Origin of the sequence: Aldersonia kunmingensis, from assembly GCF_001646865.1 — a bacterium.
GTDB lineage: Bacteria > Actinomycetota > Actinomycetes > Mycobacteriales > Mycobacteriaceae > Aldersonia > Aldersonia kunmingensis.
On record NZ_LRRB01000079.1, the window covers coordinates 1 to 53,556 of the forward strand.

Annotated in this window: 43 protein-coding genes and 3 pseudogenes; 31 read left to right on the forward strand and 15 right to left on the reverse strand. The window is 66.6% G+C overall.

The annotated features are described in order from the left end of the window. Positions 1-348: pseudogene (locus A8G08_RS05600) on the reverse strand (hypothetical protein); the annotation flags it as partial. 291 nt (positions 349-639) lie between these two features. Between A8G08_RS05600 and rpsA the strand changes: the two are divergent. Both rpsA and aztD read left to right on the forward strand, forming a co-directional pair. Continuing rightward, positions 640-2,109 (forward strand): 30S ribosomal protein S1, encoded by a 1,470-nt coding sequence (gene rpsA / locus A8G08_RS05605; protein WP_068271287.1) that lies wholly within the window; start codon positions 640-642, stop codon positions 2,107-2,109. Between the two features lie 129 nt (positions 2,110-2,238). Next, positions 2,239-3,462, forward strand: coding sequence for a zinc metallochaperone AztD (aztD, locus tag A8G08_RS05610; protein ID WP_068271288.1), 1,224 nt, complete (start codon positions 2,239-2,241; stop codon positions 3,460-3,462). Between the two features lie 16 nt (positions 3,463-3,478). Here the strand turns inward: aztD and A8G08_RS05615 are convergent, their stop codons facing one another. After that, on the reverse strand, positions 3,479-3,709 hold the full coding sequence (locus A8G08_RS05615) for a hypothetical protein (RefSeq protein ID WP_068271291.1): 231 nt from the start codon (positions 3,707-3,709) through the stop codon (positions 3,479-3,481). A gap of 112 nt (positions 3,710-3,821) precedes the next feature. On the opposite strand from A8G08_RS05615, the gene coaE reads away from it, so the two are divergent. After that, the gene (coaE, locus tag A8G08_RS05620) at positions 3,822-5,021 is read left to right on the forward strand and encodes a dephospho-CoA kinase (RefSeq protein WP_068271294.1); all 1,200 of its coding nucleotides are present in this window, start codon (positions 3,822-3,824) and stop codon (positions 5,019-5,021) included. Here coaE and A8G08_RS05625 read toward each other — a convergent pair. Continuing rightward, positions 5,008-5,526 (reverse strand): ribonuclease FAU-1 family protein, encoded by a 519-nt coding sequence (locus tag A8G08_RS05625; RefSeq protein ID WP_068271298.1) that lies wholly within the window; start codon positions 5,524-5,526, stop codon positions 5,008-5,010. The two genes, coaE and A8G08_RS05625, sit on opposite strands and share 14 nt — an antisense overlap. 76 nt (positions 5,527-5,602) lie before the next feature. Here A8G08_RS05625 and uvrB point away from each other — a divergent pair, with 76 nt between their 5' ends. From uvrB to A8G08_RS05640, 3 genes are all read left to right on the forward strand, one after another. Next, positions 5,603-7,762, forward strand: a complete 2,160-nt coding sequence (gene uvrB, locus A8G08_RS05630) for an excinuclease ABC subunit UvrB (protein WP_068271390.1) — start codon at positions 5,603-5,605, stop codon at positions 7,760-7,762. A 104-nt stretch (positions 7,763-7,866) separates the two neighbouring features. Continuing rightward, positions 7,867-9,399 (forward strand): acyl-CoA synthetase, encoded by a 1,533-nt coding sequence (locus A8G08_RS05635; RefSeq protein WP_068271299.1) that lies wholly within the window; start codon positions 7,867-7,869, stop codon positions 9,397-9,399. Between the two features lie 241 nt (positions 9,400-9,640). Further along, positions 9,641-10,090, forward strand: coding sequence for a universal stress protein (locus A8G08_RS05640; protein ID WP_068271300.1), 450 nt, complete (start codon positions 9,641-9,643; stop codon positions 10,088-10,090). 51 nt (positions 10,091-10,141) lie between these two features. Here the strand turns inward: A8G08_RS05640 and A8G08_RS05645 are convergent, their stop codons facing one another. The 4 genes from A8G08_RS05645 to A8G08_RS05660 form a co-directional block, all read right to left on the reverse strand. Further along, on the reverse strand, positions 10,142-12,466 hold the full coding sequence (locus A8G08_RS05645) for a HelD family protein (RefSeq protein ID WP_068271393.1): 2,325 nt from the start codon (positions 12,464-12,466) through the stop codon (positions 10,142-10,144). 113 nt (positions 12,467-12,579) lie between these two features. Then, a complete protein-coding gene (locus A8G08_RS05650; RefSeq protein ID WP_068271303.1) occupies positions 12,580-13,563 on the reverse strand; it encodes a DoxX family protein in 984 nt (327 codons plus the stop codon). Between the two features lie 78 nt (positions 13,564-13,641). Next, entirely contained in the window at positions 13,642-15,222 is a 1,581-nt protein-coding gene (locus tag A8G08_RS05655) for a Na+/H+ antiporter (protein WP_068271306.1), read from the reverse strand. Between the two features lie 21 nt (positions 15,223-15,243). Further along, positions 15,244-15,426, reverse strand: coding sequence for a nucleoside triphosphate pyrophosphohydrolase (locus A8G08_RS05660; RefSeq protein WP_068271309.1), 183 nt, complete (start codon positions 15,424-15,426; stop codon positions 15,244-15,246). A 331-nt stretch (positions 15,427-15,757) separates the two neighbouring features. Between A8G08_RS05660 and A8G08_RS05665 the strand changes: the two genes are divergently transcribed. Then, positions 15,758-17,170, forward strand: a complete 1,413-nt coding sequence (locus tag A8G08_RS05665; protein WP_245672678.1) for an amidase — start codon at positions 15,758-15,760, stop codon at positions 17,168-17,170. Between the two features lie 28 nt (positions 17,171-17,198). On the opposite strand, the pseudogene A8G08_RS26545 reads toward A8G08_RS05665, so the two are convergent. The 3 genes and pseudogenes from A8G08_RS26545 to A8G08_RS05680 all read right to left on the reverse strand — a co-directional run. Further along, positions 17,199-17,701, reverse strand: a pseudogene (locus A8G08_RS26545) (NAD(P)-dependent oxidoreductase); the annotation flags it as partial. Next, a pseudogene (locus A8G08_RS27920) lies at positions 17,690-17,914 on the reverse strand (enolase C-terminal domain-like protein); the annotation flags it as partial. The pseudogenes A8G08_RS26545 and A8G08_RS27920, both read right to left, overlap by 12 nt. Positions 17,915-18,066: 152 nt before the next feature. Beyond that, positions 18,067-18,495 (reverse strand): DoxX family protein, encoded by a 429-nt coding sequence (locus tag A8G08_RS05680; protein ID WP_068271313.1) that lies wholly within the window; start codon positions 18,493-18,495, stop codon positions 18,067-18,069. Between the two features lie 184 nt (positions 18,496-18,679). Between A8G08_RS05680 and A8G08_RS05685 the strand changes: the two genes are divergently transcribed. Next, a complete protein-coding gene (locus A8G08_RS05685; RefSeq protein WP_342669635.1) occupies positions 18,680-19,975 on the forward strand; it encodes a type I glutamate--ammonia ligase in 1,296 nt (431 codons plus the stop codon). Continuing rightward, entirely contained in the window at positions 19,975-21,114 is a 1,140-nt protein-coding gene (locus tag A8G08_RS05690; RefSeq protein WP_068271316.1) for an amidohydrolase family protein, read from the forward strand. Before A8G08_RS05685 ends, A8G08_RS05690 begins: the two co-directional genes overlap by 1 nt. A 7-nt stretch (positions 21,115-21,121) precedes the next feature. Here the strand turns inward: A8G08_RS05690 and A8G08_RS27015 are convergent, their stop codons facing one another. Then, entirely contained in the window at positions 21,122-21,808 is a 687-nt protein-coding gene (locus tag A8G08_RS27015; RefSeq protein ID WP_068271321.1) for an MBL fold metallo-hydrolase, read from the reverse strand. Between the two features lie 33 nt (positions 21,809-21,841). Continuing rightward, a complete protein-coding gene (locus A8G08_RS05700) occupies positions 21,842-23,449 on the reverse strand; it encodes a GMC oxidoreductase (protein WP_068271322.1) in 1,608 nt (535 codons plus the stop codon). A 223-nt stretch (positions 23,450-23,672) separates the two neighbouring features. Here A8G08_RS05700 and A8G08_RS05705 point away from each other — a divergent pair, with 223 nt between their 5' ends. After that, positions 23,673-24,917, forward strand: coding sequence for an alkane 1-monooxygenase (locus tag A8G08_RS05705; RefSeq protein WP_084435972.1), 1,245 nt, complete (start codon positions 23,673-23,675; stop codon positions 24,915-24,917). A gap of 207 nt (positions 24,918-25,124) precedes the next feature. After that, positions 25,125-28,085: an excinuclease ABC subunit UvrA gene (gene uvrA, locus A8G08_RS05710; protein ID WP_068271323.1), complete on the forward strand. Its 2,961-nt coding sequence runs from the start codon at positions 25,125-25,127 to the stop codon at positions 28,083-28,085. Positions 28,086-28,099: 14 nt separating this feature from the next. On the opposite strand, the gene A8G08_RS05715 is transcribed toward uvrA, so the two are convergent. Beyond that, entirely contained in the window at positions 28,100-28,504 is a 405-nt protein-coding gene (locus A8G08_RS05715; RefSeq protein WP_245672679.1) for a DUF1801 domain-containing protein, read from the reverse strand. A gap of 13 nt (positions 28,505-28,517) precedes the next feature. Continuing rightward, a complete protein-coding gene (locus tag A8G08_RS05720) occupies positions 28,518-29,366 on the reverse strand; it encodes an alpha/beta hydrolase family protein (RefSeq protein ID WP_068271327.1) in 849 nt (282 codons plus the stop codon). A gap of 84 nt (positions 29,367-29,450) precedes the next feature. Between A8G08_RS05720 and malQ the strand changes: the two genes are divergently transcribed. Beyond that, entirely contained in the window at positions 29,451-31,571 is a 2,121-nt protein-coding gene (gene malQ, locus A8G08_RS05725; protein WP_068271330.1) for a 4-alpha-glucanotransferase, read from the forward strand. Between the two features lie 4 nt (positions 31,572-31,575). On the opposite strand, the gene A8G08_RS05730 is transcribed toward malQ, so the two are convergent. Then, complete coding sequence (locus tag A8G08_RS05730) at positions 31,576-31,932, reverse strand: DUF1844 domain-containing protein (protein ID WP_068271334.1); 357 nt, start codon at positions 31,930-31,932, stop codon at positions 31,576-31,578. A gap of 338 nt (positions 31,933-32,270) precedes the next feature. Here A8G08_RS05730 and infC point away from each other — a divergent pair, with 338 nt between their 5' ends. From infC to tyrS, 19 genes are all read left to right on the forward strand, one after another. Further along, entirely contained in the window at positions 32,271-32,921 is a 651-nt protein-coding gene (infC, locus tag A8G08_RS05735) for a translation initiation factor IF-3 (protein WP_084435973.1), read from the forward strand. Between the two features lie 81 nt (positions 32,922-33,002). Beyond that, positions 33,003-33,197, forward strand: coding sequence for a 50S ribosomal protein L35 (rpmI, locus tag A8G08_RS05740; protein WP_068271346.1), 195 nt, complete (start codon positions 33,003-33,005; stop codon positions 33,195-33,197). Positions 33,198-33,292: 95 nt separating this feature from the next. After that, entirely contained in the window at positions 33,293-33,682 is a 390-nt protein-coding gene (rplT, locus tag A8G08_RS05745; RefSeq protein WP_068271349.1) for a 50S ribosomal protein L20, read from the forward strand. A 26-nt stretch (positions 33,683-33,708) separates the two neighbouring features. After that, complete coding sequence (locus A8G08_RS05750) at positions 33,709-34,533, forward strand: TrmH family RNA methyltransferase (RefSeq protein WP_068271351.1); 825 nt, start codon at positions 33,709-33,711, stop codon at positions 34,531-34,533. Between the two features lie 61 nt (positions 34,534-34,594). Further along, a complete protein-coding gene (gene pheS, locus A8G08_RS05755) occupies positions 34,595-35,671 on the forward strand; it encodes a phenylalanine--tRNA ligase subunit alpha (protein ID WP_425394532.1) in 1,077 nt (358 codons plus the stop codon). 62 nt (positions 35,672-35,733) lie between these two features. Beyond that, the gene (gene pheT, locus A8G08_RS05760) at positions 35,734-38,235 is read left to right on the forward strand and encodes a phenylalanine--tRNA ligase subunit beta (RefSeq protein ID WP_068271356.1); all 2,502 of its coding nucleotides are present in this window, start codon (positions 35,734-35,736) and stop codon (positions 38,233-38,235) included. A gap of 47 nt (positions 38,236-38,282) precedes the next feature. After that, complete coding sequence (locus tag A8G08_RS05765) at positions 38,283-39,317, forward strand: hypothetical protein (RefSeq protein ID WP_068271359.1); 1,035 nt, start codon at positions 38,283-38,285, stop codon at positions 39,315-39,317. A gap of 69 nt (positions 39,318-39,386) precedes the next feature. Beyond that, positions 39,387-40,436: an N-acetyl-gamma-glutamyl-phosphate reductase gene (argC, locus tag A8G08_RS05770; RefSeq protein ID WP_068271361.1), complete on the forward strand. Its 1,050-nt coding sequence runs from the start codon at positions 39,387-39,389 to the stop codon at positions 40,434-40,436. After that, entirely contained in the window at positions 40,433-41,683 is a 1,251-nt protein-coding gene (argJ, locus tag A8G08_RS05775; RefSeq protein ID WP_068271364.1) for a bifunctional glutamate N-acetyltransferase/amino-acid acetyltransferase ArgJ, read from the forward strand. The genes argC and argJ overlap by 4 nt, the downstream gene beginning before the upstream one ends. After that, positions 41,680-42,624 carry an acetylglutamate kinase gene (gene argB, locus A8G08_RS05780; RefSeq protein WP_068271366.1) on the forward strand — a complete coding sequence of 315 codons (945 nt, stop codon included), beginning with the start codon at positions 41,680-41,682 and terminating at the stop codon, positions 42,622-42,624. Before argJ ends, argB begins: the two co-directional genes overlap by 4 nt. After that, positions 42,621-43,829 (forward strand): acetylornithine transaminase, encoded by a 1,209-nt coding sequence (locus tag A8G08_RS05785; protein ID WP_068271369.1) that lies wholly within the window; start codon positions 42,621-42,623, stop codon positions 43,827-43,829. The genes argB and A8G08_RS05785 overlap by 4 nt, the downstream gene beginning before the upstream one ends. 2 nt (positions 43,830-43,831) lie before the next feature. Beyond that, a complete protein-coding gene (gene argF, locus A8G08_RS05790) occupies positions 43,832-44,770 on the forward strand; it encodes an ornithine carbamoyltransferase (protein WP_068271372.1) in 939 nt (312 codons plus the stop codon). Positions 44,771-44,808: 38 nt separating this feature from the next. Beyond that, the gene (locus tag A8G08_RS05795; RefSeq protein WP_084435974.1) at positions 44,809-45,294 is read left to right on the forward strand and encodes an arginine repressor; all 486 of its coding nucleotides are present in this window, start codon (positions 44,809-44,811) and stop codon (positions 45,292-45,294) included. A 36-nt stretch (positions 45,295-45,330) separates the two neighbouring features. Further along, positions 45,331-46,530: an argininosuccinate synthase gene (locus tag A8G08_RS05800; protein WP_068271377.1), complete on the forward strand. Its 1,200-nt coding sequence runs from the start codon at positions 45,331-45,333 to the stop codon at positions 46,528-46,530. Beyond that, positions 46,527-47,960: an argininosuccinate lyase gene (gene argH / locus A8G08_RS05805; RefSeq protein ID WP_068271381.1), complete on the forward strand. Its 1,434-nt coding sequence runs from the start codon at positions 46,527-46,529 to the stop codon at positions 47,958-47,960. Before A8G08_RS05800 ends, argH begins: the two co-directional genes overlap by 4 nt. Positions 47,961-48,043: 83 nt before the next feature. Continuing rightward, complete coding sequence (locus A8G08_RS05810; RefSeq protein ID WP_068271405.1) at positions 48,044-51,019, forward strand: AMP-binding protein; 2,976 nt, start codon at positions 48,044-48,046, stop codon at positions 51,017-51,019. Between the two features lie 68 nt (positions 51,020-51,087). Next, a complete protein-coding gene (locus A8G08_RS05815) occupies positions 51,088-51,345 on the forward strand; it encodes a Trm112 family protein (RefSeq protein WP_068271407.1) in 258 nt (85 codons plus the stop codon). Beyond that, complete coding sequence (locus tag A8G08_RS05820) at positions 51,342-51,974, forward strand: DNA-3-methyladenine glycosylase (protein ID WP_068271384.1); 633 nt, start codon at positions 51,342-51,344, stop codon at positions 51,972-51,974. The genes A8G08_RS05815 and A8G08_RS05820 overlap by 4 nt, the downstream gene beginning before the upstream one ends. Beyond that, the gene (gene tyrS / locus A8G08_RS05825) at positions 51,971-53,260 is read left to right on the forward strand and encodes a tyrosine--tRNA ligase (RefSeq protein ID WP_068271387.1); all 1,290 of its coding nucleotides are present in this window, start codon (positions 51,971-51,973) and stop codon (positions 53,258-53,260) included. The genes A8G08_RS05820 and tyrS overlap by 4 nt, the downstream gene beginning before the upstream one ends. The last annotated feature ends 296 nt before the right edge of the window (positions 53,261-53,556 follow it).

Below are 53,556 nucleotides of genomic sequence, written 5' to 3' on the forward strand. Positions count from 1 at the left end.
GAGAATGCGTTTGCCGGCGACCTCGCCGAGCAGCTGCACGTCACCTTCGTGCAAAGCCTCCGGGCACCAGATGAACTCGCCATGTTCCGAGTCGACACCGAGGAACGCGGCGTGCTCGCGGTGGTATTCGTCCGCGTCGGCGTCCCACCAGAGCCGGTTTGCGCGTGCGCTGGCGAGCGAGTCGACCCGGGTGCGGCCTACCGATACGGTGCCGAGGCTCGCCTCGGTTCCGGTCGCGAGGCTCGGGTGAATCCCGCCTTCGGAGCCTGCCTCGGCTTCGTCTGCGACACGCGCCTCGGTGTTATTTTCGCGGCTCGCCGCAGTGGTTGTCGGTCGATCCTCGGACATGCGGCATACAGTAGTGCGGCGGCCTCGGCCGCTTACCGCACCGATGTTTCTGCAGCGGTGCGGTGTCGGTTTGCCCAGCTCGATGGGGTTCACGTACCCTGATTTGGCGGTGTATTTTGCGCTGCCCGCATCCTCGGGCCGCGTCGAATCGTCCGTCGGAGCCACCCGGTTCCGCGGGGGTCACCGTGCAACACCCGTACGGATGCCGTTGACGCAGGTTAACGGCGTGCGTGCTATGTCCGACCGAACGTCCACCTACCGACCTACAACTTGTCCGGAGCAACTCAACACATGCCCTCTTCTACAGTCACCTCGCCGCAGGTAGCCATCAACGACATTGGCTCCGCCGAGGACTTCCTCGCCGCCATCGATAAGACCATCAAGTACTTCAACGATGGCGACATCGTGGAAGGAACCATCGTCAAGGTCGACCGCGACGAGGTTCTGCTCGACATCGGTTACAAGACCGAAGGTGTCATCCCGTCTCGGGAACTCTCCATCAAGCACGACGTCGACCCCAACGAGGTCGTTTCCGTGGGCGATGAGGTCGAAGCCCTGGTCCTCACCAAGGAGGACAAGGAAGGCCGCCTGATCCTGTCGAAGAAGCGTGCTCAGTACGAGCGCGCTTGGGGCACCATCGAGGAGCTCAAGGAAAAGGACGAGGCCGTCAAGGGCACCGTCATCGAGGTCGTCAAGGGCGGCCTGATCCTCGACATCGGCCTGCGCGGCTTCCTGCCGGCTTCCCTCGTTGAGATGCGCCGTGTCCGCGATCTGCAGCCGTACGTCGGCAAGGAGATCGAGGCCAAGATCATCGAGCTCGACAAGAACCGCAACAACGTGGTTCTGTCGCGTCGCGCGTGGCTCGAGCAGACCCAGTCCGAGGTCCGCAGCGAGTTCCTGCACCAGCTGCAGAAGGGCCAGGTCCGCAAGGGCGTCGTGTCCTCGATCGTCAACTTCGGTGCGTTCGTCGATCTCGGCGGCGTCGACGGTCTGGTGCACGTTTCCGAGCTCTCCTGGAAGCACATCGACCACCCGAGCGAGGTCGTTCAGGTTGGCGACGAGGTCACCGTCGAGGTCCTCGATGTCGACATGGACCGCGAGCGCGTGTCGCTGTCGCTGAAGGCGACCCAGGAAGACCCGTGGCGTCAGTTCGCCCGCACCCACGCGATCGGTCAGATCGTGCCGGGCAAGGTCACCAAGCTGGTTCCGTTCGGCGCGTTCGTTCGCGTCGAGGAGGGCATCGAGGGCCTGGTGCACATCTCCGAGCTGGCCGAGCGCCACGTCGAGGTGCCGGACCAGGTTGTGGCCGTTGGCGACGACGCGATGGTCAAGGTCATCGACATCGACCTCGAGCGTCGCCGCATCTCGCTGAGCCTCAAGCAGGCCAACGAGGACTACCACGCCGAGTTCGACCCGTCGAAGTACGGCATGGCCGACAGCTACGACGACCAGGGGAACTACATCTTCCCCGAGGGCTTCGATCCCGAGACCAACGAATGGCTCGAGGGCTTCGAGAAGCAGCGTGACGAGTGGGAGTCGCGCTACGCCGAGGCGGAGCGTCGTCACAAGATGCACACCGCTCAGATGGAGAAGATGGCCGCCGACGAGGCCGCCGAGGCGACCGCCGCGGCGAACTACTCCTCGGGTGGCGGCGACGGCGAGGGCGCAGGCCCGAGCCGTACGTCCGAGTCGGCCGGTGGCTCCTTGGCCAGCGATGCCCAGCTTGCCGCGCTTCGCGAGAAGCTGTCGGGCAACGCCTGATTCGCAGCCCCCAGGGCACTGACAGAAACTCCCCGGTTCCATCGGAACCGGGGAGTTTCTGCATCTGCGGAGCGAATCGTCATCGCTTCGTTTTGACAATGATTTTCATTATCGTGTTGGATCGGAGGTATGCGACTTCCTGGCAGGTTCCCGATCCTTTTCGTAGCGTTGCCAATCGCGCTGACCGCGTGCGGCTCCACCGATGCGTCCGAGCCGACTCCCGCGACCACGACGGCGGCGGCGCCGGTCGAGCAGGGCGCCGCTACGCCGCGACTCGCGCTCAGCTACGACGGGGGCGTGCTCGTCGTCGATGCGGCATCGCTCGAACCGGTGGCCGACATTCCCGTCGACGGGTTCATCCGGCTCAACTCGGCAGACGATGGCAGGCACGTCTTCGTCTCCGAGTCGAGCGGCTTCCGGGTGCTGGACTTGGGTACTTGGACCAGGGGACACGGCGACCACGGGCACTACTACACAGCGACTCCGCAGCTCACCGACACGCGGTTCGGCGGAAGCGAACCGGGCCATGTGGTGCCGCACGACGAGAGGATCACGCTGTTCAGCGACGGCACCGGCCAAGTCGATGTCGTGAAACCTGCCGATCTGGCGCGTGGTGACACGAACGCGGCGAGTTTCACCGTGCCCCAACCACATCACGGTGTCGCGGTGTACCGCGCGGACGGCACCGTCGTCGTTTCGGTCGGCGACGAGCAGACACGAAACGGCATCGCGATCCTCGACGCCAACCAGACCGAGATCGCGAGCACGACGGCCTGCCCGGGTGTCCACGGCGAGGCTGCCGCGGTTGGCGGGGCGCTCACGTTCGGCTGCGAGGACGGAATACTTGTCGTGCGTGGCAACGACATTCGCAAGATTGCCAGTCCCGACTCTTACGGCCGGATCGGCAATCAGGCCGGCCACGACGACTCGCCGATTGTCCTGGGGGACTACAAGACCGATGCGGAGGCCGAACTCGAACGGCCCAACCGGTTCAGCCTGACGGACACCAGCACGGGGACAGTGCGGATTATTCCGTTCCCGGCGAGTTACAGCTTTCGTTCACTCGAACGTGGACCCCGCGGCGAAGCGGTGATTCTCGGGACCGATGGTGCCCTGTATGTCTACGATCCGATCGGCGGCAATCAGATCGCTCGACACCCGGTGATCGATGCCTGGACCGAACCCGACGAATGGCAGTCACCGATGCCGAACGTCCACGTTCAGGACGGTGTTGCATACGTTGCGGATCCCGTGGCACGGACGCTGACGGCTGTCGATCTCGGCACGGGTGAGCAGCGCACGAAGAAAGACATGCCACACACGACGATCGAACTAACCGGTGTCAGCGGCTGATCGAGTGCGCGGAAGTTCAGGAAGTGGCCGGAGCCGGAATCCAGTGCGGCGAGGTCGACGACACGTAGCGCTTGCGGAAGGCCGCGAGGCTGTGTCGGGCGGGTCGCACCAGCGCGGTGAACCAGTTGCGGTGGTGGACCGCTAGTGCGGCAGCGACGGCGGGAAACTGGAGGCAGTGCACAGTGCCGGGCACGTCGACTCGGTGTCGGCCGATATGGCGGGCGTTGCGCCGAGTTGTGCTTCGCATCCGAGTTCCTTAGCTCGATCGTGGACGCCTAGAACGTAACCGACTCGCCGGTCAGTTGAGCGGATTTGGCACCTGCGCGCTATTCGGCGTGTTGGGGTGCGAGACTGGCCCGGTGTTGAGAATCGGCCTCACAGGAGGCATGGGCGCCGGGAAATCGACGGTTGCTGCAGCGCTCGCCGAGCGCGGCGCGGTCATCGTGGATGCCGACCGGATTGCGCGCGAGGTCGTGGAGCCGGGCACGCCCGGGCTCGCGGCCCTCGTCGAGGCTTTCGGTGAAGACATCCTGCAGACCGATGGCAGCCTCGACCGGCAGGCACTGGCGAACAAGGCCTTCGCCGACGATGAGGCGCGCAAGACGCTCAATTCGATCACCCATCCGCTGGTCGGTACGCGCGTGATGGAGCTGATCGAACAGGCGCCAGCGGATTCCGTTCTGGTACAGGACATTCCGCTGCTCGTCGAGAACGGCATGGGCCCGGTGTTCAAGCTGGTCATCGTGGTCGGTGTGGACGTCGAGGAGCGGGTTCGCCGACTCGTCGCCTACCGCAACATTGCCGAGGACGACGCGCGCGCCCGGATCGCAGCGCAGGCCACGGATGAGCAGCGGCGTGCTGCGGCCGACGTGTGGCTGGACAATAGCGGTCCGCAGGAAGCGGTCGAGGCCGAGGTGGCGAAGCTGTGGGAGGACCGCCTCGCACCGTTCGAACGCAATGTGCGTGAACGCCGTACCGCGCCGATCCGCAACGTGTTGGTGCCGCACGATCCCGAGTGGGCGGGGCAGGCCGCGCGGATGATCGAGCGGCTGCGTCTCACATGTGGTGACTTCGCGATCCGGGTCGACCACGTCGGCTCGACCTCGGTTCCGGGTATCAGTTCGCGCGATTCGCTCGACATCCTGATCAGCGTCAAGGACCTGCAGACCGCCGACGCGCTCGCCGAACCGTTGGCCGAGGCCGGTTTCCCGGGGGTCGAGTCGGTGACGTCCGAGGCGCCGAAACCGGCGTACGGCGTTGGTGGCGAGGCCGATCCGGCGCTCTGGGTCGAGCGGGTGCACGGCAGCGCCGATCCCGGGCGGCCGGCCCGGATTCACCTGCGGGTGGATGGTTGGCCCGGACAGCGCTTCGCATTGCTGCTGCGCGACTGGCTGCGCGCCAACCCCGACGAGCGTGCAATTTTCCAGGCAGCGAAGCATCGCGCTCGCGCGGACGCCGAGGTGGCCTACGATCAGGCGCTCGCGCCGTGGTTCGACGGCGCCTACACCCGCAGCGAGGACTGGGCACAGCGCACCGGGTGGGACATCAGCGCCAGCTGATCGGCATTCCAACCGAGGCCAGCCACGCACCGAGGTCGTACCGGTTTCGCGCCAGTCCGTCGAGCGCGCGCACCGCATTGTCGACGGCCAGCGTCGATTCAGCTGTGGTCAGGAGACCTGCCGCGCGGGCATCGAAGAGTTCGTCGACATCGATCAGCTCGGCATCGCGTCCGGTGCGAATCACGATGTCGAGGTAGTGATCCACCGACGTCCACTGTGTCTCACCGGACCGGAAGATCCCCACGTCGAGGTAGTGGTCCTGGTCGCGGGCGTGCTCCGCGACGAAGTGGAAGATCGAGGCACGCAATCCCAAGTCGGGCAGCAGCCACGATTCGAGGTAATGGAACTTGGCGTGGTCGGAGCTGCGCGCCATGTAGAGACCCCACGGCTCGACTCGGTACTCGTCGACCCGGCGCACAAAGCCCTTCGGATCGGTGTTGGTCATCGCGGCCAGATCGAAGACTTCGACCTTGGGCCGGTGGACCGGGTTCTCGGCGGGCGCCATGCGAGACAAGGTACAGCTGGGACCGGGCGCAGCCGGACGTCCGGACGGTGTCGGTGAGTCGTCCTACCCTGGTGCCATGGCCTTTGCGACCGAGTACCCGCCGGATGCCCCTCGCGCTCACTCCGAGTTCCGGCCGGTGGGCGAAATCGAGCGCTCCGAGGCTCGATTCGAGGTGGTCAGCGAGCATCAGCCGGCCGGCGACCAGCCCGAGGCGATCAATGCTCTGCAGCGGCGTCTCGAAGCGGGGGAGAAGGACATCGTCCTGCTCGGTGCGACCGGTACCGGTAAGTCTGCGACGACTGCCTGGCTGATCGAGCGCGTTCAGCGGCCCACCCTGGTGATGGCACCGAACAAGACGCTTGCTGCCCAGTTGGCCAACGAGTTGCGGGAGATGTTGCCCAACAACTCGGTCGAGTACTTCGTCTCGTATTACGACTACTACCAACCAGAGGCGTACATCGCGCAGACCGATACGTATATCGAGAAGGACAGCTCGATCAACGATGACGTCGAGCGACTCCGGCACGCCGCGACGTCGAACCTGCTGTCGCGTCGAGACGTCGTGGTGGTCGCGTCGGTTTCCTGCATCTACGGCCTCGGCACGCCGCAGTCGTACCTTGATCGCTCGGTGCAGCTCGAAGTCGGCGTCGACGTCGATCGGGACGCACTCCTGCGGCTGCTCGTCGACGTGCAGTACACCCGCAACGACCTCTCGTTCACCCGGGGATCGTTCCGCGTGCGCGGCGACACCGTCGAGATCATCCCCTCTTACGAGGAGCTCGCGGTACGGATCGAGTTCTTCGGCGACGAGATCGAGGCGCTGTACTACCTGCACCCGCTCACCGGTGAAGTCGTGCGCCAGGTCGACGCACTGCGCATCTTCCCGGCCACGCACTACGTCGCGGGTCCGGAGCGAATGGAACGCGCGGTACGCGATATCGAGGCCGAACTCGAGCAGCGGCTGTCCGACCTGGAGAACCAGGGCAAGCTCCTCGAGGCGCAGCGCCTCCGGATGCGGACCCAGTACGACCTCGAGATGATCCGCCAGGTCGGATTCTGTTCGGGCATCGAGAACTACTCGCGTCATATCGACGGCCGCGAAGCCGGGTCCGCGCCGGCCACGCTGATCGACTACTTCCCAGACGACTTTCTGCTCGTGATCGATGAGTCGCATGTGACGGTGCCGCAGATCGGCGGTATGTACGAGGGCGATATGTCGCGCAAGCGGAACCTGGTCGAGTACGGGTTCCGGCTGCCGAGCGCCGTCGACAACCGCCCACTCACGTGGGAGGAGTTCGCGGACCGGATCGGCCAGACGGTGTACCTGTCGGCCACGCCGGGGCCGTACGAACTCGGGCAGGCCGGCGGCGAGTTCGTCGAGCAGGTGATCCGGCCGACCGGCCTGGTCGATCCGCAGGTTGTCGTAAAGCCCACCAAGGGACAGATCGACGATCTCGTACACGAGATTCGGGAACGCGCGGAACGCGACGAGCGGGTGCTCGTCACCACGCTGACCAAGAAGATGGCCGAAGACCTCACCGACTACCTTCTCGGACTCGGCATCCGGGTGCGGTATCTGCACTCCGAGATCGACACCCTGCGCCGGGTCGAGCTGCTGCGTCAGCTGCGCCTCGGCGAGTACGACGTGCTCGTCGGCATCAACCTCTTGCGTGAGGGTCTCGACCTTCCGGAGGTCTCGCTCGTCGCGATTCTCGACGCCGATAAGGAAGGCTTCCTGCGCAGCAGCACGAGCCTGATCCAGACCATTGGCCGCGCGGCGCGAAACGTGTCCGGCGAGGTCCACATGTACGCGGACAAGATGACCGACTCGATGCGGCACGCCATCGACGAGACCGAGCGCAGGCGCGAGAAGCAGGTCGCCTACAACAAGGCAAACGGTATCGACCCGAAACCGTTGCGCAAGAAGATCGCCGACATTCTCGACCAGGTCTATCGGGAGGCCGAGGACGTCGCTGTGGGCGGCTCGGGTCGCAACGCGAGTCGCGGCCGCCGGGCCCAGGGCGAGCCCGGCAAGGCGGTCAGCGCCGGGGTGTACGAGGGCCGGGACGTGAAGTCGATGCCACGGGCGGAACTCGCGGACCTGGTCAAGGAACTCACCGACCAGATGATGAACGCGGCACGCGATCTCCAATTCGAGCTCGCCGGGCGATTGCGCGACGAGATCGCCGACCTCAAGAAAGAATTGCGTGGGATGGACGCCGCCGGAGTCAAGTGAATCAATATCATGGATGGCCTTGCGATAGTCGGACGTCCTTGCAATTGATCGCGCTGCGCCGGTAGAAATAGCTGACATCCATCGTTGAGTGAGAGGTATCCCACGTGTATCCAGGGACTTGGGCGGCGAAGACTCCTAACAAACCGGCGATGGTCATGGCCGGTTCGGGCGCCACTCTGACCTATGCCGAACTCGACGAGCGGAGCATCCGCCTCTCGCGGTATCTGCATGACCAGGGTTTGCGCAAGGGCGACGTGGTCGCACTGCTGTCGAACAACCGCCTCGAAACCTACGAGGTGTACTGGACCGCACTGCGTTCCGGTCTCTACATCACGGCGGTCAACCACAACCTCGCTCCGGCCGAGGCGGCCTACATCGTCTCCGACTGCGGCGCCAAGGCTCTGATCGTCTCCGGCGAGAAGCGTGAACTCGTCGAAGGAATGACCGACATCGACGCCTCGATCCGGCTCGCCTTCGGCGGTGAGGTCGCAGGGTACGGCGACTACGAAGCGGCACTTGCCGGCGCGTCTGCAGAGCCGCTGCCCGAGCAGCCGCATGGTGAGGACCTGCTGTACTCCTCGGGTACGACCGGGCGCCCCAAGGGCATCAAGCTGCCGCTGCCCGAGTTCGCCGTCGACGAGCCCGGCTACCCGTACGTGATGATCTTCGGCGGCCTCTACGGCTTCGATACCGACACCGTCTACCTCTCGCCCGCGCCGGTGTATCACGCTGCGCCCCTGCGCTTCGGCGGCGTCGTACACGCGCTCGGCGGCACGCTGGTGATGATGGAGCACTTCGATGCCGAGGCTGCGCTCGCGGCGATCGCCAAGTACGGCGTCACGCACACCCAGATGGTGCCGACCATGTTCATCCGCATGCTCAAGCTGCCGGACGAGCAGCGTGACAAGTACGACGTGTCGTCGCTTCGGTGCGTCGTGCACGCCGCGGCGCCGTGTCCGGTCGAGGTCAAGCAGCGGATGATCGACTGGTTCGGGCCGATCGTGCACGAGTACTACGCGAGCACCGAGGCGAACGGCGCCACCTTCATCGATGCCGAGCGCTGGCTCACCCACCCGGGCAGCGTCGGCACCGCACTGCTCGGCGTGATCAAGGTCTGTGACGAGGACGGCAACCTGCTGCCGGCAGGCGAGATCGGCACGATCTACTTCGAGCGCGAAGACAAGGGTTTCGAATACCACAACGACCCGGCGAAGTCTGCGTCCACGCGTCATCCGGAGCACGAAAACTGGACTACCGTGGGCGATCTCGGTTACGTGGACGAAGAGGGCTACCTCTACCTCACCGATCGCAAGGCATTCATGATCATCTCCGGCGGGGTGAACATCTACCCGCAGGAGGTCGAGGACCTGTTCAGCCTGCACCCGAAGGTGCTCGACATCGCGGTGCTCGGCCTGCCGGACGAGGACATGGGCGAGCGCGTCGTTGCGGTCGTGCAGGTCGGCCCGGGCGTCGAGTCCGGCCCCGAACTGGCCGAGGAACTGCGTGGCTACGCCCGCGAGCGGATCGCGCACTACAAGGTGCCGCGGGAGTTCCACTTTGCCGAGCAGCTTCCGCGCACGCCGACGGGAAAGCTGGTCAAGGGGAAGCTTCGCGACGAGTTGATCGCGGATCGCTGAGACCAGCGAAAACGCGACCGGGCAGCCGAATGGTTCGCCACGGTCCGGGTGGGTGCGTCGACGTGATCTGCTCGCCCGGACCGGCGCAATATGCATTGCATCCCAAATCTGTCTCGGCGGCCGCACGGACCGCTAGGGTGCAGCAAGACCGACAGCGAGTTTCCGACCGGAATCCTCTCGGGTTCCGGTCTCCGGTCAGCGCCGCGTGGCGTCGACCGTCGAACGTGTGGGAGGGATCGTAATGAGCGCGTACCGGACCATTGTCGTTGGAACCGATGGATCCGAATCGTCCTACCGAGCCGTTGAAAAGGCGGCCTCGTTGGCGCAGGACGAGTCGGCGCAACTTGTCATCGCGTGCGCCTACTACCCGACCGACGAGAAGGATCTCGGCTCCGCTTCCGATGTGCTGAAGGGCGACGCCTACCAGGTGCACGGCTCGGCGCCGACCGACGAAATCCTGCGGAGCGCACGCGAGAAGGCGAAAGCAGCCGGCGCGGCGAACATTGTCGAGCGGTCGATCGTGGGTGCGCCCGTCGATTCGCTGCTCGCGCTGCTCGCCGAGGTTGACGGCGACCTGCTCGTCATCGGCAACAAGGGCTTGAACTCGCTTGCGGGACGTCTACTCGGCTCGGTGCCGTCGGATGCCGCGCGCAAGGCGAGGGTCGACGTCCTTATCGTTCACACGGTTTAGGCAGATCTGCGGCGGCCGGAGGTATTCCGGCCGCCGCGGGTGTGCTCGTCCTCAGCCGAGGATGCGCGCGTCGGGGCTGGGAACTTCGGTCCGCTCGTCCAGTGCGTTGAGCACCTCGGGCAGCGGTGCCGAGTGCAGCACCCCGAGGCGCTGCGTGGCTCGAGTCAGCGCGACGTAGAGATCGTTCATGCCGCGGGGTGATTCGGCGAGAATCCGGTGCGGTTCGGCAATGAAGACCGCGTCGAACTCCAGGCCCTTCACGTCGTGGACGGTGGCGACCTTGACCCGTTCCGTGGCGAGGTGCTCTAGCATCTCGACGAGTTCGGCCGGCACGATCATCGCGACCGTGCCCGGGCCGGTTTCCCCGGCCACGCATCGCTTCGCGACGGTCTCCAATTCTTCGGCCGCAACTGCGAGTGACCATGGCACCCAACCGGATTCGCGTACCGACCGCGGCTCGGTGGCCTCCGGATCGATTGCCCGCAGCACGTCGTGTGCCACCGCCATGATTTCTGCCGGCGTGCGGTAATTGACGGTCAGTTCGGTCAGCTTCCAGCGCTGCGCAACGTAGGGCTCGAGAACCGTGCGCCACGAGGATGCGCCCGCCGGATCCCCGGTCTGTGCGACATCGCCGACCGCGGTGACCCAGCGATTCGGAATGCGGCGCATGACCATTCGCCAGGCCATCTCCGAAAGCTCCTGTGCCTCATCGACGATGACATGCCCGTAGGTCCAGCTACGATCACCAGCCGCGCGTTCCGCGGTGGTCATCTGGCTGCGCACGTCCTGGCGCTCGGCGAGTTGACTGGCGTCGATGAGGTCGTAGGCCATCAGGATCTCGGGATCGAGCTCGTCCTCGAGATCCTGTGGCGCAGAGCCGGTCAGGATATCCAGCGCGCCTTGGGCGTCCTCGATCTGCGACCGCCAGCGCCTCCGGGCCCGTTCGCGGTCCGCGGTGTCGTCGATGCCGAGTAGCTCGGCGAGTTCGTCGAGCAACGGTGCGTCGGCGGGGGAAAATCCGCGGGTGCCCGGATCGCGCAGCAGTGCGGCGCGCTCCTCGGCGGTCAAACCCGCTGCGGCCACGGCGAGCCGGTCCGGGTTGGTGAGCAGGCCGATCAGCACCTGTTGCGGTGTGAGCTCGGGCCACAACGCGCCGATCGCGCGCTGCACTCCGGAGTCGTGGCGAAGCTCTTCGCGGATGTCCGCGATATCTTCCTTGCTGAGCAGGTTCGCCCCGCCCACCACGTTCGCGCCGAGCGTCTCGACGACCTGCTCGGTGAGCGCCTCGACGACAGCCGAAACGAATATCGGCCTGGCCAGGTTGTGCGGCCGGCGCGACGATCGTGCCCGTCCACGGGCGCGCGTGACGGACTTGCGGTCCAGCGTCACGGTGTAGGAGTCGAAGGTCAGCGTCACGGGCTGCTCGGGCAACTTCTGCAGGTCGCGAATGGCGTGCTTGAGCACCTCGAGAATCCGTAGTGAGCCCTTGATCTCGCCTGCGCGCAGGGTGTCGGTCAGTTCGGCGCGCACACCGGGGTACAGGTCGCCGATGGTGGAGAGCAGCACGCCGGTCTCACCAAGAGACGGCAGCACCTGGCCGATGTAGTCGAGGAAGGTCTTGTTCGGCCCGACGATCAGCACGCCGGCCTTCGCGAGCTGCTGTCGGTACGTGTACAGCAGGTACGCCGCCCGGTGCAGCGCAACCGCGGTCTTGCCCGTACCGGGTCCACCCTGCACGACCAACACGCTCTTGTGCTCGGAGCGGATGATCGAGTCCTGCTCGCTCTGGATCGTCTCGACGATGTCGTTCATGTGCCCGGTGCGCGCCGCATTCAGGGCTGTGAGCAGGGCACTTTCCGCTCCGACACCGCCGCTGGCGAGGATCGCGTCCTCGGCTTGCGCGGTATCGAGGTCGAGGTACTCGTCATTGACCGCCGTCACCCGCCGATTCCTGGTGCGGATATGCCTGCGTCGGGTGACGCCGTCCGGCGCGGCGGTGGTCGCGAGGTAGAACGGCCGGGCCATCGGTGCACGCCAGTCGAGTAGCAGGGTCTCGAAGTCGTTTTCCTCGTCGAGAATGCCGATGCGGCCGACGTAGCGCGATTCCTCGCCGTCGATGTCGATTCTGCCGAAGCACAGCCCGTTCTCTGCCGCGTCGTACTTCGCGAGATCCTCGGCGTACATCTGCGAGAACGATTCGCGTTCCGACCGTGCCTGCGGCGTTCCGCCGGTTTCGAGCAGCACCTTGTTCAGCCGCGCGTTCGCGTAGGCGCGCATGGCGTCGAGTCGCTCGTAGAGCGTGGTCACATGGCGTTGTTCGTTCTCGATTTGCCGGGACGAACGCGATGCGTCCTGCTCAGGGACGTCTCCGGGCAACAAGACTCCTCGGATTTCTCTCGGAAAAAGGCTCAACGGAGTCTAGTGCTGTTTCCGGAGATGTGCCGAAGTGCCAGTTCAGCGTCACACGAAAGGCCTGTCCGAGTGATCGGTTAGACGCGCAGCTTCGCGGCGCGTGCACGCGTCCGTTCCGCGATCTCGGTCGCCAGCTCTGTTGCGCGGTCCACCGAGCCGTTGCTGAGTTCGGGAGCGCGGTCCCGGACACGTTCGACCAGCTCAGGCGCTTGCTCACGGAGGCGTTCCGCCAGTTCCGTTGCTCGGTCGCGTGCGGTCTCGGCGAGTTCCGGGCTCCGATCACGTACGCGTTCGGCCAGGTCGGCGGCGCGATCTCGGGCCACCTCGGCCAGCTTCGGGCCGCGATCGCGTGCGACTTCGGCGAGTTCCGAGGCGCGGTCCCGAGCCGTCTCGGCGAGTTCCGGTCCGTGCTCGCGGGCGAGGTCTGCGAGTTCGCTGCCGCGCTCTGCGGCCACATGGGCCAACTCTCCGCCCCGCTGAGCTGCTACTTCGCTCAAAACCTCGGCAGCGTCGCGGGCCTTTTCGCCGGCCACGCGTGCACCGTGTCCGAGGTGGACGGCCGCGGAAGCCCCGGTCGCGCCGGCTGCGCCGAGAGGTAGTGCAGCCGACATCTTCCGAGCGGCGCGCCTACCGCGCCACCCAAGCGAAGGTTTGCCCTCGGTGTCGACGGCAGCGATCATCACGCCGCCGAGCAGGCTCAGGTTCTTGACGAACTCGGCGCGCTTGCGCGCCTTCGCTGCGGCGTGGGTCTCGTTCCAGAAATCCTGCTCGGTCACGGTCGTGGGGAGCACGGTCGCGGCGAGCGCGAGCGACGCAATCCTGGGCGCCTTGCCGAACGCGAGCAGCACACCGCTGCCGACCTGAACGGCTCCATTGATGCGCACGAGCGTTACCGGATCGGTCGGCACCTTGTCGGTGACCTCCTTGGGCAGGCTCTCCTCGCCCTTCTGGACGAGTGGTTCGGCCGCGCTCGCTCGACCCTGAGGGTTACGCAGCGCGTCGATACCGCCGACGACGAATGTCGCAGCGAGCAGCGGGCGAGCAATACGACGGATCAACATCCGGACAACCTCCTGATGTGTACGAACACGGCACAATGCGATTACCCGGGCGAGGTGTGTCGAAACCCCGGCCGCAAGCTAGCGCGGACTGTGCACGTCGAGATGGTGCAGGACGCGGTCGACGACTTCCGGATCGACGCCCGGCTGGTTCCGCTTGGCGAGCACGGCGGCGCGTGCCGCCGACATCATCTCGACGTTTACCCGCCGGAACGCATTGAGCCGCTCGATACGTTTGGCGATCGCTTCCCTGCGTTCCTCGTCGGCGACATCGGGGCTGATCCGCACCCCGAGATCGACTGCGCGGCGCAGCAGTCGATCGAGCACCTCGTCCGAGAGTTCCTCGGTGGCCGCGATCTCCTCGACCCGTTTCCGTGCCGCGGTCGCCGCGGCGTGCGCGAGTTCGTGCTCGAGATCCCGCTCCGCTGCGGTGTCGGCGCTCACGCCGAGCACCCGGATCAGCCAGGGCAGCGTCAATCCTTGCAGCACAAGGGTTGTCATGACGACGGTGAACGCGATGAAGATGATGATGTCGCGTTGCGGAAAGGGACCGCCGCCGTCGACAGTGAGCGGAATCGCCAGTGCCAGCGCTACGGAAGCCACGCCGCGCATGCCGGCCCACCAGACAACGACGGTTTCCCGAACGGAGCCCGGTACCTCAGCCTCCCGGTCCCACGGGGTGTGCCGCGCGACCCATGCGGCCGGCATCAACCATGCGAAGCGAACGACTATTACCACGCCGGTGATCGCCAATCCCCAGCTCAGTGCATCGCCGAGATTCCCCGACTCGGACCGCACGACGTTCGTCAACTCCAACCCGACAAGCCCGAATGCGACGCCGGTGACCAGCGTGTCGATGACCTGCCAGAACGCCGCACCCGTCAGCCGGCCCTCGATGTCGTCGGCGTCCGCGCCGCTCTCGGCCAGGTACAACGCCGTCACCAGCACCGCGAGGACGCCGGAGCCCGAGTAGTGATCGGCGATCGCGTAGCTCGCGAATGGGAGCAGCAGGCTCATGCCGACGCGCAGGGTGGCATCGCCTAGTAGTCGCATCATGCGAGCGCCGAACCATCCGATGGCGAGGCCGACGATGAGGGCGACGACTGCCGAGACGGCGAAATCCCGGATGGCGGTGCCGCGTGTGTAGTGGCCGCTGACCGCGGCCGCGATTGCGATGTTGTACAACACGATTGCCGTCACATCGTTGAACAGACCCTCACCCTCGAGGATCGAGACCATGCGTCGCGGCAGGCTGAGTGACCCCGCGACCGCGCTCACCGCGACCGGATCCGGCGGCGCGACCAGAGCGCCGAGAACCACCGCGGCGGCGATGGGTAGGCCCGGAACAAGCGCATTCGCCACCGCCGCCACCGCTGCGGTCGTCGCAAACACCAAGGCGACGGCAAGCAAAAAGATTGGTTTCCAGTTCGACGCGAACTGCCGCCAGGACGTTCGCTGCACCGCGGCATAGAGCAGCGGGGGGAGTACCAGCGGCAGGATGTAATCGGGATTCACCTTGACGTCGGGCACGAACGGCAGCAGCGCGAGCACCACACCGAGCACGGTGACGAGAATCGGCGAGGGCAGCCCGAGCCGTTCGCCGAGTGGCACCGTCACCAACGCGCCGAACATCAGTGCAAACAACAGCACGAACTGTTCCATCGGTTCTCCTGCCCTGCGGGGTCAGTGCAGCCAGATCCGGTCGTCGAATCCGCCGCGGGTGCGGCGCTTCGACGCGGCCGCCTCCTCGACAAGCTTGTCCAGAAGGGCGGCCAGGAAGGCGTGCGAGCTGAGTGTGCGGGTGGCCGGCGTTCGCCCATCCGCACGGATCAGGTCCGGTATGCCATCTCGTACCAGTTTGCCCATCGAATCTCTCCCGAGCCGAGGCCGACGTTGGCCGTTCTGGCTGACAGGTCCGCAGCGGCGGTTCGATCCGGTAGGGCACGACGGCACACCCCGGCGAAACGCGTTGCGGCGGGCACCCTTCCGGAAAGGATCGAAGCGTGTCGGTGGCGAGGACGGCATCGACACGAGGCAGGCGCTGCACACTACAACGACGCTAACCATCGGGGGCTCGCCATGGGCGAATTCCGCCCGATGTCGGTAGTTTGACGCGGTGGACGCTACGCCGGAATCGGACCCGCTTGCCGTTGGCAGGTCGTGCCGCACCCGGATTCCGCCGACGAAGGGGATCTGCGTGTCCGAACACCTGCCGAGTGACCTTGTCGACTGGACCGCGAGCGATCTGGTCGCCGCCTACCGCCGCCGCGACGTGTCGCCGGTCGAGACGACCGAGTCGGTTTTCGAACGTATCGGCAAGGTCGATCCGGTGCTCAACGCGTTCGTCCGCACCGATGCCGAAGCCGCGCTCGCGCAGGCGCGCGAGTCGGAGCGGCGCTGGCGCGCCGGCCGCCCCGTCAGTCCGCTCGACGGTGTGCCCGTGTCCATCAAGGATCTCCTGCTCGCCAGCGGCTGGCCGACGCTACGCGGATCAAAAACCGTTGATCCTGACCAGGATTGGGACGTCGACTCGCCACCGGTCGCACGGTTGCGTGAGGCGGGCGCCGTGCTGATCGGCAAGACGACGACGCCGGAATTCGGTTGGAAGGCCGTGACCGAGAGCCCGCTCAGTGGTATCACTCGCAATCCGTGGAACCCCGCGCACACGCCGGGTGGGTCGAGCGGCGGAGCCGCGGCGGCGGTGGCGTCGGGGATGGGCCCGCTCGCGGTCGGCACCGACGGTGGCGGCTCGATTCGCATCCCGGCTGGATTTTGCGGACTCGTCGGATTCAAGCCGACCTTTGGCACCGTGCCGATCTATCCGCCGGGCGCATTCGGCACCCTTTTCCATGCCGGACCGCTGGCGCGGACCGTGCGCGATGCCGCGTTGTTACTCGACGTCATCAGCGGATTCGATTCCCGCGACTGGTCCGCGCTGGCCACTCCGACTCGTCCGTTCCGGTTCGCGTTGGACACGCCGCTTACCGGGCTGCGGATCGCCTTCAGCGCCGACTTCGGCTACGCCGCCGTGGATGCCGAGGTTGCCGCTCTCGTGGCAGCGGCGGTCGAGGTGCTGGCGGGGCTCGGCGCCGAGGTAGTTGCCGAGGATCCCGGCTTCGACAATCCGCTCGAAGCGTTTCATTGCCTGTGGCTCGCCGGCGCGGCGAAGGCCACCGATCATCTCGACGACGAGCAGCGTGGTGAGCTCGACCCCGAGTTCGCGGAGGCGTGCGATCGGGGTCGCGAAATCAGTGCCGCGGACTACCTCGAGGCGACCGCCCGTCGCATGGACCTCGGCGTGTGGATGGGCGCCTTCCATGAGCGCTACGACCTGCTCGTCACGCCGACGGTGCCGCTGCCGGCGTTCGAGGCGGGACAGAACACACCGCCCGATGCACCTGCGCGCCGGTCGACCGGCTGGACGCCGTTCAGTTTTCCGTTCAACCTCACCCAGCAGCCCGCGATTACCGTGCCGTGTGGCTTTACGACGGCGGGTCTTCCGGTCGGATTGCAGATCGTCGGGCCTCGGCATGCCGACGTGCGGGTGCTGAACGCGGCCAAGGCACACGAGGACGCCACGAGCTGGTGGAGGAGCCGGCCCGCGGTCTGACGAATCCCACGGACTTCCAGCGCGGTCGCGCGACGAGGTTGCGCAGTGGCTCACCCCGGTCGAGGCGGCCGATGTTGTCGGCGATGTCGTGCACCCGCCCGATAAACGTGTCCTGCGTGATTCCCGAGGAGTGCGGGGTCATCAGCACGTTCGACAGGTCGCTGAACGGGTACGCGCGCGGCGCGGCGCGGCGCGGCGCGGCCGTCGTCGCCGGGGTAGGAGTACCAGACATCGATGGCGGCGCCGCCTAGGACGCCCCGCGCAGCGCCTCGTACAGCGCGCGTTCATCGACCAGTGGCCCACGCCCCACGTTGATCAGGACGCCATCGGGTCCCAGCGCTGCCAATTGGTCCGCGCCGATCATGTGGCGCGTCGCATCAGCACCGCCGTGGCGACGACATACTCTGCGATCGAATCTTCGTGATGAAAGGTATTGGCCACCAACGTGTCCGGCGCGAGATCGGCGAATGCGATCTTGTCCGTCCCCGCTCCAGCGGCGTGCACCAGCCGCAGTTTCGGCATGTTCGTCGCCGTAGGCAACCCGGTGGCGCACTTGAACTCGCTCATCACCTCACGGCCGGAGAAGCCGCCCTCGGGGCCGACCGGGTCCTCGGAGTAGGCGAGCACATCGCGCAACCCGCAGCACGTCTCGATCGCCTCGCTCAGAAAGCCAACCACCGTTGGTGTCCAACGTGATTCGTGCCTCGGGAAACGCTCGGCCAGGGCGGTGACGGCTGCGGCCTCTCCGGGGGCGTCCAAGTCAAGTATCGGGCCGACCGATATCAACCCTGAATCGTTACTGGTCAGGGGAGCTACCGGATCGGTTCCGGGAAGCGCAACAATTTGCACACCAAACAGCGGGCGCCCTCGATGAGCGCCCGCTGTCGTGGCAGGTCCTACCGGTACAGCTGGGCAAACAGCTCGCGCACCCGCGTGTCGCGCAGCCACAGCGCGGCCCAGACTGCGATCCCGACATAGATCGGGAAGAGCACCGTGCTCACGACCGGCTTGTCGGCGACCATGTTCACGGCCACCGCGCCGCCGAAGTATCCGGTCAGCAGGATTGCGCCGAGAACGGCGGTGCGCGGGACCGCGTACAGCGCGAGGCAGGCCAGCATCACGACCCCGATCACCGGTCCGTACTGCGTGCCCAGGCCGAGTTCGGCGAAGGATTCACGCACCGGGTCGATGAGCGCGATATGCGTGACTGCATCGAGGGTGAGAAAGGCGCCGAGCAGGCCACCGAGGATGCGGCCCGCGCGACGGCTGCGTGCCGAGATGGTGACGAAGGGGGAAGCGGTCTGGGTGGCGATCGTCGCGGTCATGAGGTTCTCCCTGCGTTTGTGTGCGCCGTTTTCGGCCTTGTCACTAACGCGTCGAACGACACCCCGCCGTTTTCGACAGATCGCCCGAAGATTTTTTTCGATCATTGCGACAGGGATGCCTCGCGCACGTGCATCGCCGCAGCATCATGAGGACATGGACCGCGAGTCGCTAAGCTCCGTCGGGGTGCGATCCGTCATCGGGACAACCGTCAACGCGGCCGGGGTGACGCTGGCGAAGAGCGTTCCGGTGGCACGCGCGGAGGCGTTCGAGGTCACCGGCATGGGGGCCTCACCGGTGTGGCACGTGTTCTGCATCGATCGCGCGATCGCGTTCACCGACCCGATCACCGCGGTGGGGGATATGCGGCTTCGGATCGATGGCGAGGCACTCCGCGATATCGGCGGCGGACTGGCCTGGGCGCCGGCGAGCTACTACAGCCAGGACGGCGAGCCGGAACCGGCGTGTACACGGCACCTGCTGTCCGATATGCAGCGTCGTCTCGCCGACGACGGACTCGTCGCGCAGGTTGGACACGAACTCGAATTCGTTCTGGTGGCACTGGACGGGCATCCCCTCGAGACTCCTGGTTGGACGCCGTACGGCGCCGGAGCTTTGCTGCAGCGAGAGCGTTTCCTCGCCGACCTGGTCGATGCCACGAATGCCGCCGGGCTGCCGCTCGAGCAGATACATGCCGAGTACGGCCGCGATCAGTACGAGATTTCGCTGCCGCGGGCCGAGCCTCTCGCTTCGGCAGACGGCGTAGTTCTCGCCAAATTGATCATCGGCCGAATCGCCCGGTCGTACGGCCTGCTGCCATCGTTTTCGCCCTTGCCGTTTGCTGGTGGTGTCGGGAATGGCGCACACCAACATCTTTCGCTCTATCGAGGAGATCTCCCGATCTTCGAAGGCGGGTCGGGACCGCACGACCTGACCGGTGACGGCGGCGCGGCCATCGGCGGCCTGCTCGCCTTGCTGCCGCAGATTCAGGCTTTGCTGTGCGGGTCGATCCTGTCGGGGGCGCGGCTCGGGCCGGGCATGTGGTCGGGCGTGCACCTGTGCTGGGGCCTGGAAAACCGCGAAGCCGCAGTCCGATTGGTGCGCGGAGGTGCAGACAACCCGGCGGGCGCGAATATCGAGATCAAGGTGATCGACCCGTCGGCCAACGTCTATATCGCGACAGCCGCGCTGCTAGCCGCAGCGGATTACGGGATCCGTACCGGGGCTGCGCTGCCGGACGAGGTGCCGGATGACCCGTCCAAACTCTCGGCGGCCCAGCTTCGAGGACGCGGAATCTCCCTGTTGCCCAAGGACGCCGACGCGGTGCTGTCCGCGCTGGATGGCTCGCCGCTCGTGCGCGAGATGATCGGAAACGCGGTGGTCGATGCCGTCGTCGCGACCCGTCGCCATGAGCAGACAACCTTCACCGATCGGGAGCCCGGCGGGCTTGCGGAGTTGTTCCGGCTGTCCTGGACGATCTGATGGCGGCGGATCTCGACGAGTTCATCGACCAACTCGCGCTCGTGGATCACCATGTGCACGGAGCGTTCCGCGATGATGGCGCCGAGTCCCGGTTCCAGAACTCCTTGAACGAGGGAAACAGCGAGTCGCTGATCGATCCGTCCACGGGGTACAACTCGCAGCTTGCCTTCGCGTTACGGCGTTGGTGCGCACCTCTGCTCGACCTTCCGGTTCATGTTGCGGCACAAGATTATTGGCGGCGCCGCAGCGAAATCGGCGAAGCGGAAATCGCCCGCAGGATGTTGACCCACGCCGGTGTGTCGGAGTGGTTGGTGGACACGGGATTTCGTACCGACGACTTCCTGAGTCCGGCGGAAATGGCTCGGCTCTCGGGTGGGTCAGCGCGAGAGATCGTGCGGGTCGAGACGGTGGCGGAACAGCTCATCACGACCATCGGCAATCCGAACGACTACGCCGATGCGTTCCGAAATCTGCTGTCCGAAAGAACTGTTGATGCCATCGGGACCAAGTCGGTCATCGCCTACCGCGCCGGGTTCGACCTCGATCTGTCCCGGCCGAGTGACACCGAGGTCGCGACAGCGGCGGCCCACTGGTGCGACGAGCAATCGGCTGGAGGGACCGCGCGCCTGGCCGACCCGACACTGCTACGCTTCGGCCTGCACGCCGCCGTCGATCTCGGCCTGCCGCTGCAGCTGCATGTCGGGCTCGGGGACAGGGATCTCGACCTGCGTGCGGTCAACCCGTTGCACTTGATCGAGTTCCTACGTGCGCACGAGGAAACTGGGGTGCCGATCCTCCTGCTGCACTGCTATCCGTACGAACGCGAGGCGGGATACCTTGCCCAGGCGTTCGAGACCGTGCACATGGACGTCGGTCTTGCCGTTAATCACCTTGGTGTACAGAGCATTCCGCTCATCGCCCGGTCGCTCGAACTCGCGCCGTTCGGCAAGCTGCTGTACGCCTCGGACGCCATCGGCCCAGCCGAGCTGCATTACCTGGGTGCTGCGCTGTGGCGACGTGGCATGCGCGAGACGCTCGGCGGCTGGGTCGATGCCGGTGACTGGTCGGCACCGGATGCTCGGCGGGTCGTGCAGATGATCGGTCGCGACAACGCCCGCCGCGTCTACCGGCTGGGCTGAGACCCGCTCACCAACCCCGCTCGCGCCATTCCGCGAGCTTCGGTCGCTCGGTGCCAAGCGTGGTGTCATCGCCGTGACCGGGATAGATGGCGGTCTCGTCGCCGAATCGGCCGAACACCTTCTGCTCGACGTCGTCGATCAGCGTGACGAAATCCTCTGGTGCCCACGTCTTTCCGACACCACCGGGGAAGAGGCAGTCACCGGTGAACAGGTGCACGTGGCCGTCGCCGTCGGTGAGCGCAAGCGCGACCGAGCCGGGCGTGTGCCCGACGAGGTGGATCACCTCGAGGCGCAGGTCGCCGATTTCGACGGTTTCGCCCTCGGCGAGCAGTCGGTCCGGACGCACCGGCAGCGGTTCGGCATCCAGTGGGTGTGCCGCGGTGGGAACGCCCGTGCTGCCGGCCACCTGGGCCAGCGCCTGCCAGTGGTCGAAATGCTGGTGTGTGGTGACGATCAAGTCGAGCCCGGGGAGTTCCTGGCTCAGCAGCTGTTCGATCCGGTCCGCATCGTTGGCGGCGTCGATCAGAAGGCCCTTGCCGGTGTTGTCGCACTTCACCAGGTAGGCGTTGTTGTCCATCGGGCCGACTGACATCTTCACGATCGACGCGCCGGGCACCGTGCGCCGCTGCGCGGCGGCACCTGCGGAGACATGCCCGGTGTAGGTGTCCTCGACGACCACGTGCTGTTCGCTCATGCCGGAGACGTTACCGGGCGTGGTCGCAGGTACTCAGCGGCCGGATTTCAGGATCTGCTCGATATTTCGTTCGGCGATCGCGGAAATGGTCAGCGAAGGGTTCATCGTTGCCGTGCTGCCAGGAATCGCGGCGCCGTCGAGGACGTACAGGCCGGGGTGCCCGTGCACACGGCCGTAGCTGTCGGTGGCCTTGCCGAGGACGGCGCCGCCGAGCGGGTGCGCGGTGAACTTCGAGTTCGCCGCGAATCCGATCGAGTCGTACTCGACCATCGATCCCGCGCGTTCGGCGATGCGGTGGTTCATCGCGTGCGCGGCTTCGCGTGCCGTCGCATTGCCGTCCTTGGGCCAGTCCAAAACCGCCTTGCCGGTCGCGGCGTCGTGGCGGAACCGGCCGCGAGTGGAGTCGAGCACCATGCCGAGCGACGCGATTGCACCGACCTCGACGGGAATACCGGGGATGTACCAGTTTTCGAGTGTGGTGGGTAATCCGCTGTCGCCGAAGATCCTGCTCGCCGGCGGCACGCCCTGGCCGTTGCCTGCAATTGCGCTCGCACCGCGGGCGAGTACAACGTCACCGTTTGTCCCCCAGCCCTCACCGACGTGTTCGTTTAGGTTGGGCAACGTGCCGGTTGCGCGGGCACGTACCAGCAATTCCGTAGTGCCGACCGAGCCGCCGCAGAGGAATAGCCGGTCGGCGGTGAGCACGCGAGTCCCCAGGACCGTTCCAGTCGGTGTCAGCTTGCGCACCTCAACGGTGAAACGCTTGCCGTCGCGCCCGATCGAGGTCACCTCGTGGCCCGGGAAGATGGTCGCTTTCCCGGTCTCCTGGGCATAGCGCAAATAGTTCTGGTTGAGATCGAACTTCGCACCGTTCGAGTTACCCAGATTGCTGCGCGCGGCGGTCGCGGATGCGCGACTCTGGCCGGCGAGTTCGCTTCGTACGACACTCCAATTGAAGATCGAGTCGAGCGGTTGGGGGGTGTAGCCCGCATGCCGGGCCTGCTCATCCCACACGCGACTGTGCCCGAATGGTCCGGAGTTGTAGACGTCGGTCGGCATCGCGTCGAGCCGCAGCATTTCGCGGACCCGTGGGTAGTACCGAGACGCAAGTTCGCCGTAGTCGACGACGCCACCGAACACCGAATCGAATAGTCGCTTTTCCGGCGCGTGCATTACACCGGTGAACACCACCGATCCACCGCCGACGGCAGCGCCCCGCCAAACGTCGATGCCGGCGAATTCGGTGCAATCGAGCACTCCGCCGAAACTCTCGAAGAAAACGGGGACGTTCGTGATGCCGGTGAAGCTCGTCCGGTGCCAGAACCCGCGGCCGTCCGGGAGGTCGTCACCGGTGAAAATCTCGCGCCAGGGATCGTTCGGCCATTTCGAGCCGCGTTCGAGCACAGTCGTCTGGACGCCGGCCTGCGCGAGTCGCAACGCAGCGACCGCCCCGCCGAAGCCGGATCCGATCACGATCGCATCGGTGTTGTCCGGTGGATCGGGCAGAGACGCGAAAATCTCTGGAACCCACGAGCGAAAGAGTCCCGCCCAGGGCCCCTCAGCAAAGGCCGCGGTGCGGCCCGTCAGCGCACCACCGAGCGCAGCCGTGCTCGATAACGCGAGAAAGCGGCGGCGTTGCATTGTGCTCCTTCTGGGTGCGGAGGCGGATAATAACCGAATCGGGGGCGGCTGACGACGTAAAGTATTCGCTCAGGGGGAATTATGATGTATCTCGGCGCTACGGCTAATCTGCGGCGAACGATTGGTCGGCGCAGCGAGACATGCTGATGCGGAGCTGCGAGGCGATTCCTTCGCCATCTCATGCTTGGGGAAGCCCGGTTTGGTGGGCAGAGGGATAGGGTCCATGGAGGTCGAAGAAGTAACCCTGACGTGGCGGGACTCGAAGCGCTATCTGTGGTTGCTCGGGCTGGTTGCACCGGGCTGTGCACTGCTGCCATCAACATTGGTTGGCCTCACCGGATTTCGGGCGTTCTGGTGGATCGGACCGATTGTGGTGTTCGCCATAATCCCACTGCTCGACGTTGCTATCGGCGATGAGGGCAACAACCCGCCCGATGTGGTGTTTGCGCAGTTGTCGGCGGATCGGTACTACCGGTGGTGCACGTACCTCTTCCTGCCGATCCTGTTTTCCGGTCTTTTGGTCGCAGGGTACATGTGGGCTGATGGGGCGCTGAGTGTCGTCGACAAGCTCGGCCTGACGGTAACGGTCGGATTGGTGTCGGGCGTTGGGATCAATGCGGCACACGAACTCGGGCATCGCGTCGAGAAGCACGAGCGGTGGTTGGCCAGGCTCGCGCTGGCGCAGACCGGATACGGGCACTTCTACGTCGAGCACAACCGCGGACACCACGTGCGGGTAGCGACGCCCGAGGATCCCGCGAGCGCGCGGTTCGGAGAATCGCTGTACCGATTCCTCCCGCGCAGCATTGTCGGGGGTCTGCGCTCGGCGTGGCACCTCGAGGTGCAACGCCTGCGCCGCCGGAAGCGGTCGGTTTTGAGCCAGCACAATCAGATTCTGCAGGCATGGTCGTTGTCGGCGATCGTGTTCGGGTTGCTCATCGGTTTGTTCGGCGGTGTGATCGTGCCGTACCTGGCATTGCAAGCACTCATCGCGATCGTGCTTCTCGAGACCGTGAACTACGTCGAGCACTACGGTCTGCTGCGGCAGCGCCCCGATGGCCGCCGATACGAGCGCACCACGGTGCGGCACAGCTGGAACAGTGACCGGCTGGTCACCAACATTTTCTTGTTTCACCTGCAGCGGCATAGTGATCACCACGCGAACCCACAACGGCGCTACCAGACCCTGCGCAGCTTCGACGCGTCGCCGCAGCTTCCGTTCGGCTATGCGTCGATGATCGTGCTCGCGTTCGTTCCACCGTTGTGGCGCAGGGTGATGGACCGACGTGTCCTCGCCCACTACGGGGGAGACGTAGAGCTTGCCAACATTTGTCCGCGCCGGCGGACGTCGGTGCTGGCCCGATACCCACGCCCCGCATCTCGGCTCCTCGTGGCTGCCGGGGACCGTCCGCATGCGACTCCGGTGACGGCGAGCCCCGTGCGTTCGGGTCACCGGTCGCGGCCGTGAACTGCGCGACGGTTGGCACGACGCGGCGTGACAGCGAGCGGGACTAACCGGCCGCAGCGTGCGGTTGTCTCCTTTGGCGCGCTACCGTCGAGGTGAAGCGATCGAACGTGTCTTCGCATTCGTCCAAGAAGCCTGTCGGTGCCCTCGCCTAGCATTCAAGGCGAGTGTGGTGCCGGTTCGATCGAGTGAGACGAGAAGGGACTGTCGGTGGCGGACCGCCTGGTAATTCGTGGCGCGCGGGAACACAACTTGCGGGGGATTGATCTTGATCTGCCGCGCGACAGCCTGATCGTTTTCACCGGTCTGTCGGGCTCGGGCAAGTCCAGCCTCGCGTTCGACACGATCTTCGCCGAGGGGCAGCGTCGCTACGTCGAGTCGCTGTCGGCGTATGCGCGGCAGTTCCTCGGTCAGATGGACAAACCCGACGTCGACTTCATCGAAGGTCTCTCGCCTGCGGTGTCCATCGACCAGAAATCGACCAACCGCAACCCCCGGTCGACGGTCGGCACGATCACCGAGGTCTACGACTACTTGCGCCTGCTCTACGCGCGGGCGGGTACGCCGCACTGCCCGACCTGCGGTGAGCGAATCGCCAAGCAGTCGCCGCAGCAGATCGTCGATCAGGTGCTCGCGATGGAAGAGGGCACCCGGTTCCAGGTGCTCGCACCCGTCGTCCGGACCCGCAAGGGCGAGTTCGTGGACCTGTTCGATCAGCTCAACTCGCAGGGCTACTCCCGCGTGCGCGTCGACGGCACGGTCCATCAGCTCACCGATCCGCCGAAGCTGAAGAAGCAGGAAAAGCACGACATCGAGGTCGTGGTCGACCGGCTGACGGTCAAGCCGAGCGCCAAGCAGCGACTCACCGACTCGATCGAGACGTCGCTGCGGCTGGCGGATGGCATCGTGGTGCTCGAGTTCGTCGACCACGATGAGCACTCCCACGACCGCGAACGCCGGTTCTCCGAGAAGCTCGCCTGCCCGAACAACCACCCGCTCGATGTCGATGATCTCGAGCCGCGGTCGTTCTCCTTCAACTCGCCCTACGGTGCCTGCCCGGAGTGCACCGGCCTCGGCGTCCGCAAAGAGGTGGACCCGGAGCTCGTCGTGCCCGATCCCGAACTAAGCCTCGAGGACGGTGCCATCGCGCCGTGGTCGATGGGGCAGACCGCGGAGTACTTCAACCGCTTGATGTCCGGCCTCGCCGACATCATGGGGTTCAAGATGGACACGCCTTGGAAGGACCTGCCGGCGAAGGCGCGCAAGGCGGTGCTCGAGGGCAGCACCGACCAGGTGCACGTGCGCTACAAGAACCGCTACGGGCGGGTCCGTTCGTACTACGCCGATTTCGAGGGCGTCATGCCGTTCCTGCAGCGGCGCATGGACAACACCGAATCCGAGCAGATGAAAGAGCGCTACGACGGGTACATGCGCGATGTGCCGTGCCCGGCGTGCGACGGCGCGCGGCTGCGTCCCGCGATCCTGTCGGTGACGATCGCGGCGGGGGAGGACCACAAGTCCATTGCCGAGGTCTGCGACCTTTCCATCTCGGAGTGCTCGGAGTTTCTCAACAAGCTCACGCTCGGCACGCGCGAAGAGGCGATCGCAGGGCAGGTGCTCAAGGAGGTGCAGGCCCGCCTCGGCTTCCTGCTCGACGTCGGCTTGCAGTACCTCTCGCTGTCCCGCGCTGCGGGCACGCTGTCCGGCGGTGAGGCGCAACGGATCCGGCTGGCCACGCAAATCGGTTCCGGCCTGGTCGGCGTGCTCTACGTTCTCGACGAGCCATCGATCGGCCTGCACCAGCGCGACAACCGACGGCTCATCGAGACCCTCACACGCCTGCGCGATCTCGGAAACACCCTCATCGTCGTTGAACACGACGAGGACACCATTCGCGCATCGGACTGGGTGGTCGACATCGGTCCGTACGCCGGTGAGCACGGTGGGCGGGTCGTGCACAGCGGTCCGTACCAAGAACTGCTTACCGACCCCGAATCCATCACCGGCGCTTACCTTTCCGGGCGTTCGGCGATCGAGGTGCCGATGGTGCGGCGCCCGATCGACCGCAAACGGCAGGTGACGGTGGTTGGCGCGCGCGAGCACAACCTCACCGAAATCGATGTGAGCTTCCCGCTCGGTGTGCTCACCGCGGTCACCGGCGTGTCCGGGTCGGGCAAGTCGACGCTCGTGAACGACATCCTCGCGACCGTGATGGCCAACCGGCTGAACGGCGCCCGTCAGGTGCCGGGACGACACACGCGGATCAACGGCCTCGATCATCTGGACAAGCTCGTGCAGGTCGATCAGTCGCCGATCGGCCGCACGCCGCGGTCCAACCCGGCCACCTACACGGGTGTTTTCGACAAGATCCGCACACTGTTCGCCGCGACAACCGAGGCGAAGGTCCGCGGCTACCAGCCCGGGCGGTTCTCCTTCAACGTCAAGGGCGGTCGCTGCGAGGCGTGTTCCGGCGACGGCACGCTGAAGATCGAGATGAACTTCCTGCCGGACGTCTACGTGCCGTGCGAGGTCTGCCATGGTGCGCGCTACAACCGCGAGACGCTCGAGGTGCACTACAAGGGCAAGACCATCGCCGAGGTCCTCGATATGTCGATCGAGGAGGCGGCCGAATTCTTCGAGCCGATCACCTCGATCCACCGGTATCTCAAGACACTCGTGGACGTCGGCCTCGGTTACGTCCGGCTCGGCCAGCCGGCGCCGACGCTGTCCGGCGGAGAGGCGCAGCGCGTCAAGCTCGCAGCCGAACTGCAGAAGCGCTCGACCGGCCGCACGGTGTACATCCTCGATGAGCCGACCACGGGCCTGCACTTCGAGGACATCCGCAAGCTGCTCGGTGTGATCAACAGCCTTGTCGACAAGGGCAATACGGTGATCGTCATCGAGCACAACCTCGATGTGATCAAGACGTCCGACTGGGTGATCGACATGGGTCCCGAAGGTGGATCCGGCGGCGGCACCGTCGTTGCGCAGGGCACGCCGGAGGACATCACGGAGGTCCCGGAGAGCTACACAGGCCAGTTCCTGGTTCAGGTGCTCAAGCCGTCAGAGGTCAACGGCACATCGCCCGCGGCCTCGAAGCGGGCGCCGCGCAAACGCGTCGCGAACAAGGCTGCGTCGAAGGCCGCCGCAAAGGCCCGATCGCTCCGGTAGCGCCGCTCGCCTGATCAGCTCAGCGTGCGCGCCGCCGACACCGATTCGGTGACCAGTTCGGCCAATGTCTCCCTGTCAACGTCGTCGAGCTTGGTCAGGTACAGGCACCCCTTGCCGAGCTTGTGCTTGCCCAGTCGCGCAAGGGTTTCCGTGTACTCATCGAAATTCAGCGTGAGGTACAGGGTGATTGCTTTGGACCGTGGGGCGAACCCGATGAGGAACGTGTCGCCCTCGTGACCGCTCGCGTACTTGTAGTGGCGAGCGCCGAACCCGATCATGCTCGAGCCCCACATCACCGGAGGTTCGCCGGTCGCGGCGTTCAGCATCGTGACCAGCCGCGTGCAGTCGGCCCGCACGCCCGGTTCGGATACCGACTCGAGAAATTCGGTCACGCTCGCGGTTGTTGGCGCAGTGGTCACCCGCTTCGCCATGTCACGCACTCGGCCGCAGGTGTTCGGAGAACCAGCTGGTGACGATCCGGTCGACCTCTGCGGCGTGGGGGGTCTGCGGAGCCGGCTCGATACCCGGCTCGTCGGCGAGCGCATGACCCATGCCCGCGATATCGGTGATCGCAACCCGTGACGGATCGCGATAGCACTGCGCGACCGCGTCGCGCAGTTGGTGGGCTGAGCCATAAAATGACTGGTCCTCGGCCCCGATGACGATGTGCAGGGATGGTTGCCCGGTTTTCTCGAACTCTGCGGCCCGGTTGAGGAAGTCGAGCCGATCCGCGACCGCGCGCGACGCGTCCGTCCACTGATAAGCCTGCCCCCAGATCTGCTCGCCCTCGCCGACGGCGTCTGCGAGGCGGATCAGCGGACTGATCAGCACGGCGGCCCCCACCTCCACCTCAGATTCGAGTACCACGAGCTGGGCTACGGCTGCGCCCATCGAGCCGCCGAACACGCCGATCGGACTCGCATCGAGCCGAAGCGTCTGTCGCAGTTCGGCCAGCGCAGCGGGAAACTCCGCGAGCGCACCGAATGCGATCGGCTCGTAGAGGTTTGCGACTACGTCCTCGTAGCCGAGGCGCATGATTTCGTCGGGCGGGAGCCCGCGTGAGCCCGCCAGAGGCAGGCCGAGGTAGATCCGCCATGCGTCGAGACCTGCCAGCGGCAATGCCGCTGCAAAGGCCGCTTCGGTTCGTGGCGGATCGAGCAGGTGCCAGCCGATCACTACCGGCGCATCCGGCCGCGCGCCGCCGGGAGGAGGCACAGCAAGGTACGGCACGCCCGCAGCAACGCCGGTGATGGGATGGAGGTCGCTCGTCAGCCCGGTCATAGCGAAAGCGTTCCACAGCGGTGTGACAGATTTGTCGGCTTACATGGGTCGGCGGGCGTACCGATTTCCTGACACGATCACCGTGTGACCAACCTCGACCAGCTTCGCTCGCTGGCCACCACGCATGGCGTCGCCACCGAGTACGACGGATGGGACCACGTGCGCCGCGAGGTCTCCGAGGAGACTCTGCGGGCAGTGCTCGCGGCCCTCGGCGTGCCATGTTCCGACGACGAGCAGATCGCCGGCGCCCTCGCTGAGGCCGATATCGCGCCGTGGCGGCGGATGCTGCCGCCCGCGATCGTGACGGTTGCGGGCCGGTCGCCCGAGTTTCCGGTGCACGTCCCGCACGGCAGTCCGGTCGACGTCTGGCTGGTCACCGAGGACGGAACCCGCGTCGTGCCGCGGCAACTCGACCTCTGGGTCGAGCCGCGACTGGTCGACGACGCTCTCGTTGGGCGAGCGACCTTCGCCGCGCCGGGCGATCTCGAGCCAGGCTGGCACACGCTGTATGCGGAGATCCCCGGCGGTGCCCGCGCGGAGTGCACGTTCGTCGTGACACCGGCCCGCCTCTCCAGTACTGCGTCGCTCACCGACCGGCAGCGGTGGGGCCTTGCGCTGCAGCTGTATTCGATTCGGTCGGGCTGGTCGTGGGGCGTCGGCGACTTCGGCGACCTCGCCGATATCGCGGACGTGACCGGTCGCGTACACGGCGGTGACTACGTGCTCGTCAACCCGTTGCACGCAGCGGAACCGGTAGCGCCGCTGGAGGAATCGCCCTACCTGCCGACCACACGCCGCTTCGTGAACCCGCTCTACATCCGGGTGCGGGATATCCGCGAGGCCGCCGACCTGCGAACGAAGGATTACGCGAAGCTCGTCGACCTCGAACGGCGAGCAGCCAAGCGCAATGACGATTCGCGCCGGATCGACCGCAACAGCAGCTACCGGGCGAAGCTGAAGGCACTGCGGCTCGTGCATCGATCACCGCGCAGCCCGCATCGGCAGGCGGCGTTCGAACAGTTCTGCCGGACGGGCGGACAGGCACTCGACGATTACGCGCTGTGGTGCGCGCTGACCGAGAAGTATGGTGCCGACGATCCGCGGTGGAAGGATGAATTCGCCCACCCGGGAACTGATTCGGTACGCCGCCGCCGCAAGCGTCTGGCCGAGCGAGTGGGCTTCCACAAATGGCTGCAGTGGATCTGCGATGAGCAACTCGCGGCGGCGCAACGGGCCGCACTCGAGGCAGGCATGTCGATCGGAGTGATGCACGACCTGGCGGTCGGGGTGCAGCGCGGTGGAGCGGATGTGTGGGCGCTCGGTGCTGCGCTCGTGCGCGACGCAACGGTGGGCGCGCCGCCGGACGACTTCAATCAGCAAGGGCAGCAATGGAATCAGCCGCCGTGGCATCCGCACAGGCTGGCCGAGCAGGGTTATGCGCCGTACCGCGAGATGCTGCGCACGATCCTGCGGCACGCCGGCGGTATCCGGGTGGACCACATCATCGGGCTGTTCCGGCTGTGGTGGATTCCGGCGGGCAAGAGCCCGGCCGCGGGCACCTACGTGCAGTACGACCACGAGGCGCTGATCGGCATCCTGGTCCTGGAGGCCGAGCGTGCCGGCGCGGTTGTGGTGGGCGAGGACCTCGGCGTATTCCAGCCGACCGTGCAGGACTATCTGGCCGAACGCGGAGTCCTCGGCACCTCGATCCTGTGGTTCGAGCACGGCCCGTACGCGCCGATCCCGCCCGAGGAGTACCGGCAGCTGTGCCTGACCTCGGTCACCACACATGACCTGCCGCCGACCGCCGGATATCTCGCGGGTGAGCACATCGATTTGCGCGACCAGCTTGGGTTGCTCGAGCGCGACGTCGAGGAGGAACGCGCCGATGACGAGCGCGACCGCGATGCGGTACTCGAACTTGCGCGCGCCCGCGGACTGCTCGCCGAGGACGCGACCGCCGCGGAGGAGGTGGAGGCACTGCACCGGCTCATCGCCCGCAGCCCTTCGGTGCTACTCGGCGTCGCGTTGGTCGATGCGGTGGGGGAGCTTCGCATCCAGAACCAGCCGGGCACCGATCAGAGCCAGTACCCGAACTGGCGAATCCCGCTAGCGGACGCAGGCGGCCGCGTGGTCAGCGTCGAGGCGCTCGCCACCGACGAGCGGTTCGACGCGCTCGCGCGCGCGATCCGCGGCGAGCAGTAGGGGTTCAGTAGACCGGCCCGGTGTACTTCTCGCCCGGACCCTTGCCCGGCTCGTCCGGATGCGCGGAGGCCTCGCGGAACGCCCGCTGCAGCGCCTGCAGGCCTTCGCGAATCGGGCCGGCATGTGGTCCGAGGTATTCCACCGAGGCGGTGACCAGGCCTGCGAGGGCGGTGATCACCCGGCGCGCCTCGTCGAGATCCAGGTGGGGGCTGTCGTCCGGATTGGCGTCGGACAGGCCGAGCTTCTCCGCGGCCGAGCTCATCAGCATCACCGCAGCGCGGCTGATCACCTCGACAGCCGGGATATCGGCGAGTTCGCGGACCGGCGTGGCTTCGTCGCGGGGCAGCGCGTCGTCTGTCATGGCTTCGAGAATGACACCCTGGTGGGCCGGATCGTGAATCAGCCCGCCATGCGACGGCCGTCACCAGCGTCGATTCGGTTCTCACACCGGCAAGCTGATAGGCTGAGCAGCACGACCGCCCTGGACTTTCAGGTTCAGGGCATCAAGTGGAGCCCGCCTCCCACCGTTGCAGCAGACAGTACAGCTGGTCAGCGGTCCGGTCCTTCGCGACAGAGCAAGCTCTGATGCGGTTCTCTCGGCACGTCCGAGGGAATGGTGACGACGTCATTGGCGTTGTTCATCGTGACCGGTCGGCAAGCGGGCCCCGCCTCGGTTTTTACCGATGCGGGGTCTTCTCGTTGGGCGAGGATGGCCAGCCTGCTGCATGCGGTCACCACAGGACAAGGCTCAACCGAGGAGGCCCCATCAGCACTGAGACCCGCATCAACGATCGCATCCGCGTCCCCGAAGTCCGGCTCATCGGACCTGGCGGAGAGCAGGTTGGGATCGTGCGTGTTGAGGATGCACTGCGCGTCGCGCTCGAAGCAGACCTCGACCTGGTTGAGGTTGCGCCGGACGCTCGTCCGCCGGTCTGCAAGATCATGGACTACGGCAAGTTCAAGTACGAGACGGCGCAGAAGGCGCGCGAGTCTCGCAAGAACCAGCAGCAGACGGTGATCAAGGAGCAAAAGCTCCGGCCGAAGATCGACGATCACGACTACGAGACCAAGAAGCGCAATGTGGTGCGCTTCCTCGAAGCCGGTTCCAAGGTGAAGGTCACGATCATGTTCCGTGGGCGCGAGCAGTCCCGCCCGGAGCTCGGCTTCCGGCTGCTGCAGCGGCTCGCCGCCGATGTCGCCGAGCTCGGGTTCGTCGAGACTTCCGCGAAGCAGGACGGCCGCAACATGACCATGGTGCTGGCCCCGCATCGCGGCGCGAAGACTCGCGCGAAGGCGCAGTCGGGCTCCTCGGCACAAGGGGAATCGGCTCCCGAGAACGAGGAAGGCTGATTCTGTCCGGCTCACGCCGACCGATCGCCGACTAGAAGCAAGTACGAAGTACGACAAGCACGAAACAGAACTGAGGGACTCATGCCCAAGATGAAGAGCCACAGCGGCACCGCGAAGCGTGTCAAGGTTTCCGGCCGCGGCAAGCTGCTGCGTCAGCAGGCCAACCGCCGCCACCTGCTCGAGCACAAGTCGACCCGTCGCACCCGGCGCCTCGATGGCGTCGAGTCCGTGAGTGCTGCCGATGCCCCGCGCATCAAGCGGCTGCTCGGCATCTGATAGCGGCACAGTCCGCCTGGCCGCTAACCGCGGTCGCCTGCAACAACAAGCAAACCCAGGGGTGTCGGACACCCCGAGACTGACAGGACTTTCCAGTGGCACGCGTTAAAAGGGCCGTCAACGCTCAGAAGAAGCGTCGTTCGATTCTCGAGGCCTCCAGCGGCTACCGCGGCCAGCGGTCGCGGCTGTACCGCAAGGCCAAGGAGCAGCAGCTCCACTCGTTGACCTACGCCTACCGCGACCGTCGCGCGCGCAAGGGTGACTTCCGCAAGCTGTGGATCACTCGCATCAATGCTGCTGCGCGGCTCAACGACATGACCTACAACCGCTTCATCCAGGGCCTGAAGGCCGCTGGTGTCGAGGTTGACCGCAAGATCCTCGCCGAGCTCGCGGTGTCCGACGCCGAGGCGTTCGCCGGCCTGGCTGCGATCGCGAAGGCCGCCCTGCCGGCCGACGTGAACGCGCCGAATGGCGAAGCCGCCTGAGTTCCCTCAGCGATCCGGAACGACCCGTGGACGTGCTTACCGAACGCACGCCACGGGTCGTTTCGGCTGTAAAGCTTCATCGCGGCGCGCAGCGCCGCAAGACCGGGACTTTCCTGATCGAAGGCGCGAATTCCCTCGAATCCGCGCTCGCCGGTGGCCACGCGGTCGAGGTCTTCTGCACCGACGACGCGCGCGAGCGCTTTGGGAGGCTCCTCGACGAGGCCGCCGGAGCGGGCGTGCCGGTCTCTTTGGTGACCGACCGCGCCGCGCGCGGCCTCAGTGACACCGTGACCCCCGCGGGCCTGGTGGCCGTGTGCCGCCTACTCGATGTGTCGATCGAGACCGCGCTCGCCGGCCGCCCTGCTCTTGTCGCCGTACCGGTCGAGATCGCCGAGCCCGGTAATGCGGGCACCGTAATCCGGGTCGCAGACGCGGTCGGCGCAGACGCGGTCGTGCTCGCCGGTGATGCAGTCGATCCGCACAACGGCAAATGCGTCCGCGCCTCTGCCGGCAGCGTGTTCCATCTCCCGATCGCGCGAGAGCGCTCGATCGATGCCGCCTTGTCCGCGCTCACCGACGCCGGCCTGCAGGTGCTGGCAACCGCCGCCGATGGCGAGGTCGACTTGGACGACGCGGACGAGCTGCTACGCGCGCCGACCGCCTGGTTGTTCGGCAATGAGGCACACGGCCTCGCGGCCGATATCGCGGCGCGCGCCGACCATCGCATACGGATTCCCATCCGTGGCCGGGCCGAAAGTCTCAATCTCGCGACCGCGGCCGCGATCTGCCTGTACGAGAGTGCTCGGGCGCATCACCGTGCGGGTACCGGAAATGCGGGCGAGTCGCAATAGGGCGATCGCTTAGGATTTAGTGTTGACACAAAGTTCGGATTGCTGGTAGCCGAGGACAGGAGTGGCAGTAGTCGTGGCGCAAAACGACCCTGAGGAGCAGGTCGATTCCTCCGCGTTGACCGAGGAGTCCCTGACCGCCGCCGCCGAGGCAGCCGAGAAGGCGTTCGCGGCCGCGGACTCGCTCGACGCGCTTGCCGCGGCGAAGACCGAGCACCTCGGTGACCGCGCTCCGATCGCGCTCGCACGCCGCGCGCTCGGTGCGCTGCCGAAGCAGGAGAAGGCGGACGCGGGTAAGCGCGTGAATGTGGTTCGCTCGCGGGTTTCCGACGCGTTCGATGCCCGCCGGGCGGTCCTGCTCGCCGAGCGGGATGCCGCGGTACTCGTGTCCGAGGCCATCGACGTGACGCTGCCGGCGCAGCGCCGGTCCCTCGGCGCTCGGCACCCGATCACCGTGATCTCCGAGGAAGTCGCGGACGTATTCGTCGCGATGGGCTGGGAGGTCGAGGAAGGCCCCGAGGTCGAGACCGAACATTTCAACTTCGACGCGCTGAACTTCCTGCCCGACCATCCGGCACGCACGATGCAGGACACGTTCCACATCGCGCCCGAGGGCTCGCGCCAGGTGTTGCGCACGCACACCTCCCCGGTGCAGATCCGGACGATGCTGGCGCGCGAGTTGCCGATCTACGTCGTCTGCCCAGGCCGGACCTTCCGCACCGACGAACTCGACGCCACCCACACCCCGGTGTTCTCCCAGATCGAGGGCCTTGCCGTCGACAAGGGCCTGACGATGGCGAATCTGCGCGGCACCCTCGATGCGTTCGCCCGTGGCATGTTCGGCCCGGACGCCCGCACGCGGATGCGCCCGAACTACTTCCCGTTCACCGAGCCGTCGGCGGAGGTGGATGTCTGGTTCCCGAAGAAGAAGGGCGGCGCCGGCTGGGTCGAATGGGGCGGCTGCGGCATGGTCAACCCGAACGTCCTGCGCGCCTGCGGTGTGGATCCGGACGAGTACAGCGGGTTCGCATTCGGCATGGGTCTGGAACGGACCCTGCAGTTCCGCAACGGCATCTCCGACATGCGCGACATTGTCGAAGGCGACGTGCGGTTCACCCTGCCGTTCGGCATGCAGTCCTGACTGCTGCCGGCCGTAACGCCCGCGAGCTTCCCGACCACCGACTCGAGAAAGAGCGAACCCCCGTGCGAGTAGCGCAATCCTGGCTGACCGAGATCCTGCAGCGGGCGACACCGGACTGGGAGGTGACGCCGGAGGAGCTCGATGCCGGGTTCGTCCGAGTCGGTCTCGAGGTCGAGGAGATCGACCGCGTCGCTGATATCACCGGCCCGCTCGTGGTCGGTCGGGTCGAGCAGATCACCGAACTGACCGAGTTCAAGAAGCCCATTCGGCACTGCCAGGTCACGGTCGGGTCGGGGGATGGCGAGTCGGCCGCTCGGAGCATCGTCTGCGGCGCGCGCAACTTCAGTGAGGGCGACCTCGTGGTCGTCGCGTTGCCCGGTGCGGTCCTGCCCGGCGGGTTCGAGATCGCCACGCGCACGACCTACGGGCAGACGTCCGAGGGCATGATCTGCTCGCTCGCCGAGCTGGGCGTCGGCCGCGATCATTCGGGCATCCTGGTCCTCGAGCCGGGCACCGCGGAGCCGGGTACGGATGCACAGGAGCTGCTGGGCCTCGACGACACCGTCATCGAACTCAACATCACGCCCGACCGCGGGTACTGCTTCTCGGTGCGCGGCCTGACGCGCGAGCTCGCGTGCGGCTTCGACCTCGAGTTCGCCGACCCGGCGATGCATCTGGTGGCCGCGCACGAGGATGACGCGTGGACCGTGGACGTGCAGCCCGAGTCGGGCTGCACCCGCTTCGCAATGCGCCGGGTCACTGGCATCGATCCGACCGCGATCAGCCCGTGGTGGCTGCAGCGGCGGCTATTGCTCGCCGGCGTGCGCCCGATTTCGCCAGCTGTCGATGTCACGAACTACGTGATGCTCGAACTTGGGCAGCCCCTGCACGCGTTCGACGCGACCGCTGTGAGCGGTGATCTCGTCGTCCGCCGGGCGAATCCCGACGAAACCCTGACGACGCTCGACGACATCGAGCGGCCGCTCGATCCCGAGGACGTCGTCATCGCCGACGATTCGGGTGCGATCTCGCTGGCCGGTGTCATGGGCGGCTCGACCACCGAGGTGAGCACCGAGTCCACCGACATTCTGCTCGAGGCCGCGACCTGGAACTCGCTGGCGATCTTCCGCACTTGCCGGCGGCACAAGCTGATCTCCGAGGCGAGCAAGCGCTTTGAGCGGATCGTCGACCCCGAGGTCAACATCGCCGCGCTGGACCGCGCGGCGACGCTGCTCGCCGAGATCGCCGGCGGCACCGTGCAGCCCGTGCTGACCGACGTGCGGCTGCCGCGACCGGACGCACCGACGATCGCGATCGATATCGATCTCGCGGATCGGGTCGCGGGTGTGGAGTATCCGAACGGCACGTCGGCGCGGCGCCTGACGCAGATCGGCTGCGCGGTCGAGGTCGGTGTCAGCGACAGTGGCCACGGCCAGCTGCGGGTCACCCCGCCGAGTTGGCGGCCGGATCTCGAGCAGCCCGCGGACCTGGTCGAAGAGGTGCTGCGACTCGAAGGGCTCGAGCAGATCCCGTCGGTGCTGCCGCCGGCCCCGCCCGGTCGCGGGCTCACCGTGACTCAGCGTCGCCGACGTGCGGTCGGCCGTGCACTGGCATTCGACGGCTATGTCGAGGTGCCGCCGCCGGTGTTCCTGCCGACGGGCGCCTTCGATGCGTGGGGCCTGGACGAGGACGATCCGCGTCGAAACACCACGAAGGTGCTCAACCCGCTCGAGTCCGATCGTCCCGAGCTCGCGACGACGTTGCTGCCGGGCATGCTCGAGGTCGCGGCCCGCAATGTCTCTCGCGGGCAGCGTGATCTCGGTATTTACGGCATCGCGCAGGTCGTGCTTCCCGGCGACAAGACGGGTGCGGTTTCGCCGCTTCCGGTGGATCGGCGCCCGACCGCAGACGAGATCGCGCTGCTGAACGAGTCGCTGCCGGCTCAGCCGGTGCACGTTGCCGTCGTGCTGACAGGGCTGCGTGATCCGCGCGGGCCGTGGGGTCCGGGTCGCGCGGCGGACGCCGCGGATGCCATCGGTGCGGCACAGACCGTGGCGCGTGCGGCAGGCGTGGAGCTCGATCTCGCCTCGGCGAAGCATCTGCCCTGGCACCCGGGCCGCTGTGCCGAGTTGTCCGTCGATGGAACGGTTGTCGGGTATGCCGGCGAACTGCATCCGGCGGTGCTCGAGCGCCTCGGACTGCCGCCGCGCGCGTGCGCGATGGAACTCGACCTCGACGCGCTGCCGATCTCCACGACGCGCCCGGCCCCAACGGTGGCTGCCTTCCCCGCGGTCCTGCAGGACCTCAACGTGGTGGTGGACAGTGACGTGCCGGTCGCAGCCGTCGCGTCCGCGCTGCGTACCGGAGCGGGGGAGCTGCTCGAGGATCTGCAGCTGTTCGACGTGTACGAGGGCGCGCAGGTGGGCGAGAACCACAAGTCGTTGACGTTCGCGCTGCGGTTCCGTGCGGCGGACCGCACGCTGACCGAGGACGAGGCGAGTGCTGCTCGCGACGCAGCGGTCGCGGCCGCGGCCGGCGCCGTGGGGGCCTCGCTGCGCGCATGATCCGTTGGGCCGCTTAGGGTGACCGGCATGCGCATAGGCTCATCGACATGACAGTGGCCGACGACCAGACCCGCAAGCTCGCCGATCGCCTGCTCGACGCACAGGTCGAGTTCGTGCTCGCCGAGCTGAGCGGAGATCGCCTGCTCGAAGTGGTCGAGCGTGACGTCCGGGATGCGCTTCGGGTCGCCGAGACGGTCACCCTGGCCGATGCGCTCGATCCGAAGCAGGTCAGTGCCACCGTGCGCACGGTTATCGACCTGGTCGGGGGCAGCTTGCTGCCCGGCGAGCTCGCGCGCGCGTTGGTGCCGGCCCTGTACGAACTCGAGGCCAGCGAGCAGTACGGATTGGCCGATGTCGTCGACCGGGACCAGGTCGATGCGCTGGTCGCGACGGTGCTGAGCATGCACAAACTGCATGAGCGCGCGCTGAATCGGCTCACCGATAGTCCGCTGATGGCGACGATCGCAACCACGTTCGTGAACAAGATCGTCGGCGATATCGTCGCGCAGAACCGCGCGGTTGCCGAGAAGATTCCGGGGATGAGCTCGATGTTCTCGCTCGGACTGGATGCGGTCTCCCGGGTGAAGAACGTTTCGGACCAGCTGCTCGGAGATGTCGCGGGCAAGGGCGCGCAATTCGCGCTCAAGCGCCTGAATAGCGCCACCCTCGACCTCATTCGGGACGCGCCGCTCGCGGACGCGGCGATGGAGCTGTGGGACCTGCAGGCCGAGGAGCGGATCTCGGAGCTGCGGGACTACGTGAGCGAGGCCGAGCTGACCGAGCTCGTCGAGCTCGTGGTCGAAATCGCGGTGGTCAGTCGCAACGCCGAGTTCGTCGGTGCGGTCGTCGACTGTGTGGTCGACGTCGTCTTCGAAAAGTACGGGCAGCGTCCCGTCGCGGAGGTGCTCGCCGAAGCGGGTGTGTCCGACGACGAACTTGTCGCCCAGGTCACGCAGCATGCGCCCGGCATTGTGGCCGCAGCCAGGGCCGATGGCCGGTTGGGCGAGCTAGTCCGTGCGAGGCTCGAGCCGTTCTATTCGTCCGATGCGGTGCTCGACATTCTGGCTGCCCGCGACGCCTGACCTGTGCCTCGGCGGCATGCACCAAAACCGGTTATGAATGAGCTTGCATAATGGTGCATAATAAACCGCATGGGAAACAGTGCTGCGCTGCGCGTCGCGGTTGCGGGCGCGAGCGGCTACGCCGGTGGTGAAATCCTGCGTCTGCTGCTCGGCCATCCGGCTCTTCGCGACGGGCGCCTCGAGATCGGAACGCTGACCGCGGGCTCGAACGCGGGCAGCACCCTCGCCGAGCATCACCCGCATCTGCTGCCGCTGGCGGATCGGGTGCTCGCGCCGACGACGATCGACGAACTGCGCGGCCACGATGTCGTTTTCCTGGGCCTGCCGCACGGCAACTCGGCCGCCATCGCGAACGAGCTGCCCGATTCCACGATCATCATCGACTGCGGCGCAGATTTCCGGCTCACCGACGCCGCCGCGTGGGAGCGGTACTACGGCAGCGCGCACGCCGGTAGCTGGCCCTACGGACTGCCCGAGCTGCCCGGCGCGCGGGAGAAGCTCGCCGGTGCGACGCGGATCGCCGTGCCCGGCTGCTACCCCACGGCGAGCAGCCTCGCGATGGCCCCGGCCGTCGCGGCCGGAATCATCGAGCCGCGCGTGAATATCGTTGCCGTCAGCGGCACCTCGGGTGCGGGCAAGTCGCTCAAGCCGAACCTGCTCGGTTCCGAGGTGATGGGCTCGGTGAGCGCCTACGGCGTTGGTGGCGTGCACCGGCACACCCCGGAGATCCGGCAGAACCTCTCCGCGATCGCGGGAACGGATGTCACCGTGTCATTCACGCCGGTGCTCGCGCCGATGCCGCGCGGCATCCTGGCCACCTGCACTGCGCCGACTACGGTCAGCGAATCCGAGGCGCGGGCGGTGTACGAAAAGGCATATGCGGATGAACCTTTCGTGCACGTGTTGCCGGAAAAGGTGTTTCCGCAGACCGGCTCGGTCGTCGGCTCCAACGCAGTTTCGATCGGCGTCACCGTGGACGCCGAAGCGGGCCTGCTGGTCGTCATCGCGGCAATCGACAATTTGACCAAGGGCACCGCCGGTGGCGCGGTGCAATCGATGAACATCGCGCTCGGATACCCCGAGACCGACGGACTTTCGACAGTGGGGGTGGCGCCGTGACCGCGGCATCGACCGATAGTTCGGCCAGCGACCTGGGGCATCCGGTCCCGGGTGGGCGACTGCTGCGTACCCAGGGCGTCACCGCCGCACTCGGCTTCCGCGCGGCCGGAATCGCCGCCGGGATCAAGGTCTCCGGCAAGCAGGACCTTGCGCTGGTTTTCAACGAGGGTCCCGAATACTCGGCCGCGGGTGTGTTCACGAGCAACAAGGTCAAGGCGGCGCCTGTCCTGTGGTCGCAGCAGGTGCTGACCGCGGGCCGGTTGCGTGCTGTCGTGCTGAACTCGGGCGGCGCCAATGCCTGCACCGGCCCCGGCGGCTTCCAGGACACGCACCGCACCGCTGAGGAACTTGCTGCGGCACTGAGTAATTGGGGCACCGAGACCGGAGCCGGCGAGATCGCCGTGTGCTCCACCGGTCTGATCGGCGACCGGTTGCCGATGGACAAGCTCGTGCCCGGTCTCACCGAGATCGTGCACGAACTCGCCGGCGGTATCTCCGGCGGCACCGACGCCGCGCACGCGATCATGACCACCGACACGGTGGCCAAGGAAGCGGCGGTGCATCACGACGGCAAGTGGAACGTCGGCGGTATGGCCAAGGGTGCAGGCATGCTTGCCCCGGCACTGGCCACGATGCTGTGCGTCATCACCACCGATGCCGTCGCGACCGCCGATCAGCTCGACCAGGCGCTTCGCGCGGCCACCCGGCTCACCTTCGACCGGCTCGATGTCGACGGCAGCTCCTCGACCAACGACACGGTGCTGCTGCTGTCCTCGGGCGCGAGCGGCATCGCCCCGACGCAGGACGAACTCGACGCGGCCGTGCTCGCAGTGTGTGACGACCTCGCCGAGCAGCTGATGGCCGACGCCGAGGGCGTCACCAAGCGGGTGCGGGTGACCGTGAACGGTGCTGCGAGCGAACAGGATGCGCTCGTCGCGGCGCGGACGGTGGCTCGGGACAGCCTGGTCAAGACCGCGCTGTTCGGCTCGGACCCGAACTGGGGCCGTGTGCTCGCGGCCGTGGGCATCGCGCCGGTCGAGCTCGACCCGAATCGAATCACCGTGCACTTCAACGGTTCTCCGGTGTGCGTCGACGGCATGGGCGCGCCGGGTGCACGCGAGGTCGATCTGTCGGGCATGGACATTCATGTCGAGATCGACCTGGCGTCCGGAACCGAGTCGGCGAGCATCCGCACCACCGACCTGTCGCACGCTTACGTCGAAGAGAACTCGGCGTACTCGTCATGACGGCTGCCCTGTCCGCCGCCGACAAGGCGCACGTACTCGCGGAAATGCTGCCGTGGCTCAAGGAGCTTCGCGGCAAGATCGTCGTCGTCAAGTACGGCGGCAACGCGATGGTCGACGACACGCTGAAGCAGGCGTTCGCAGCCGATATGGCGCTCTTGCGCACCGTCGGAGTCCATCCCGTCGTAGTGCATGGCGGTGGACCGCAGATCAGCGCCATGCTGAAGAGGCTCGGCCTCGAAGGCGAGTTCCGCGGCGGATTTCGCGTCACCACCCCCGAGGTCATGGACGTCGTGCGGATGGTGCTTTTCGGTCAGGTCGGGCGTGAGCTCGTCGGCCTGATCAACGCGCACGGGCCCTACGCGGTCGGGATCACCGGCGAGGACGCACATCTGTTCACCGCGACCCGCCGGACGGTGCTCGTCGACGGCGAGGCCACCGACATCGGCCTGGTGGGCGATGTGACCTCGGTGAACCCGAGCGCGGTGCACGATTTGATCGACGCCGGCCGGATTCCGGTCGTGTCCACGATCGCGCCGGACTCGGATGGCTTGGCGCACAACATCAACGCGGACACCGCTGCTGCCGCACTCGCGGCGGGCATCGGTGCCGAGCGACTCCTGATGCTCACCGACGTCGAGGGTCTCTACACCGACTGGCCGGACCGCAACTCGCTCGTGAGCGAAATCGACTCGGCCGCGCTGACCGCGCTGCTGCCGCGCCTCGACTCGGGCATGGTGCCGAAGATGGAGGCGTGCCTGCGCGCCGTCGAGGACGGTGTGCCGTCGGCGCACGTCATCGACGGCCGAGTTGCACACGCGGTGCTGCTCGAACTGTTCACCGGGCAGGGCATCGGCACCATGGTCAAGCGTGCCGCGGCGGCGGAAACGGCAGTAAACGAAGACTTTTCGGTTCGAATCGACGCAGGGGGTGCAGCGCTATGAGTGCGACGGAAGCCATGCAGGAGCGCTGGTCGGGCGCCTTGATGAACAATTACGGCGTGCCCAAGATCGCGCTGGTGCGCGGCGAGGGCGCCCTCGTCTACGACGCGGACGGCAAGCAGTACCTCGATCTGCTCGGCGGCATCGCGGTCAACATTCTCGGGCACGGGCATCCGGCGATCATCGAAGCCGTTACCGCCCAGCTGAATACGCTCGGGCACGTCTCGAACCTGTACGCCAGCGAACCGGCGATCGCTCTCGCCGAGGAACTACTCGGCCACCTGGGGTCCTCCGAGGGGAACGGCGACGTGACCGGCCGCGTGTTCCTGTGTAACTCCGGAACGGAGGCCAACGAGGCGGCGTTCAAGCTTGCCCGTCTGACCGGCCGACCGAAGATCATCGCCGCCGAGAAGGCGTTCCACGGCCGGACCATGGGTGCCCTCGCGCTCACCGGTCAGGCCGACAAGCGGGCGCCTTTCGAGCCGATGCCGCCCGGCGTGCAGCACATTCCGTACGGCGATCTCGCCGCGCTCGATGCCGCGGTCGATTCCGACACCGCAGCGGTGTTCCTCGAACCGATCATGGGGGAGAGCGGCGTCATTGTGCCGCCCGAGGGTTACCTGGCGGCCGCTCGGCGGATCACCGCCGAGCGCGGCGCGCTGCTCATACTCGACGAGGTGCAGACCGGCATCGCCCGGACCGGCTGGTTCTACGCGCATCAGGCGGTCGGGATTGTTCCCGACATCATCACTCTGGCAAAGGGTCTGGGCGGTGGAATGCCGATCGGTGCCTGCATCGCCATCGGTCCGGCGGCCGAACTTTTCGCGCCGGGCAAGCACGGCACCACCTTTGGCGGGAACCCGGTGTGCGCGGCGGCGGCGCTTGCCGTGTTGCGCACGGTCGAGCGCGACGGTCTGCTGGCCCGCGCCGACTCGTTGGGCAAACACATCGCCAGCGGAATCGAGGCCCTCAGGCATCCCCTGGTGGATCACGTCCGTGGCGCGGGCATGCTGCTCGGCATCGTGCTGACCGATCAGAAGGCACCGCTGGTCGAGGCCGCAGCGCGCGAGGCAGGCTATCTCGTGAATGCGGCCGCCCCGGATGTGATTCGGCTCGCGCCGCCGCTTGTCCTCACCGATGAGCAGGCCGACGGGTTCGTCGCGGCGTTGCCCGCAATGCTCGACGCGGCCGTGAAGGAAGGTGAATAGCGATGACTCTGCGGCATTTTCTGCGTGACGACGACCTGTCGCCAACCGAGCAGGCCCAGGTCCTCGCCATCGCCGCCGAACTGAAGGCTGCGCCCTTCTCGCGGCGGCCGCTGGAGGGACCTCGGGGCGTGGGCGTCATCTTCGAGAAGAACTCGACGCGCACCCGGTTCTCCTTCGAGATGGGCATCGTGCAACTCGGCGGGCATGCCGTTGTTGTGGACGGTCGCACGACGCAGCTCGGTCGTGAGGAGACGCTCGCCGATACCGGACGGGTGCTCTCGCGGTACGTCGACGCCGTCGTGTGGCGCACGTTCGGCCAGCGTCGGCTCGACCAGATGGCCGAGGCCGCGACGGTCCCGGTGATCAACGCGCTCTCCGATGAGTTTCACCCGTGCCAGGTGCTGGCCGACCTGCAAACGATTCGCGAGCAGAAGGGCAACCTGCGCGGGCTGCGGCTGACCTACCTCGGCGACGGCGCCAACAACATGGCGCACTCGCTCATGCTCGGTGGTGTCACGGCTGGAATCGATGTGACTATCGCTGCACCCGAAGGGTTTACGCCGCATCCCGGCATCCTGGCCGACGCGCAGCGGCGTGCCGCCGAGGTCGGGGCGACGATCACCCTGACCGACAGCGCCGAAAAGGGTGTCGACGGTGCGGACGTGGTCGTCACCGATTGCTGGACCTCGATGGGGCAGGAGAACGACGGACTCGATCGTGTCCGGCCGTTCCGTCCCTTCCAGCTCAACACCAAGCTGCTGACACGCGCGGACTCGAAGGCCATTGTGCTGCACTGCCTTCCGGCCCACCGCGGCGAGGAGATCACCGACGAGGTGCTCGACGGACCGCAGAGCGTGGTCTGGGACGAGGCCGAAAACCGTCTGCACGCGCAGAAGGCGCTGCTGGTCTGGCTGTTGGAGAAGGCCGGAGGCGCGGCGTGAGCACCGCCGCAGGCTCCTCTAACGAGCCCAACCTCGCTGTGGCGTCGCCGCCGGCGGCTACCCGCGCGGGTAGGCAGGCCAGGATCGTCGAGATCCTGTCCACCAATTCTGTCCGCAGCCAAACCGATCTGGCGCGGCTGCTGTCCGAGCACGGCATCGAGACCACGCAGGCGACGCTCTCGCGTGATCTCGACGAGCTCGGAGCGGTGAAACTGCGCGCCCCGGACGGTGGCATGGGCGTGTATGTGGTGCCCGAGGACGGTAGCCCGGTCCGAGGCGTGTCGGGTGGCACCGACAGGCTCTCGCGGCTGCTCGGCGAGCTGCTCGTGTCGACCGACGCGAGCGGCAATCTCGCCGTTCTGCGAACCCCGCCGGGGGCCGCGAACTACCTGGCCAGTGCCCTGGACCGCGCTTCGCTACCCGACGTTGTCGGCACGATTGCCGGGGATGACACCATTTTGGTGATCGCGCGCGAACCCGTCAGCGGCGCGCAGCTCGCCGCCAAGATCGAAAAACTCGTCTGAGCACCCTCGGACATCGAAGAAGGAGCTGGAACAACAATGACCGAACGTGTCGTCCTCGCCTACTCGGGCGGATTGGACACCTCCGTGGCGATCAGCTGGATCGGTAAGGAGACGGGCGCGGAGGTCGTCGCCGTCGCGATCGACCTCGGCCAGGGTGGCGAGGATATGAACGTCGTCCGACAGCGCGCGCTCGACTGCGGTGCCGTGGAGTCGATCGTGATCGACGCCCGCGACGAGTTCGCCGAGGAGTACTGCCTGCCGACCATTCAGGCGAACGCCCTCTACATGGACCGTTACCCGCTGGTCTCGGCCATCAGCCGGCCGCTGATCGTCAAGCACCTCGCCGAGGCCGCGAAGCACCACGGCGCGACCACCGTTGCCCACGGCTGCACCGGCAAGGGCAACGACCAGGTCCGCTTCGAGGTCGGCATCGGTGCGCTCGCACCGAACCTGACCGTGCTCGCTCCGGTCCGCGACTACGCGTGGACCCGCGAGAAGGCGATTGCATTCGCCGAAGAAGAGAAGCTGCCGATCAACGTCAGCAAGAAGTCGCCGTTCTCGATCGACCAGAACGTGTGGGGCCGCGCGGTGGAAACCGGGTTCCTCGAGGACCTGTGGAACGCACCGACCAAGGATGTGTACGACTACACCGCCGATCCCACGATCAACTGGCAGGCGCCCGACGAGGTCGTCATCTCGTTCGACAAGGGCAAGCCGGTCGCGATCGACGGCCGCAAGGTCTCGGTGCTCGAGGCGATCCAGGAGCTGAACGCCCGCGCCGGACGCCACGGCGTTGGCCGACTCGACATGGTGGAAGACCGCCTGGTCGGCATCAAGAGCCGCGAGGTCTACGAGGCGCCGGGCGCGATCGCGCTGATCACCGCGCACCAGGAGCTCGAGAACGTCACCATCGAGCGCGAGCTGGCGCGGTTCAAGCGTCAGGTCGAGCAGCGGTGGGGCGAGCTGGTCTACGACGGCCTGTGGTTCTCGCCGCTGAAGTACGCGCTGGACGCCTTCCTCGCGGAGACGCAGGAGCGGGTCACCGGTGACATCCGGATGATGATGCACGGCGGTAGTGCCGTGGTGAACGGACGTCGCTCCAGCGAGTCGCTGTACGACTTCAACCTCGCGACCTACGACGAGGGCGACAGCTTCGACCAGTCGCTCGCGAAGGGCTTCGTGCAGCTGCACGGCCTGTCGTCGAAGATCGCCGCGAAGCGGGATCTGGGCTTGTGAGTTCGAGCGGGCAGCAGCCCGGCGCGACCGTCACTGGCGCCCTTTGGGGCGGACGGTTCGCGTCGGGCCCGGCCGCGGCGATGGCCGCACTGAGCAAGTCGACGCATTTCGACTGGGCGCTTGCGCCCTACGACATCCGTGCCTCGAAAGCGCACGCCCGCGTGCTGCACAAGGCCGGGCTGCTCGATGACGCCGCCCTCGCGGGGATGCTCGACGGCCTGGACAGGCTCGCGGCCGATGTCGAGTCCGGCGCGTTCGCGCCGGCGGAGTCGGACGAGGATGTGCACGGCGCGCTGGAACGCGGACTGATCGAGCGGGTCGGCGCCGAACTCGGCGGTCGACTGCGCGCCGGTCGGTCGCGCAATGACCAGGTCGCCACGCTGTTCCGGATGTGGCTGCGCGATTCGGTGCGCCGGATCGCGGCGGGTGTGCTCGATGTTGTCGACGCGATCGCGACCCAGGCTGCTGCTCATCCTGACGCGGTCATGCCGGGCAAGACACACCTGCAGGCCGCACAGCCGGTGCTGCTCGCTCATCACCTGCTCGCACACGCTCACCCGCTGCTGCGCGACGTTGAACGCCTGCAGGACTTCGACAAGCGCGCCGCGGTGTCGCCGTACGGCTCGGGAGCCTTGGCGGGCTCGTCGCTCGGGCTCGACCCCGAGGCGATCGCCGCCGAACTGGGGTTCGACGCCTCGGCGGCTAACTCGATCGATGCGACCTCGTCACGTGACTTCGCCGCCGAGGCGGCGTTTGTTCTGGCGATGGTGGCGGTCGACCTGAGCCGGATGGCCGAAGAGGTCATCATCTGGAGCACGCCGGAATTCGGTTACGTCACGCTGGCCGACGCCTGGTCCACCGGATCGTCGATCATGCCGCAGAAGAAGAACCCCGACGTCTCCGAGCTCACCCGCGGCAAGGCCGGCCGGTTGATCGGCAACCTCACCGGCCTGCTTGCCACGCTGAAGGCGCAGCCGTTGGCCTACAACCGCGACCTGCAGGAAGACAAAGAGCCGGTGTTCGACTCGGTGGCGCAGCTCGAGCTGCTGCTGCCGGCGATCGCGGGGCTCGTGTCCACGCTGACCTTCCACACCGATCGGATGGCCGAGCTGGCGCCCGCGGGCTTCACGCTGGCCACCGATATCGCCGAGTGGCTGGTTCGTGCGGGCGTGCCGTTCCGAGTGGCCCATGAGGCCGCCGGTGGATGTGTGCGCAAGGCCGAGGAACGCGGCGTCGGGCTCGACGAGCTCACCGACGAGGAGTTCGCTGCCATCGATCCGGCTCTGACCGGTGAGGTGCGGGACGTGCTCACGGTTTCCGGCTCGATCGCGTCACGCAATGCCCGCGGCGGCACCGCGGGTGTGCAAGTCGCCGCTCAGCTCGGTGAAGTGAGGTCCGCCGCAACTCGGCTGCGAACCTGGGTCGTCTGATCTCGCGCGCGGTAGCTTTGTCACACGCAGCCCGGCTCTGACGCCGGGAGGTGCCGGACAACGCACAACGGTGGGGAGATTCGGTGGAACTGACGACGGCATCGCTGGCGGCGCCTTTGCATCGCATCGTTGCGACCGCACAGAACGGGCTCGAGGTCTTGCGCTTCGGCGGGCTCGATACCGGGCTGAATTCTTCGCCGTACGAACTTGTCGAACACCGCCCCATGTACCGGCTGCGCCGCTACTTCCCGGATGCAGCGCCCGGCACCCGGCCTCCGGTCGTGATGGTTCCGCCCATGATGCTGGCGGCAGACGTATACGACGTCACCCGCGACAAGGGCGCCGCCGGGGTGCTGTACGACCAGGGCGTCGAACTGTGGGTCGTGGACTTCGGGTCGCCCGCGAGCGATGAGGGTGGCTGGGACCGCACGCTGGCCGACCATGTGGTGGCGATCAACGACGCAGTCGACTGCGTCCACAAGATCACCGGTCGCAACGTGCACCTCGGTGGATACTCGCAGGGCGGCATGTTCGCGTACCAGGCCGCGGCCAGCCGGCATACGAAGAACCTCGCGAGCGTGATCACCTTCGGCAGCCCGGTCGACATCATTGCCAACCTGCCGTTCGGCGTGCCGCGGGGCGTCGCCACCCGCGGCGCCGACTTTATGGCCGACCACGTGTTCAGTCGTCTCGCGATCACGGACTGGATGGCGCGCACCGGTTTCCAGCTGATGGACCCGGTGAAGACGGTGAAGGCGCGGTTCGACTTCATGCGGCAGCTGCATGACCGAGAAGCGTTGCTGCACAGGGAGGCTCAGCGACGCTTCCTCGAACGTGAAGGCTGGTTGCCCTGGGCCGGACCGGCCATCGTCGAATTGCTCAAGCAGTTCGTCGTGCACAACCGGATGATGTCGGGCGGCTTCACGATCAACGACCAACTCGTCAGCCTCGCCGACATCACCTGCCCGATCCTCGCATTCGTGGGCGAGGTCGATGACATCGGCCAGCCGCGTGCGGTGCGTGGCATTCGGGAAGCCGCGGCTCGTGCCGAGGTGTACGAATCTCTTTTGAACGCAGGGCATTTCGGCCTCGTTGTGGGCAGCACGGCGGCAACGCAGACCTGGCCGTCGGTCGCCGAGTGGGTGCGCTGGCGTGAGGGCATGGGCGAGTTGCCCGAGCAGATCCACGAAATGGCCTACCGGAATACTCGCGAGGAACGCGATTCGACGATCACCGCCGGTCTCCGGGTCGCGAAGACAGCCGCCGCTGCCGTCTCGGTCGGTGCAGATGTAGGCAAGGGAATCGCCGGGCTCGCGGGCGGCGTGTTGCGCGGCACCGCGGATCTCACCGGTGAAGCGAGCCGGGCGTTGCCGCGGTTGTTCCGGCTCGGCCAGATCCAGCCGCGAACCCGAATCTCGTTCGCGAGCATGCTCGCCGAGCAGGCCAAGCGCGCGCCGTCCGGTGTGTGCTTCCTCTTCGAGGATCGTGCGCACAGCAACCAGGCGGTCGCCGACCGCATCGACAACGTCGTTCGCGGCTTGATCGATTGTGGAGTGCGCCCGGCACAGCACGTCGGTGTGCTGATGGAGACCCGTCCGAGTGGCCTAGCCGCGACCGCTGCGCTGTCGCGACTCGGTGCGGTGGCAGTGCTGCTCCCACCAGGCAGCGATCTTGCCGCGGCCACGCAGCTCACCGGAATCAGCATGATCATCACCGATCCGGAGAATCTGGAGCTGGCGGCGTCCGTCGCGGAGAATGTGCTGGTGCTCGGCGGTGGCAACGAGCGTGGGCTGAGCATTCCGACCTCGGATCGAGTGATCGATCTGGAGCAGATCGATCCGGGCAAGGTGTACGTACCCGGCTGGTACCGGCCGAACCCGGGACTGGCGCGCGACCTCGCGTTCGTTCTGGTGAGCGGCTCCGGGGCGCACATGGCGGCGAAGTATGTCACCAACTACCGCTGGGCATTGTCGGCGTTCGGCACGGCAAGCTCGGCGAACCTGGACAGCACCGACACCGTGTATTGCCTTGCACCCCTGCATCATTCGTCGGGACTGCTCGTCAGCATCGGCGGCGCAATCGCAGGTGGCGCGCGAATCGCGTTGTCGCGCAGCCTCGATATCGATCCGGCATTGTTCGTCGAAGAGGTACATCGCTACGGCGTCACTGTGGTGACCTACACCTGGACGATGATGCGCGACATCATCGATTCCGAATCGTCCCGCCTCGAACGTGGCCATCCTGTGCGTCTGTTCATCGGCTCCGGCATGCCGGTTGGGCTGTGGGAGCGCACAACCGAACGATTCGCGCCCGCGCGCGTGCTCGAGTTCTACGCGTCGACCGAGGGTGATGTCGTGCTTGCGAATGTCGGCGGCACGAAGATCGGCTGCAAGGGCCGGCCCGTCCCCGGTACGGCCGCGGTCGAGTTGGCGGCCTACGACCCGATCACGGGCAAGCTCATCCAGGACGCCAATGGGTTCATGCGCCGGTGCGAGGACGACGAGGTCGGACTACTGCTGGGCAAGGCATCCAACGACGCGCCGCTGCCGCCGGGAGGGATGGCGGGTGTTTTCAAGGCCGGCGACGCATGGGTACCGACGGAGAACCTCTTCTGGCGCGACTCGGATGGCGATTACTGGCTCGTGGATGCCCGCGAAACCGTGATCAAGTCCCCGCGTGGGCCGGTCTACACCCAGCCGATCGTCGATGTGCTCAACGAGTTGCCGCAGGTCGACTTGGCCGTGGCCTACGGCGTCGGGCCGGACGATCGCGAACTCGCGATCGCGGCAATTACGGTGCGCAAGGGTGCGGCGGTGGACGCCGAACTGGTCACCGAGGCTTTGCGCGGACTCATCCCGGCGCAACGCCCCGGACTGGTCCACATCGTGGATGACATCTACGTCGGCTCATCGTTCCGTCCGTCCGCCGCAGCACTCAAGGCGCTCGGCCTTCCTGAGCCCGGCCCACAGTGCTGGTACTACGACCCGACTGACGGGTCGTACCGCGAACTCACCGACACTGCCGCGAAAGAGCTGTTGACGGGCAAGATCGTCGGTTGACGTAAGGTGCTGCTCGGCCGATGGGCACCGTAGACAACTGATCGAAGGGACACGCTGGAGTGGGCACCGTGCTGGATGATGCGTTGTTGGAAATTCTGGCCTGCCCGCAGGACAAGGGCCCGCTGTTGCTCGTTGAGCCGGCGCTTGTCGAGGGCGGGGGCGAAAACGCGCTGCTGTACAACCCGCGCCTGCGCCGTGCGTACCCGATTGAGTCGGGAATCCCGGCGCTCCTCGCCGACGAGGCGATCGAGGTCACCGACGAGCAGCACGCCGACTACGTGGCTCGTGGCCGATCCGGCGGCGGATCCGGGGCCGACAAGTCCTGAACGTGTCGGCCGAGCAGGAACTGCGCGTCGATCCATTGGCCGCTGCGCAGCGCCTGCTCGGTGCGATCGTCCGCATCGAGGACGTGGCACTGCGGATCGTCGAAGTCGAGGCCTACGGCTCCGATCCAGCCGGACCGTGGCCGGACCCCGCCGCGCATTCCTATCCCGGACCGACCGCACGCAACACTGTGATGTTCGGTCCGCCGGGCCGGCTGTACGTGTACCTCAGCTACGGCATGCACCTGTGTGCCAACGTCACCGTTGGCGCCGAGGGATCGGCGGGCGCGGTGCTGCTGAGGGCCGGTGAAGTGATCGACGGAATCGAGACCGTGCGCGGCCGTCGGCCCGCCTGCCGCAATGACGACCGGCTTGCACGCGGGCCGGGAAACCTCGGCAATGCACTCGGAATCCGCTTGTCGGACAACGGCAATGCGCTGTTCGACCCTAACTCCCGAGTCCGACTCGAACTCGGCTCCGAGGCGGAGTGGGTGAGCGGCCCGCGGGTCGGGATCAGCGTTGCTGCCGATCGCCCGTGGCGGCTGTGGCTGCCGCACTCCGGCGCGGTTTCCGCCTATCGGCGTAGCCCTCGTGCGCCCGCTGTCGGCAGTGCGGGAAAATCGACTACGTGACCGACAACAACACCACCGACATCGTCGACGAGCTGGCCTGGCGCGGGCTGATTCAGCAGTCGACCGACCTCGACGCGCTGCGTGCCGCGGCGAAGGCCGGTCCGCTGACGCTGTATGCCGGTTTCGATCCGACCGCGGCCAGCCTGCACGCCGGGCATCTGGTCCCGCTGTTGACGCTGCGGCGGTTCCAGCAGGCCGGCCACCGACCGATCGTGCTCGCGGGCGGTGCCACCGGCCTGATCGGTGATCCGCGTGATGTTGGTGAGCGGGTCATGAACTCCACAGACACGGTTGCCGAGTGGGCGACGAACATTCGGTCGCAGCTCGAGCGGTTCGTCGACCTCGACGACTCGGCGAACGGCGCGATCATCGCGAACAACCTCGACTGGACCGGCCCGATGAGCGCGATCGACTTCCTGCGCGATATCGGCAAGCACTTCTCCGTGAACGTGATGCTGGCACGTGACACCGTGCGTCGACGGCTCGAGGGGGAGGGCATCTCCTACACCGAGTTCAGCTACATGTTGTTGCAGGCCAACGACTTTGTGCATCTACGCCGGCAGTACGGCTGCACGTTGCAGGTCGGCGGATCGGATCAGTGGGGCAACATCATCGCCGGTGTCGACCTCAACCGTCGCCTGGACGGTGAGCACGTGCACGCGCTGACGGTGCCGCTGGTGACGTCCGCGGACGGCAAGAAGTTCGGCAAGTCCACCGGCGGTGGCAGCCTCTGGCTCGACCCGCAGCTGACCAGCCCGTACGCCTGGTACCAGTACTTCGTGAACACGGCCGACGCGGACGTGATCCGCTACCTGCGCTGGTTCACGTTCCTGTCGGCCGACGAACTCGCCGCCCTCGAAGCGGAGACTCAGGACCGACCGCAGGCGCGTGCCGCCCAGCGCCGACTTGCGGCGGAGATGACCACGCTGGTGCACGGCGAGCACAACACCCGCGCTGTCGAGCTCGCGAGCCAGGCGCTCTTCGGCAAGGCCGAGCTGTCCGAGCTGGATGAAGGAACGCTTGCCGCGGCGCTTCAGGAGGCCTCGGTTGCCGAACTGTCCCCGTCCGATCCGTCCTCGATCGTGGACCTCCTGGTGGCCACCGGCCTCTGTGAAAGCCGCGGAGCCGCTCGCCGGGCAGTCAAGGAGGGCGGCGCGTCGGTGAACAACGTCCGTATCTCGAGCGAGGACTGGGTGCCGGAAACCGCCGACTACCTGCACGGACAGTGGCTCGTGGTCCGGCGCGGCAAGCGGAACTTCGCGGGAGTGCGGCGCGTTTCGAGCTGATCTTGATCGTGCCGTGAATCACATTCGTGTGATTCGCGGCGAGGCGGTCTCGGTGTCACCAGCTCTGACCAGCGGTGATCCCGGGACACAAGGCCTGTGACCAGCCGATTTGGATCTTCGCCGGTAGGCCCTGTAATTTTCTTCGAGTCAGAGCGACACGGACACCAACTCCCCCTCCTAGAGGGGTGAGCAACGAGGTTGGACGAAGCGCTGATTCTGGTCCTGAAGCTCGTGTAGAGTGGTGGGCCGGTCCTCGTACTGAAGCTTGGGTGTGTGGTTTGCGTCCGGGTGGGGTT

Excerpts from the sequence above, each read along its gene's own strand:
- rpsA (WP_068271287.1), top strand. The coding sequence starts at position 640 with ATGCCCTCTTCTACAGTCACCTCGCCGCAGGTAGCCATCAACGACATT.
- aztD (WP_068271288.1), top strand. The coding sequence starts at position 2,239 with ATGCGACTTCCTGGCAGGTTCCCGATCCTTTTCGTAGCGTTGCCAATC.
- A8G08_RS05615 (WP_068271291.1), bottom strand. The coding sequence starts at position 3,709 with ATGCGAAGCACAACTCGGCGCAACGCCCGCCATATCGGCCGACACCGA.
- A8G08_RS05625 (WP_068271298.1), bottom strand. The coding sequence starts at position 5,526 with ATGGCGCCCGCCGAGAACCCGGTCCACCGGCCCAAGGTCGAAGTCTTC.
- uvrB (WP_068271390.1), top strand. The coding sequence starts at position 5,603 with ATGGCCTTTGCGACCGAGTACCCGCCGGATGCCCCTCGCGCTCACTCC.
- A8G08_RS05640 (WP_068271300.1), top strand. The coding sequence starts at position 9,641 with ATGAGCGCGTACCGGACCATTGTCGTTGGAACCGATGGATCCGAATCG.
- A8G08_RS05650 (WP_068271303.1), bottom strand. The coding sequence starts at position 13,563 with ATGTTGATCCGTCGTATTGCTCGCCCGCTGCTCGCTGCGACATTCGTC.
- A8G08_RS05655 (WP_068271306.1), bottom strand. The coding sequence starts at position 15,222 with ATGGAACAGTTCGTGCTGTTGTTTGCACTGATGTTCGGCGCGTTGGTG.
- A8G08_RS05660 (WP_068271309.1), bottom strand. The coding sequence starts at position 15,426 with ATGGGCAAACTGGTACGAGATGGCATACCGGACCTGATCCGTGCGGAT.
- A8G08_RS05680 (WP_068271313.1), bottom strand. The coding sequence starts at position 18,495 with ATGACCGCGACGATCGCCACCCAGACCGCTTCCCCCTTCGTCACCATC.
- A8G08_RS05690 (WP_068271316.1), top strand. The coding sequence starts at position 19,975 with ATGGCGGCGGATCTCGACGAGTTCATCGACCAACTCGCGCTCGTGGAT.
- A8G08_RS27015 (WP_068271321.1), bottom strand. The coding sequence starts at position 21,808 with ATGAGCGAACAGCACGTGGTCGTCGAGGACACCTACACCGGGCATGTC.
- A8G08_RS05700 (WP_068271322.1), bottom strand. The coding sequence starts at position 23,449 with ATGCAACGCCGCCGCTTTCTCGCGTTATCGAGCACGGCTGCGCTCGGT.
- A8G08_RS05705 (WP_084435972.1), top strand. The coding sequence starts at position 23,673 with ATGGAGGTCGAAGAAGTAACCCTGACGTGGCGGGACTCGAAGCGCTAT.
- A8G08_RS05720 (WP_068271327.1), bottom strand. The coding sequence starts at position 29,366 with ATGACCGGGCTGACGAGCGACCTCCATCCCATCACCGGCGTTGCTGCG.
- A8G08_RS05730 (WP_068271334.1), bottom strand. The coding sequence starts at position 31,932 with ATGACAGACGACGCGCTGCCCCGCGACGAAGCCACGCCGGTCCGCGAA.
- rpmI (WP_068271346.1), top strand. The coding sequence starts at position 33,003 with ATGCCCAAGATGAAGAGCCACAGCGGCACCGCGAAGCGTGTCAAGGTT.
- A8G08_RS05765 (WP_068271359.1), top strand. The coding sequence starts at position 38,283 with ATGACAGTGGCCGACGACCAGACCCGCAAGCTCGCCGATCGCCTGCTC.
- argC (WP_068271361.1), top strand. The coding sequence starts at position 39,387 with ATGGGAAACAGTGCTGCGCTGCGCGTCGCGGTTGCGGGCGCGAGCGGC.
- argB (WP_068271366.1), top strand. The coding sequence starts at position 41,680 with ATGACGGCTGCCCTGTCCGCCGCCGACAAGGCGCACGTACTCGCGGAA.
- A8G08_RS05785 (WP_068271369.1), top strand. The coding sequence starts at position 42,621 with ATGAGTGCGACGGAAGCCATGCAGGAGCGCTGGTCGGGCGCCTTGATG.
- argF (WP_068271372.1), top strand. The coding sequence starts at position 43,832 with ATGACTCTGCGGCATTTTCTGCGTGACGACGACCTGTCGCCAACCGAG.
- A8G08_RS05800 (WP_068271377.1), top strand. The coding sequence starts at position 45,331 with ATGACCGAACGTGTCGTCCTCGCCTACTCGGGCGGATTGGACACCTCC.